This is a genomic window from Mesoterricola sediminis (assembly GCF_030295425.1).
Lineage (GTDB): Bacteria > Acidobacteriota > Holophagae > Holophagales > Holophagaceae > Mesoterricola > Mesoterricola sediminis.
Genome location: NZ_AP027081.1, coordinates 3997850 through 4052127, shown reverse-complemented (window position 1 = coordinate 4052127; position 54278 = coordinate 3997850). Strand labels below are relative to the sequence as shown.

Annotated in this window: 53 protein-coding genes and 1 tRNA gene (2 of these 54 running past the window's edge); 24 read left to right on the top strand and 30 right to left on the bottom strand. The window is 70.5% G+C overall.

Annotated elements, in window-relative coordinates:
* From R2J75_RS17625 to R2J75_RS17615, 3 genes are all read left to right on the top strand, one after another.
* Positions 1 to 922, top strand: the 3' portion of a protein-coding gene (locus R2J75_RS17625; RefSeq protein ID WP_316410713.1) for a pyridoxal phosphate-dependent aminotransferase. It extends 293 nt beyond the left edge of the window; only the last 922 of its 1215 coding nucleotides appear in the window; its start codon lies beyond the left edge, outside the window; its stop codon occupies positions 920 to 922.
* A gap of 40 nt (positions 923 to 962) precedes the next feature.
* On the top strand, positions 963 to 1736 hold the full coding sequence (locus R2J75_RS17620) for an SDR family NAD(P)-dependent oxidoreductase (protein ID WP_243329038.1): 774 nt from the start codon (positions 963 to 965) through the stop codon (positions 1734 to 1736).
* Positions 1737 to 1914: 178 nt separating this feature from the next.
* The gene (locus R2J75_RS17615) at positions 1915 to 2391 is read left to right on the top strand and encodes a hypothetical protein (RefSeq protein ID WP_243329039.1); all 477 of its coding nucleotides are present in this window, start codon (positions 1915 to 1917) and stop codon (positions 2389 to 2391) included.
* A 103-nt stretch (positions 2392 to 2494) separates the two neighbouring features.
* Here the strand turns inward: R2J75_RS17615 and R2J75_RS17610 are convergent, their stop codons facing one another.
* The 5 genes from R2J75_RS17610 to rpsF all read right to left on the bottom strand — a co-directional run bounded on the left by R2J75_RS17610 (position 2495) and on the right by rpsF (position 6112).
* Positions 2495 to 3676 (bottom strand): MFS transporter, encoded by a 1182-nt coding sequence (locus tag R2J75_RS17610; protein ID WP_243329040.1) that lies wholly within the window; start codon positions 3674 to 3676, stop codon positions 2495 to 2497.
* A gap of 3 nt (positions 3677 to 3679) precedes the next feature.
* A complete protein-coding gene (locus tag R2J75_RS17605; RefSeq protein ID WP_316410712.1) occupies positions 3680 to 4858 on the bottom strand; it encodes an MFS transporter in 1179 nt (392 codons plus the stop codon).
* Positions 4859 to 4862: 4 nt separating this feature from the next.
* Positions 4863 to 5384, bottom strand: coding sequence for a DUF6677 family protein (locus R2J75_RS17600; RefSeq protein ID WP_243329042.1), 522 nt, complete (start codon positions 5382 to 5384; stop codon positions 4863 to 4865).
* 75 nt (positions 5385 to 5459) lie between these two features.
* Positions 5460 to 5723 carry a 30S ribosomal protein S18 gene (gene rpsR / locus R2J75_RS17595; RefSeq protein WP_243329043.1) on the bottom strand — a complete coding sequence of 88 codons (264 nt, stop codon included), beginning with the start codon at positions 5721 to 5723 and terminating at the stop codon, positions 5460 to 5462.
* Positions 5720 to 6112, bottom strand: a complete 393-nt coding sequence (gene rpsF / locus R2J75_RS17590) for a 30S ribosomal protein S6 (protein WP_243329044.1) — start codon at positions 6110 to 6112, stop codon at positions 5720 to 5722. The genes rpsR and rpsF overlap by 4 nt, the downstream gene beginning before the upstream one ends.
* Positions 6113 to 6310: 198 nt before the next feature.
* Between rpsF and R2J75_RS17585 the strand changes: the two genes are divergently transcribed.
* On the top strand, positions 6311 to 6958 hold the full coding sequence (locus tag R2J75_RS17585; RefSeq protein WP_243329045.1) for a hypothetical protein: 648 nt from the start codon (positions 6311 to 6313) through the stop codon (positions 6956 to 6958).
* A gap of 19 nt (positions 6959 to 6977) precedes the next feature.
* Here R2J75_RS17585 and pth read toward each other — a convergent pair whose 3' ends face one another.
* Positions 6978 to 7541: an aminoacyl-tRNA hydrolase gene (pth, locus tag R2J75_RS17580; RefSeq protein WP_243329046.1), complete on the bottom strand. Its 564-nt coding sequence runs from the start codon at positions 7539 to 7541 to the stop codon at positions 6978 to 6980.
* A 4-nt stretch (positions 7542 to 7545) separates the two neighbouring features.
* Positions 7546 to 8178 carry a 50S ribosomal protein L25 gene (locus R2J75_RS17575; RefSeq protein ID WP_243329047.1) on the bottom strand — a complete coding sequence of 211 codons (633 nt, stop codon included), beginning with the start codon at positions 8176 to 8178 and terminating at the stop codon, positions 7546 to 7548.
* Between the two features lie 197 nt (positions 8179 to 8375).
* On the opposite strand from R2J75_RS17575, the gene ppk1 reads away from it, so the two are divergent.
* Positions 8376 to 10511 carry a polyphosphate kinase 1 gene (gene ppk1, locus R2J75_RS17570; RefSeq protein ID WP_243329048.1) on the top strand — a complete coding sequence of 712 codons (2136 nt, stop codon included), beginning with the start codon at positions 8376 to 8378 and terminating at the stop codon, positions 10509 to 10511.
* Positions 10512 to 10570: 59 nt separating this feature from the next.
* Positions 10571 to 11599: an Mrp/NBP35 family ATP-binding protein gene (locus tag R2J75_RS17565; protein WP_243329049.1), complete on the top strand. Its 1029-nt coding sequence runs from the start codon at positions 10571 to 10573 to the stop codon at positions 11597 to 11599.
* Positions 11600 to 11612: 13 nt separating this feature from the next.
* Here the strand turns inward: R2J75_RS17565 and R2J75_RS17560 are convergent, their stop codons facing one another.
* Both R2J75_RS17560 and R2J75_RS17555 read right to left on the bottom strand, forming a co-directional pair.
* Positions 11613 to 12836: a response regulator gene (locus tag R2J75_RS17560; RefSeq protein ID WP_243329050.1), complete on the bottom strand. Its 1224-nt coding sequence runs from the start codon at positions 12834 to 12836 to the stop codon at positions 11613 to 11615.
* Positions 12837 to 12875: 39 nt separating this feature from the next.
* Positions 12876 to 13838, bottom strand: a complete 963-nt coding sequence (locus R2J75_RS17555) for a glycosyltransferase (protein ID WP_243329051.1) — start codon at positions 13836 to 13838, stop codon at positions 12876 to 12878.
* A gap of 59 nt (positions 13839 to 13897) precedes the next feature.
* Here R2J75_RS17555 and R2J75_RS17550 point away from each other — a divergent pair, with 59 nt between their 5' ends.
* The 9 genes from R2J75_RS17550 to R2J75_RS17510 all read left to right on the top strand — a co-directional run bounded on the left by R2J75_RS17550 (position 13898) and on the right by R2J75_RS17510 (position 25358).
* On the top strand, positions 13898 to 14617 hold the full coding sequence (locus tag R2J75_RS17550) for a response regulator transcription factor (RefSeq protein ID WP_243329052.1): 720 nt from the start codon (positions 13898 to 13900) through the stop codon (positions 14615 to 14617).
* 70 nt (positions 14618 to 14687) lie between these two features.
* On the top strand, positions 14688 to 16673 hold the full coding sequence (locus tag R2J75_RS17545; RefSeq protein WP_243329053.1) for a PAS domain-containing sensor histidine kinase: 1986 nt from the start codon (positions 14688 to 14690) through the stop codon (positions 16671 to 16673).
* Between the two features lie 7 nt (positions 16674 to 16680).
* Positions 16681 to 17112 (top strand): response regulator, encoded by a 432-nt coding sequence (locus tag R2J75_RS17540; protein WP_243329054.1) that lies wholly within the window; start codon positions 16681 to 16683, stop codon positions 17110 to 17112.
* Complete coding sequence (locus R2J75_RS17535; protein WP_316410711.1) at positions 17109 to 18665, top strand: hybrid sensor histidine kinase/response regulator; 1557 nt, start codon at positions 17109 to 17111, stop codon at positions 18663 to 18665. Before R2J75_RS17540 ends, R2J75_RS17535 begins: the two co-directional genes overlap by 4 nt.
* A 93-nt stretch (positions 18666 to 18758) precedes the next feature.
* Complete coding sequence (locus R2J75_RS17530; RefSeq protein WP_243329056.1) at positions 18759 to 19973, top strand: HlyD family secretion protein; 1215 nt, start codon at positions 18759 to 18761, stop codon at positions 19971 to 19973.
* Positions 19970 to 22090: a peptidase domain-containing ABC transporter gene (locus tag R2J75_RS17525; protein WP_243329057.1), complete on the top strand. Its 2121-nt coding sequence runs from the start codon at positions 19970 to 19972 to the stop codon at positions 22088 to 22090. Before R2J75_RS17530 ends, R2J75_RS17525 begins: the two co-directional genes overlap by 4 nt.
* Entirely contained in the window at positions 22083 to 24038 is a 1956-nt protein-coding gene (locus R2J75_RS17520; RefSeq protein WP_316410710.1) for a peptidase domain-containing ABC transporter, read from the top strand. The genes R2J75_RS17525 and R2J75_RS17520 overlap by 8 nt, the downstream gene beginning before the upstream one ends.
* 68 nt (positions 24039 to 24106) lie before the next feature.
* Entirely contained in the window at positions 24107 to 24844 is a 738-nt protein-coding gene (locus tag R2J75_RS17515; protein ID WP_316410709.1) for a CPBP family intramembrane glutamic endopeptidase, read from the top strand.
* A 97-nt stretch (positions 24845 to 24941) separates the two neighbouring features.
* Positions 24942 to 25358 (top strand): GxxExxY protein, encoded by a 417-nt coding sequence (locus tag R2J75_RS17510; protein ID WP_316410708.1) that lies wholly within the window; start codon positions 24942 to 24944, stop codon positions 25356 to 25358.
* A gap of 284 nt (positions 25359 to 25642) precedes the next feature.
* Here R2J75_RS17510 and htpG read toward each other — a convergent pair whose 3' ends face one another.
* The 10 genes from htpG to R2J75_RS17460 all read right to left on the bottom strand — a co-directional run bounded on the left by htpG (position 25643) and on the right by R2J75_RS17460 (position 37201).
* Positions 25643 to 27520 carry a molecular chaperone HtpG gene (gene htpG / locus R2J75_RS17505; RefSeq protein WP_243345837.1) on the bottom strand — a complete coding sequence of 626 codons (1878 nt, stop codon included), beginning with the start codon at positions 27518 to 27520 and terminating at the stop codon, positions 25643 to 25645.
* A gap of 63 nt (positions 27521 to 27583) precedes the next feature.
* The gene (locus R2J75_RS17500; RefSeq protein ID WP_243345836.1) at positions 27584 to 28168 is read right to left on the bottom strand and encodes a hypothetical protein; all 585 of its coding nucleotides are present in this window, start codon (positions 28166 to 28168) and stop codon (positions 27584 to 27586) included.
* 207 nt (positions 28169 to 28375) lie between these two features.
* Complete coding sequence (locus R2J75_RS17495) at positions 28376 to 30427, bottom strand: S9 family peptidase (protein ID WP_243345835.1); 2052 nt, start codon at positions 30425 to 30427, stop codon at positions 28376 to 28378.
* 251 nt (positions 30428 to 30678) lie between these two features.
* On the bottom strand, positions 30679 to 31518 hold the full coding sequence (locus tag R2J75_RS17490; RefSeq protein ID WP_243329063.1) for an FAD/NAD(P)-binding protein: 840 nt from the start codon (positions 31516 to 31518) through the stop codon (positions 30679 to 30681).
* Between the two features lie 9 nt (positions 31519 to 31527).
* Positions 31528 to 32529: a 4Fe-4S dicluster domain-containing protein gene (locus R2J75_RS17485; RefSeq protein ID WP_243345833.1), complete on the bottom strand. Its 1002-nt coding sequence runs from the start codon at positions 32527 to 32529 to the stop codon at positions 31528 to 31530.
* A gap of 6 nt (positions 32530 to 32535) precedes the next feature.
* Positions 32536 to 33336 carry a 4Fe-4S dicluster domain-containing protein gene (locus R2J75_RS17480; protein WP_243345831.1) on the bottom strand — a complete coding sequence of 267 codons (801 nt, stop codon included), beginning with the start codon at positions 33334 to 33336 and terminating at the stop codon, positions 32536 to 32538.
* A gap of 4 nt (positions 33337 to 33340) precedes the next feature.
* A complete protein-coding gene (locus R2J75_RS17475; RefSeq protein ID WP_243329066.1) occupies positions 33341 to 33772 on the bottom strand; it encodes a hydrogenase iron-sulfur subunit in 432 nt (143 codons plus the stop codon).
* A 10-nt stretch (positions 33773 to 33782) separates the two neighbouring features.
* Entirely contained in the window at positions 33783 to 35774 is a 1992-nt protein-coding gene (locus tag R2J75_RS17470) for a CoB--CoM heterodisulfide reductase iron-sulfur subunit A family protein (protein ID WP_243329067.1), read from the bottom strand.
* Between the two features lie 10 nt (positions 35775 to 35784).
* Positions 35785 to 36633: a CoB--CoM heterodisulfide reductase iron-sulfur subunit B family protein gene (locus R2J75_RS17465; protein WP_243329068.1), complete on the bottom strand. Its 849-nt coding sequence runs from the start codon at positions 36631 to 36633 to the stop codon at positions 35785 to 35787.
* A 4-nt stretch (positions 36634 to 36637) separates the two neighbouring features.
* Positions 36638 to 37201 carry a 4Fe-4S dicluster domain-containing protein gene (locus R2J75_RS17460; protein WP_243329069.1) on the bottom strand — a complete coding sequence of 188 codons (564 nt, stop codon included), beginning with the start codon at positions 37199 to 37201 and terminating at the stop codon, positions 36638 to 36640.
* A 222-nt stretch (positions 37202 to 37423) separates the two neighbouring features.
* On the opposite strand from R2J75_RS17460, the gene asd reads away from it, so the two are divergent.
* The 5 genes from asd to R2J75_RS17435 are packed head-to-tail and all read left to right on the top strand — an operon-like array spanning position 37424 to position 41368.
* Positions 37424 to 38371 (top strand): archaetidylserine decarboxylase, encoded by a 948-nt coding sequence (gene asd, locus R2J75_RS17455; RefSeq protein ID WP_243329070.1) that lies wholly within the window; start codon positions 37424 to 37426, stop codon positions 38369 to 38371.
* A complete protein-coding gene (gene scpB / locus R2J75_RS17450) occupies positions 38368 to 39063 on the top strand; it encodes an SMC-Scp complex subunit ScpB (protein WP_243329071.1) in 696 nt (231 codons plus the stop codon). The genes asd and scpB overlap by 4 nt, the downstream gene beginning before the upstream one ends.
* Before the next feature lie 22 nt (positions 39064 to 39085).
* A complete protein-coding gene (locus tag R2J75_RS17445; protein ID WP_316410707.1) occupies positions 39086 to 39895 on the top strand; it encodes a tRNA1(Val) (adenine(37)-N6)-methyltransferase in 810 nt (269 codons plus the stop codon).
* A gap of 47 nt (positions 39896 to 39942) precedes the next feature.
* A complete protein-coding gene (locus R2J75_RS17440; protein ID WP_243329073.1) occupies positions 39943 to 40713 on the top strand; it encodes a motility protein A in 771 nt (256 codons plus the stop codon).
* Entirely contained in the window at positions 40706 to 41368 is a 663-nt protein-coding gene (locus R2J75_RS17435) for an OmpA/MotB family protein (protein WP_316410706.1), read from the top strand. Before R2J75_RS17440 ends, R2J75_RS17435 begins: the two co-directional genes overlap by 8 nt.
* Before the next feature lie 44 nt (positions 41369 to 41412).
* Here R2J75_RS17435 and R2J75_RS17430 read toward each other — a convergent pair whose 3' ends face one another.
* From R2J75_RS17430 to ybeY, 3 genes are all read right to left on the bottom strand, one after another.
* On the bottom strand, positions 41413 to 42144 hold the full coding sequence (locus tag R2J75_RS17430) for a YebC/PmpR family DNA-binding transcriptional regulator (RefSeq protein WP_243329075.1): 732 nt from the start codon (positions 42142 to 42144) through the stop codon (positions 41413 to 41415).
* Positions 42145 to 42169: 25 nt separating this feature from the next.
* Complete coding sequence (locus R2J75_RS17425; protein WP_243329076.1) at positions 42170 to 42889, bottom strand: tetratricopeptide repeat protein; 720 nt, start codon at positions 42887 to 42889, stop codon at positions 42170 to 42172.
* 77 nt (positions 42890 to 42966) lie between these two features.
* Positions 42967 to 43701 carry an rRNA maturation RNase YbeY gene (ybeY, locus tag R2J75_RS17420; protein WP_279341761.1) on the bottom strand — a complete coding sequence of 245 codons (735 nt, stop codon included), beginning with the start codon at positions 43699 to 43701 and terminating at the stop codon, positions 42967 to 42969.
* A gap of 239 nt (positions 43702 to 43940) precedes the next feature.
* On the opposite strand from ybeY, the gene R2J75_RS17415 reads away from it, so the two are divergent.
* Entirely contained in the window at positions 43941 to 44510 is a 570-nt protein-coding gene (locus tag R2J75_RS17415; RefSeq protein ID WP_243329077.1) for a 16S rRNA (guanine(527)-N(7))-methyltransferase RsmG, read from the top strand.
* 52 nt (positions 44511 to 44562) lie between these two features.
* On the opposite strand, the gene R2J75_RS17410 is transcribed toward R2J75_RS17415, so the two are convergent.
* Together R2J75_RS17410 and R2J75_RS17405 are read right to left on the bottom strand one after the other, a co-directional pair.
* Positions 44563 to 45702 carry a LysM peptidoglycan-binding domain-containing protein gene (locus R2J75_RS17410; protein ID WP_316410705.1) on the bottom strand — a complete coding sequence of 380 codons (1140 nt, stop codon included), beginning with the start codon at positions 45700 to 45702 and terminating at the stop codon, positions 44563 to 44565.
* Between the two features lie 149 nt (positions 45703 to 45851).
* A complete protein-coding gene (locus R2J75_RS17405; protein WP_316410704.1) occupies positions 45852 to 46607 on the bottom strand; it encodes a hypothetical protein in 756 nt (251 codons plus the stop codon).
* Between the two features lie 164 nt (positions 46608 to 46771).
* Here R2J75_RS17405 and R2J75_RS17400 point away from each other — a divergent pair, with 164 nt between their 5' ends.
* Complete coding sequence (locus R2J75_RS17400; protein ID WP_243329080.1) at positions 46772 to 47392, top strand: outer membrane beta-barrel protein; 621 nt, start codon at positions 46772 to 46774, stop codon at positions 47390 to 47392.
* A gap of 60 nt (positions 47393 to 47452) precedes the next feature.
* On the opposite strand, the gene R2J75_RS17395 is transcribed toward R2J75_RS17400, so the two are convergent.
* From R2J75_RS17395 to pyrF, 5 genes are read right to left on the bottom strand one after another with little or no spacing between them, the layout of a single operon-like run.
* Positions 47453 to 48337 carry a hypothetical protein gene (locus R2J75_RS17395; protein WP_243345827.1) on the bottom strand — a complete coding sequence of 295 codons (885 nt, stop codon included), beginning with the start codon at positions 48335 to 48337 and terminating at the stop codon, positions 47453 to 47455.
* Complete coding sequence (locus R2J75_RS17390; RefSeq protein WP_243329082.1) at positions 48337 to 49404, bottom strand: hypothetical protein; 1068 nt, start codon at positions 49402 to 49404, stop codon at positions 48337 to 48339. The genes R2J75_RS17395 and R2J75_RS17390 overlap by 1 nt, the downstream gene beginning before the upstream one ends.
* Before the next feature lie 26 nt (positions 49405 to 49430).
* Positions 49431 to 49946 carry a hypothetical protein gene (locus tag R2J75_RS17385; protein ID WP_243345825.1) on the bottom strand — a complete coding sequence of 172 codons (516 nt, stop codon included), beginning with the start codon at positions 49944 to 49946 and terminating at the stop codon, positions 49431 to 49433.
* 3 nt (positions 49947 to 49949) lie between these two features.
* A complete protein-coding gene (locus R2J75_RS17380; protein ID WP_243329084.1) occupies positions 49950 to 50510 on the bottom strand; it encodes a hypothetical protein in 561 nt (186 codons plus the stop codon).
* Between the two features lies 1 nt (position 50511).
* Positions 50512 to 51231, bottom strand: a complete 720-nt coding sequence (gene pyrF / locus R2J75_RS17375; RefSeq protein WP_243329085.1) for an orotidine-5'-phosphate decarboxylase — start codon at positions 51229 to 51231, stop codon at positions 50512 to 50514.
* Between the two features lie 65 nt (positions 51232 to 51296).
* Here pyrF and R2J75_RS17370 point away from each other — a divergent pair, with 65 nt between their 5' ends.
* The gene (locus tag R2J75_RS17370) at positions 51297 to 52256 is read left to right on the top strand and encodes a TonB C-terminal domain-containing protein (protein ID WP_243329086.1); all 960 of its coding nucleotides are present in this window, start codon (positions 51297 to 51299) and stop codon (positions 52254 to 52256) included.
* Here the strand turns inward: R2J75_RS17370 and R2J75_RS17365 are convergent.
* Positions 52235 to 54184, bottom strand: coding sequence for a M1 family metallopeptidase (locus R2J75_RS17365; protein ID WP_316410703.1), 1950 nt, complete (start codon positions 54182 to 54184; stop codon positions 52235 to 52237). The two genes, R2J75_RS17370 and R2J75_RS17365, sit on opposite strands and share 22 nt — an antisense overlap.
* Positions 54185 to 54263: 79 nt before the next feature.
* Between R2J75_RS17365 and R2J75_RS17360 the strand changes: the two genes are divergently transcribed.
* Positions 54264 to 54278 (top strand) — tRNA-Met (locus tag R2J75_RS17360) (it continues 62 nt past the right edge of the window).

Here is a 54278-nt window from a genome sequence, read left to right as displayed (position 1 = left end):
GAGCGAGGCGATCCTCTTCGCCTTCCAGGTGGCCACCGAGCCCGGCGACGAGGTGCTCGTCTTCGAGCCCTTCTACACCAACTACAACGCCTTCGCCCTGATGTGCGACATCAGCCTGCGCCCGGTGCGCACCCTGGCCTCCACGGGCTTCCACCTGCCCCCGGACGAGGCCATCCGGGCCGCCATCGGCCCCCGCACCAAGGCCATCCTGGTCTGCACGCCCAACAACCCCACCGGCACCGTGTTCACCGAGGACGAGATGCGCCGCCTCGGCGCCATCGCCAAGGACCTCGGCCTCTTCCTCATCAGCGACGAGGTCTACCGGGAGTTCTGCTACGAGGGGGTCCACACCAGCGTCATGCACCTCAAGGGCCTGGAGGACAACGCCATCCTGGTCGACAGCGTCTCCAAGCGCTACAGCGCCTGCGGCGCCCGCATCGGGTGCCTCGTCACCCGCAACCGGGACGCCCGGGCCGCGGCGGTGCGCCTCGCGATGAGCCGCCTCTGCCCCGCCAGCGTGGAGCAGGAGGCCTGCCTCGCCATGGCCCAGCTGGGCATGGACTTCTTCGCGCCGCTCCGGGACGAGTACCGCCGCCGCCGCGACGCCACCTACGAGGGCCTGATGCGGATCCCCGGCGTGACCTGCCTGGAGCCCAAGGGCGCCTTCTACATCATGGCCGAGCTTCCCGTCGAGGACTGCGAGTCCTTCGCCAAGTGGCTGCTCACCGACTACCACCATGACAATTCGACCGTCATGGTCGCGCCGGGGCCGGGCTTCTACGCCCGGGGCAAGTACGAGGAGAAGGGCCAGGGCCTCAACCAGGTCCGTCTGGCCTACGTGCTCGAGACGCCCAAGCTGAAGGCGGCCATGGACATCCTGGGCCGCGCGGTGGACGCCTACATGGCGGCCAACCCCAGCTAGCCCCCCTTCATCCACCCGAAACCGAGATTTGGGAGAAGCCATGCGGCCTGAGCATCCTGTCGTCATGATCACCGGCGCGTCCAGCGGGTTCGGGGAGGCCGCCGCGCGCCTCCTCGCCGCGGACGGCTATGCCCTGGCCCTGGGGGCCCGCCGGGTGGAGCGCGTCCGCGCGCTCGCCGAGGAACTGTCCGCGAAGCACGGGGTCCGCGTCTTCGCGGGCGCCGTCGACACCCGCGACACCGCCAGCGTGGACCGCTTCGTCGCGGCCAGCGTCGAGGCCCTCGGGAGCCTGAACGTGGTGCTGGCCAACGCCGGCCTCGCCCGCGGCGTCGATCCGATCGCCTCGGTGCTCGAGGAGGACTGGCAGGCCATGCTCCACACCAACGTGGAGGGGGTGATCCGGACCCTCAAGGCCACGCTGCCCCACGTCCGCAAAAGCGGCTGGGGCCACTTCCTCACCATCGGCTCCACCGCGGGGCACTGGGTCTACGAAGGCGGCGGCGCCTACTGCGCCAGCAAGCACGCCCTCAAGGCCCTGACCCGCACCCTCCGTCTGGAGCTGTGCGGCGAGCCCATCCGGGTCACCGAGATCGATCCGGGCATGGCGGTGACCGAATTCTCCATGGTGCGCCTCCAGGACGAGGGCAAGGCGGACGCCGTCTACCGGGGCGTGGAGCCCCTGCGGGCGGAGGACGTGGCCGAATGCGTCCGCTGGGCCATCGCCCTTCCGGATCACGTGAACATCGACGAGATCATCGTGAAGTGCCGGGACCAGGCGAGCCACAACGGCACCAAGGTCCACCGCCGGGCCTGAAAACTTCAACAAGGTTGATCCTGGATGTCTGGAAATTCCAGGCCGCTTGCCTGTGGCACGGCGTCCGGGGCGCGGAAACTGGCCTTGGGGCCGGGGTCCGTGGCATCATAGGACGCGTATGCCAGCACCCTCCTCCATCCTCCTACTCCACGGTCTGGGAGGAAGCGGTCTCGGAACCGTGAAGCTCCTTGAAGAGCACCTCGTCGCCAGCGGCTGGGACAAGGCCGTCTACCTCCGGCCGACCCTCCAGGCCGTCCATCTGCCCCCCGAGGGCAAGCCCATGGACCGCGTCTTCGTGCAGGCCTGGGACGAAATGAACGCCTTCCTGGGCACCCGGGTGCCCCACCTCACGGTGGGCTTCAGCTTCGGGGGCCTCCTGTCCGCCTTTTCCCCCTCCCCCCTTCGCCTCTCCGTGTGCAGCCCCTGGGCCCAGCTCAGCGCCGACGCCATCCAGCGCGCGGCCGCCAAGCCGGGGTGGCGGATCCTCCACGGCGGCGAGGATGACCGGGTCCCGCCCGGCGATCACCTGGGCATGCTCCCCGAATCCCTGCCCCTGACCCTCGATCCCGCCGGCACCCACGACTTCGACGCCTGGATGCCCCGCATCGTGGACTGGGTCCACGCCAGCTGGGACGCCTTCCAGGAAGCCCGTTAGGTCGACGGTCGCCCCCTGGGGGCCCCATGCCGGGCCCCCAGACCCCCGGCGAGGGCCGCTCCCACCGCGTCCGGATGCTTCCAGAGACTTGGCGGGCGCGGCCCTAGGCCTCCGTCTGCCGGACCAGGCGGTGTGATAGGGGCCAGACGGCGAACGCGAAGCACGCGGCGGCGGCCCAGCCCAGCCGGTACCCGGAGGGGCCCAGCCACCGGCAGCCCTGGCCGATGATGGCCCCGATGAGCAGGGAGCCGATGCCGATGCCGGAGTCGAAGGAGAAGAGGGTGGCCCCGAAGGCCGCGCCCCGGCGCTCGGGGGGCGTGATGTCGAGGACGTGGGCGTTCACGAGGGTGTGGACCATGCTGTAGCCGCCCCCGTAGAGCAGGGCCGAGAGGGCGTGGCGGGCGGCGCCGCCGGGCAGGGCCGCCAGGAGCGCGAGCCCCACCGCCGCCGCCAGCACCATGCCGGGGAGCATCCGGGTGGGTCGCTTGCCGAAGCCGCGGCGGGACATGAAGATCCGCATGAGGACCATGCCGAGGGCCATGCAGGAGAGGAAGGCGGCCTCGGTGGGCACACGCCCGAAGAGGGGAGGGAACCCCTGGCGGATGGCTTCCTGGGCGGTATACGTGCCCAGGGCCCCGTAGCCCAGGGCCGTGGCGAAGAGGACGAGGCAAGGCACGGCCATCTCGCCGCCGGGCAGCTCCAGGGGGCGGCGCGCGCCGCCGTGCCCTTCGTCCTTGGGCAGGCCCAGGGCGAGGAAGGCCAGGGCCACGAAGAGGCCGGCGAGCACCAAGGCCACGGGCGGGAAGCCCCAGCGCTGGTGGAGGGCCAGGCCCACGACGGGGCCGAAGATCACGCCGCCGGGGCTCGCGAGGCCGTACAGGGACATGCCGTCCGCCCTCCGGTCGGGAGGCAGGACGTGGCCCAGGGTGGCCATGGTGCCCGTGAGCAGGCCGGACCACACGACCCCGTGGGGAAAGGCGAGGGCGTAGAAGGCCCACCGCACCTGCAGGACGCCGTAGAGGCCCAGGAAGAGGCCGAACCCGGCGGCGCAGGCCACCACCATCCGCCGCTGGCCGATGCGGTCGCCCAGGGGCCCGGTGAACAGGGCGCCGGTGGCGGAACCGGCGGTGAAGGCCGTCATGAACCGGCCCGACTCGGCGATGCTGGCCCCCATGTCCAGGAGGCGCAGGGGCACGGTCGGGAAGAGCTGGAAGGCGGCGAAGAAGGTGATGAAGGTGATCGCGCAGACCAGCAGGAAGCGGGGGGTGATGAGGGGGGCGGACATGGGTCAGGCCTTCGCGGGCGTTCGCCAGGTGTTCCAGGCGAGGGTGATGGTGGCGGCCTGGACCGCCATCACGAGGGCCACGCAGGCCGTCCACCCGCCCAGGCGCCAGAGGAAGCTGGGCAGCTCCGCGCCCACGCTCCCGCCCACGTAGTAGCAGGTGACGTACATGCCCACCGCCAGGGCCCGGCCCTGGTCCGTGGCGCGGCCGATGAAGCTGGTGCTCGCGGCCTGGGCGACGAAGACGCCGGAGCAGCAGAGGGTGAGGCCGGCCACCACGGCCGGCAGGCTGGGGACGAGGGTGAGGAGCATGCCCACCATGGCGCTGCCCAGGGCCAGGGCGATGGCCAGGCGGTGGCCGCTGCGGTCGATGATGCGCCCGCAGGGCGGGGTGACGACGGCGCCGATGAGGTAGGACAGGAAGAGGGCGCTGAGGGCCAGGGGGCGGAGGTGGAAGGGGGGGCCCGCCAGGTGGAAGGTCACGTAGGTGAACGTGGCCATGAGGCTGAAGAGCACGCCGAAGCCCACCGCGAAGGTGGCGAGGAGGCGGGGGTTGCGCAGGTGGGCGGCCATGGCGGTCCAGAGGCGCTCCCCCGTCCCGGCCCCGGTGAACCGCCGCTCCGGGGGCAGCCAGGCCTGGAGGGCCAGGGCGGCCACGCCCCCCAGCGCGCCGAGGACGACGAAGGTCCAGTGCCAGCCGCCGAGGGTGGCGATGACGCCCGACAGGAGGCGCCCCGTGAACCCGCCGATGACCGTCCCGGTGACGTAGATGGCCATGGCGCGGCCGGCGCCCTCGGCCCATTCGTCCTGCACGTAGGCCACCGTGGTCGCGAAGACGCCGGGCGTGAAGAGCCCCTGGAGGAAGCGCCAGAAGACGAGGGAGCCCAGCCCGGTGGCCGTGGCGTCCAGGAGGGTGGCGAGGGCGAGGAGGGAGGCGGAGGCGACGATCACCCGTTTCCGGCCGAGGCGGTCCGCGATGGAGCCCACCAGGGGCGCGGCCATGGCGACGCCCAGGGTGGAGGCGGTCAAGGTGAGGCTCACCTGCGCCTTGCCGGTGTGGAACAGCCGTTCCAGCATGGGAAGGAGGGGCTGGGTCGCATACAGGCCCAGGAAGGCTGAAAAGCCCGCGAACGCGACCGCCAGGCTTCGCCGGGTCCGCGCCCCGGCTGCCGAATCTCTTGCCATCACATCACTTCGCTTTGGGTTCTTCCTGGGTGGCCAGGGTTTCCTGCTCGTCCCGGGGCAGGCGCCACACCCAACGGCCGGTGGTGCGGTCAAAGATGTCGAAACAGGCCATCCAGTTCAGGATGCCGGTGACCATGACGTACGAGGCCCCGTACTCCTGCACCAGGTTGCGCACCGGCTCGGTGCCCACGCCCCCGAAGAGCCAGCCGTAGACGGCGTAGATGGGGCCCGTGCCGGCGGTGGCCAGGGCGCCCAGGGTGGGCATCCACTGGAAGGGGGCGAAGGTCGGCACGTACACGCCGCCCCGGATGCCGTCCACGGCGCCGAACTGGAGCTGGAGGAACCCCATCAGGAGGAAGACCGCGGAGACCCCGAAGAGGGCCTTGGCGCGGCCGCGTTCACCGATGATCCAGTAGCCCAGGCCCGGCACGAGCCAGTTGAGGAGGACGGGCTTCCAGGAGGCCTTGAAGGCCTTGGGGCCCCGGAGCGGGGCGGGCAGCTTGGGAAGGGGCTTCGCGTCGGCCATGGTTCCAGTCTACCGGAAAGCGGGAAGCCCCGGGCGTTTCCGCCCGGGGCTTCCCGGTGAGGCACTGAGGTTCGCCTAGTCGGTGGCGAAGGGGAGCAGGGCGATGTTGCGGGCGCGCTTGATCGCCTCGACCAGCATGCGCTGGTGGAGGGCGCAGACGCCGCTGGTGCGCCGGGGCAGCACCTTGCCGCGCTCGGGGGTGAAGCCGCCGAGGGTCTTCACATCCTTGTAGTCGATGAAGGTGGACTTCTCGACGCAGAACTTGCAGAACTTGCTGCGCCGGCCGCCAAAGACCTTCTTCTTCTTGGGCTTGCCCTTTCCGTCGGTACGCCGCTTCATCCCATCACCTCTTCAAGGGTGCGTTCCTTGATCCCGGCCTGGGCCTTGCGACGGCCCTCGCGCTCGTAGCGCACCTTCTGGCGCTCGGCGGCCTTGGTCTGCTCGTCCATGCGGACGGACAGGTACTTGATCACGGAGTCGTGGTTGCGGAAGCGGCGCTCGAGCTCGGCGATGAGGGTGGGACCCGCGTTCATGTCGAACAGGGTGTAGTAGCCCTCGCTGAACTTCTGCACTTCGTAGGCCAGCTTCTTGCGGCCCCACTTCTCGGTCTTGAGCAGTTCGCCACCCTGCTCGGCAATGATCCCCTCGAAGTGACGGACGAGCTCTTCAGCCTGTTCGTCGGTCAACGTGGGGGAGGCGATGAAGATGGTCTCGTATCGACGCATCATTCCTCCTCGTGGATGTGAAGCCCCGGACTGGATCCGGAGCAAGGAGGTTCCCGGCGCTCGGGAACGCGAAGGGAAAGGATCTCAGGAAATGCCAGCAAATTCAAGGCCAGGTTTCCCGGGGACCGGTTGTGCCCGCCGTCGTGGCCACGCTCGCCCGTTCCCTGGTTCAATGGAGGCTTCCCATCCGACCGAGGTCCCATGCTCCATCCCCACGTGCCCGACTCCGTCCGCGGCTTCACCAAGCACCTGTTCGCCACGTTCCTGGGCCTCCTGATGGCCCTGGGGCTGGAATCCTGCGCCGAGCACGGGCGGGAACGGCGGATGACCCGGGCCTTCCTGGAGCGGGTCCACGCGGAGCTGGTGCGGAACCTGGAGACCGACCGGGAGATGGCCGTGTCCATGCAGGCCTGCCAGACCGCGGACGAGGAGGCCCTCCGGCAGGTGCAGGCCGCCCTGGACGCCCGGAAGCGCGGCCTGCCGCCGCCCCGCATCACCGCCAAGAGCCGCCGGCGGGATGTGATCTTCTCCACCTCCGCCTGGAGCGCGGCCAAGGCCTCCGGCATGCTCCGCAACGTTCCGCCGGCGCTGCTCCAGGAGCTGGCGTCGGTGTACGACGCCCTCGAGCTCTGCCAGGAACTGGACCGGCGGCACCTCAGCGCGGGGCCCATGGACACCCTGTGGGCCCGGTTCTCCGACGACTGGAACACCCTCCCGGACGCGGAACTGGAGGGCCTCCTGCGGGGCATCGCCTACACCCGGGGCGTCTCCGCCAACTGGAAGCGCGCCTTCGAAGGCTTCGCGCCGGACCTGGAGAAGGCGGCCCGAAGCGTCGAAGCGGCGCTCTGAGGCGCCTCCGGGGATTCGATCAGGCCGGGGGCCGGAAGCCGGCCTTCCCCGCCAGCTCGGCGGGGGAGCCGGCCCGGGCCAGCTGGTCCATGAAGGCGGCGAAGGGCGCGTCCATGGCGTCCAGGCGCGCCCATTCCGCGTCCGTCCACTCCCCCAGCACGAACTCGACCAGGGGCCGGGTGAAGGGGCCGATGCCCAGGCGCAGCCGGGCCACGTCCGGGGTGCCCAGGTGCTCCATCACGGACCGGAGCCCGTTGTGGCCCCCGTCGCTGCCCGTGAGCCGGAAGCGGCCCTCGCCCAGGGGCAGGTCCTTGTCGTCGTAGAGGACCACCATGCGCTCCGGGCCGAAGCCCGCCTTCACCGCCTCGGCGCAGACCTGGCCGCTGTGGTTCATGTAGGTGCCCGGGACGAGGGCCAGGAAGGGATGCTTCAGGCGGTACAGCGTTCCAGCGCTGAACTGGTGGACCACTGCGGGGTTGGGGCAGTGGTCCTCCATCCAGCGCTGGAGCATGATGCGCCCGAGGTTGTGCCGGGTGGCGGCGTATTCCGCGCCCGGATTGCCCAGGGGAACGAGGACGGGCAAGGGCCTACTTCTTGGCCTTGGCGGGGGCGGCGGGGGCCTCGGCCGGGGCGGCCTCGGCGGCAGCGGCCTCTTCCTCGGCCTGCTTGCCGACCACGGAGCAGATCACGTTGTGGGCGTCGCCCAGCACGGTGAGGTGGCTGTCCAGGTTCAGCTGGTCCAGGCGGATGGCGTCGCCGACCTTCATCTTCTCGACGTTGACGTCGATGTGGGCGGGGATGAAGCTGGGCAGGCACTCGACTTCGATCTCGCGGTGGGTGAAGTCCATGATGCCGCCTTCCTTGACGCCGATGGCCAGGCCCTTGAGGACCACGGGCACCTTCACGCGGACCTTGTGGTCGGGATCGACGCGCATCAGGTCGACGTGGGTCAGGCGGCGGGTGACGGGATCGCGCTGGACGTCCTTGATGATGACGTGGCGCTTGATCTCCGTGCCCTCGCGCTGGAGGTGCAGCAGGGAGTTCATGCCGCTCTCGCTGGCGATGACGCGGGCGATCACCTTCGGGCTGATGGTGATGGCGACGGGGGCCTCGTTCAGGCCGTAGATGACGGCGGGGATCATCCCCTCCTTGCGCAGCTTGCGGCTGGCGGACTTGCCGGTGTCCTGGCGAAGCGCGACGGTGATGATTTCCTGGCTCATGGTTCCTCCTACCTGGCCGGTCCTTCCGGCCCTCTCGTTGGTGGGATGCCCCGGGCGGGGCGTTTCGAGACGAACGCCCAGAATACCCGGAAAATAAGTGCAAATCCACGGCTTTTGTCGCGCGGGCCGGCGGGACGGCGGCAGATTTGACCCGGAATTTACAAGGTTTCGTTGACGGGCCTTGAGATAATCCCACCATGAGCCGATCCGCGCCCCGTCCCGAGCACATCCTCAACCGGGAACTGAGCTGGCTGGCCTTCAATGAGCGCGTGCTGGAAGAGGCCGAGGATCCGACCCTGCCCCTCCTGGAGCGGGTGAAGTTCCTCGCCATCGTCTCCAGCAACTGGGATGAGTTTTTCATGGTTCGAGTGGCCGGCATCTGGCGGCAGATCGACGCGGGCATCACCCAGCCCACCGCCGACGGGCGCACCCCCCGGCAGGTCCTGGAGGAGGTGTCGCGGCGCATCCACGACCTGGCCCGGCGCCAGCACGAGCTCTTCCACGGGGTGATCAAGCCCCGGCTGGGCCGGGAGGGCATCTCCATCCTGAAGCCTTCGGAGCTGGACCCGGCCCAGGCGGACTTCGTCCGGGCCTACTTCGAGAACAACCTGCTGCCCCTGGTGACCCCGCTGGCGGTGGACACGGGGCACCCCTTCCCCCGCCTCAACAACCGCATGCTCGTGCTCATGGCGGAGCTGGAGGCCGAGACGCTCTCCGGGGAGGACGCCTTCCCCGTCTCGGAGCTCGCGGTCATCCCGATCCCGACCCCCGTCTCGGCGCGGTTCCTGCGGCTGCCCTCGGAGCCGGGCCGGCACGTGTTCCTGATGCTGGAGGACGTGGTGCGCATGCACCTGGACCAGGTCTTCCGCGGCTACCGGATCCGCAACTGCCACGCCCTGAGGGTGACGCGGGACTCGGACCTGCCGGTGGAGGAGGACCCGAACGAGGACCTGATGAAGACGGTGGAGGAGCACCTCCGCAGCCGGCGCCGGGGCGCCGTCGTGCGCCTCCAGTACGAGCAGGGCCTCAGCCCGAACCTGCTGGAGATGCTCATCGAGGAGCTGGAGCTGAGTCCGGAGGACCTCTACCCGAGCGAGGGCTTCGCGGCCTTCTCGGACCTCTTCCAGCTGTACGCCCAGCTGGACCTCCCGCACCTCAAGGACGCGCCCATGCCGCCGCTGCCGGTGCCCCAGCTGGAGGCGGCCGGCAGCGTGTTCGAGGCGATCGCGAAGCACGACATCCTGCTCATGCACCCCTACCAGAGCTTCGACGACAGCGTCGTGCGGTTCGTGCGGGAGGCCGCGGACGATCCCAAGGTGCTGGCCATCAAGATGACCCTCTACCGCATCAGCACCTCCAGCCCCATCGCCGCCGCCCTTGAGCGCGCCGCGGAACGGGGGAAGCAGGTCGCGGCCATCGTGGAGCTGCGGGCCCGGTTCGACGAGGAGGGCAACATCGCCTGGGCCCGGCGCCTGGAGAAGGCCGGGGTCCACGTGGTCTACGGCATGCTGCAGTACAAGACCCACGGCAAGGCCTGCCTCGTGATCCGCCAGGAGCCCGAGGGGATCCGCCGCTACTGCCACCTGTCCACCGGCAACTACAACGAGCGCACGAGCCGCCTCTACTCGGACCTGGGCCTCTTCACGGCCCGGCGCGAATTCGGGGAGGACCTCTCCAACACCTTCAACGTGCTCACCGGCTACACCCGGCCGCCCGCCCTCCACCAGCTCATCCTGGCCCCCCAGCACTTCCGGCCGGGCCTCTACGCCCGCATCGAGCGCGAGCGGGAGCACGCCAAGGCGGGCAGGCCCGCCCGCATGATCCTCAAGATGAACGCCCTGGTGGACCCGCCCATGATCCAGCGCCTCTACGAGGCCTCCCAGGACGGGGTGCAGATCGACCTCCTGGTCCGCGGCACGTGCTGCCTGCGCCCCGGGGTGCCGGGCCTGTCGGAGAACATCCGGGCCGTGAGCATCATCGACCGCTACCTGGAGCACGCGCGCGTCTACCACTTCGCCAACGGCGGCGACCCCGAGACCCTCCTCGCCTCCGGGGATCTGATGCAGCGCAACCTGGACAACCGGGTGGAGATCGCCTTTCCCCTGGTGGACCCCATCGTGGCCGAGCAGGTCCTGGAGATGCTGGAGCTCCAGCTCCACGACACGATCAAGGGGCGGGTCCTGGCCCCGGACGGATCGGTGGCGCGCCGGGGCCTCGATCCGGCCTGGCCGGTTCTCCGGAGCCAGTACCGCAGCTACGAGCACGCCCTCCTCCAGAGCGGGGTCCGGGCGATCACCCAGAAGCTCCCGGATGCCCTGGACGCGGACATCTGAGCGCCGAACCTGGGCAGCAAGGCCTTTCCGTGGCAGTCTATAAGGCTGGAGACCGTCCAATGGGATCGAGAATCAGTCGCGCCGCCATCTATGATGTCCTGAACGCCTGGCAGGTGCCCGGGGTGAACGCCACCCTGGTGTCCCTCAAGGCGGTGAAGGCCATCGACGTGGAGGAGGGGACGGTCACCCTGCACCTCCAGCTCCTCGACGCCTACCAGGACCGCGCCGACGCCATCCGGGAGGCCCTGGCCAAGGCCGTGGGGGCCATCGACGGCGTGGAGCGCGTGGGCGTCCAGGTGGAATGGGAGCGCACCCCCCAGGCCGACTTCAAGAACCTGCTGACCACCGTGAAGAAGTGCTTCGTGATCGCCTCCGGCAAGGGCGGCGTCGGCAAGAGCACCGTGAGCTCCAACCTGGCCGTGGCCATGGCCGCCCAGGGCTACAAGGTGGGCCTCCTGGACGCGGACATCCACGGCCCGAGCATGGGCATGATGTTCGGCATCAAGGAGGGGCCCGACGCCACCCCCGACGGGAAGATCATTCCCGTCGAGAAGTTCGGCCTGAAGCTCATGTCCATCGCCTTCCTCATCGACGAGGACCGCCCCGTCGTGTGGCGCGGCCCCATGCTCAACAAGGCCCTCACCCAGTTCCTGGGCGACGTCCTCTGGGGCGACCTCGACTTCCTGTTCATCGACCTGCCCCCGGGCACCGGCGACACCCAGATCTCGCTCATCCAGAACGCCAAGGTGGACGGGGCCGTCATCGTCAGCACCCCCCAGGACGTGGCCTTCCTCGACGCCCGCAAGGCCATCGGCCTCTTCAACACCGTCAAGGTGCCCATCGTCGGCGTCGTGGAGAACATGAGCAGCTTCATCTGCCCCGGCTGCCGCCAGGAGACCCAGATCTTCGGGCACGGGGGCGTGAAGGCCGCCGCCGAGCGCATGGGCCTCCCCTTCCTGGGCGAGATCCCCATCGACCTGGCCATCCGCCAGGGCGGGGATGAGGGCACCCCCCTCGTGGCCGGCCACCCGGACAGCCCCCAGACCGAGGTCTTCATGGCCATGGCCGCGAGGCTGGCTGGGAAGTAGCGAAGAACCGGCGCTACGAGATGAGATCCATCAGCCCCACCGCCCCGTCCGCGGCGCAGGCGCGCCAGGCCGGGATGCGGTGGGTGTAGCCGAGGCTGCGCAGGTGGTTCTCGTCCAGGCGGGCCGTGGCGAACACCTCGTGTTCCGGGTCCTCGGCGAGGATGGCGTTGGCGGCGTGGACGGCCAGGGCGGGGGTGAAGGCCGCCGAGGTCTGGCCGCAGATCTCGTGGTGGAACCCCGCGGCGTCCACGATCGCGGGGGGCAGGCCCCAGAGGCCCAGGAGGAAGGCGCCGACCTCCCCGTGGGTCGCGCCCAGCACATGGAATTCGGCGGCCTCCAGGTCCACGCCGTCCTGGCGGGCGGTGTCCAGCACGCGGGCGTAGGCTTCGGGGAACCGGGAGGCCAGGACCAGGATGCCCACGTCGTGGAGCAGGCCGGCCGTGAAATAGTCGGCGCACCGGGCGCGGGTCACGCCCTCCTCCGCCGCGATCTGCCGGGTGAGGGCCGCCACGGTGACGCTGTGGCGCCAGAGGTGGCCGAGGCCGAAGTGGGGGAGGCGGAAGGCGCCCGTCTGGGTGAACAGGCCGTGGGCGAGCACCAGGGACCGGAGGAGGTCCACGCCGAGGATGGAGATGGCCTCGGCCGGGGTGCCCACGGCGTGGCGAAGGCTGAAGAAGGCGGAGTTGGCCAGCTTGAGGGTCATGGCCGTCATGGCCATGTCCTTGCCGATGGCGGTGCCCAGGTTCTCCACCGTGGCCCGCTCGGATTCCAGGAGGCGGGTGATCTCCTGGTAGAGGGTCGGTACGCTGGGCAGACGGCCGACCCGGGTCACCAGCTCCCGGACGTGGTCGCTGCGCACGCCGGCGCCCAGGGCGAAGGTGCGCCGGAGGGCGGATTTCAGGAGCTCCGGATCGCAGGGCTTGCGCAGGAACTGATGGGCCCGGTCCACGACCTCCATCGCCAGTTCCCGGTCGCCGCTGGCGGACAGGACGAAGCGCACGGTGGACGGGTGCCGGACCTGGACCCGCTGCAGGAACTGGGCGCCCTGCATCCCGGGCAGGTAGAGGTCGGCGACGACGGCGTCGAAGGGGCCTCCGGCCAGGGCCTCGAGGGCGGCCTCGGCGGTGCCGACGAAGGCCATGTCCCAGGTTCCGGCCATGTCGGCCATGGCCTCCCGGAGGGCCTCAAGCAGGAATGCGTCGTCCTCCACGAAGAGGATCCGCCTCCGGTCGTCCATGGTTCGCCTCCTTGAAAGGCCGCTGGCCCCCGGGGGAGGTCAGGACGCGTCGCCGTCCTGGCGGTGCAGGGTCTTGACCACATAGCGGGGCCGGTCCCGCACTTCCTGGTAGATCCGGCCGATGTACTCGCCCAGGAGCCCGAAGGCGAGGAACTGGGCCCCGACGAAGAAGAAGAGCACGGCGAACAGGGTGAACACGCCCTGCACCGTGCCCTCGGGGTGGAGGATCCGGTAGGCGAGGAGGAAGACGCCGAAGCCGATGCCCAGGAGCGAGACCAGCAGGCCGAGGACGCTGAGCATCTGGAGGGGCAGGAGGGAGAAGCTGGTGAGCAGGTCGAACTGGAGGTTGACGAGCTTCCAGAGGCCGTACTTGGAATCGCCGGCCGCCCGTTCCGCGTGGGCCACGGGCACCTCGGCGATGCGCTTGGCGAAGCTGTTGGCCAGGGCGGGAATGAAGCTGCTGCGCTCCTTGCAGAGCAGCATCGCGTCCACGATCTCGCGCCGGTAGGCCCGGAGCATGCAGCCGTAGTCGTGGAGCCGGACGCCGGTGGTCTTCCGGGTGACGGCGTTCACGAGCTTGCTGGGGAGGGTGCGGAAGAGGCTGTCGTTGTCGGTCCGGCCCTGGCGCCAGCCGCCGACGACGTCGAAGCCCTCCTCGATCTTGGCGACCAGCTTGGGGATCTCCTCGGGGGGGTTCTGGAGGTCGGCGTCCATGGTCACGACGACCTTGCCCCGCACGACGGAGAAGGCGCCGAAGATGGCGGAATGCTGGCCGTAGTTGCGGTTGAACTCCACCACGGTCACCCGGGGCTCGTCGCGGGCGATGGCGATGAGCATGTCCAGGGAGGCGTCCCGGCTCCCGTCGTCGGTGAAGACGACCTCCCACTCCCGGTCCTCCCCGACGAAGTTCTCCCTGAGGACCTTGGAGAGCCTGGCCCAGAGGTTGCCAATATTGGCTTCTTCGTTATAAATGGGGATGACGATGCTGAGGTAGGGAACCATCCGGGACTCCGATAAGGCCATTCTACCCGTAACGCCGAGGGACTTGCAGGAGCCCGCCCATGAACGAACCCAAGATCCTTCTGGTTGAAGACGAGCTGAGCCTCGCGGAGGGCATCAAGCTCAACCTCGAGCTGGAGGGCCTTCCCTGCGTCTGGGTGACGCGCGGCGACGAGGCCCTGAAGCAGATCCTGACGGGCCAGTACGACCTCGTCCTGCTGGACGTGATGCTGCCGGGCATGGACGGTTTCACCGTCTGCAAGGAGGTCCGCGATGCCAAGAACTACACGCCCATCCTCTTCCTGACCGCCAAGAACACCGAGGACGACCGCGTCCGCGGCTTCGAGACGGGCGGCGACGACTACCTCGGCAAGCCCTTCCAGGTCACGGAACTGCTCCTGCGCATCCGCGCCATCCTCCGCCGGGAGGACTGGTACCGCAACCGCAGCCTCAGCGGCCGCCAGCGCTTCGGCTCCCACTGGGTGGACTTCGAGAACTTCTGCGGGGAGGGGCCCCACGGGCCCTTCGTGCTGGGGGTCAAGGAGTGCATGATCCTGAAGCTCCTCATGGAGCAGCCCGGCCAGGTCGTGAGCCGGGCCGAGATCCTGGACAAGGTCTGGGGCGAGGAGGCCTACCCCACCACGCGCACCGTTGACAATTTCATCGTCCGCATCCGCCGGGCCATGGAGAAGGACGCCCACATCCCCCGCTGGGTCCACACCGTCCGGAGCGTCGGCTACCTCTTCGATCCGGAAGGCACGCCCCGCAAGGGCGAAGACTAGGCCCGAGGCCCATGGTCCCCCCCCTCCCCCGGGTCCTGGCCGACGCCCCCGCGCCACGGACGGCCCTCTGATGGAGGCCGGGAGCCTGTTCGCCGCCATCGCCGCCCTCCTCGTGGGGGGGGCCGCGGGCGCCGCCCTGGCGCGGCCGCGCCGTGGCCGGCCGGCCCCCCAGGCGGTCCCGGCCTGGTCCCAGGAACTGCAGGAGGCGCCCCTGGGCGTCCTGGTCGTGGTCGACCGGACCCTGGTGCGGGCCAACCCCGCGGCGGGGACCATCCTCGGCGCCCATCCCGGCATCCTGGAGGGTGCCCACATCCGCGCCTTCCTGCTGGACGACGCCGCCTTCGAGCTGTTCCTCCGGCGGGTGCGCCAGACCCTGGCCGAGGGCCAGCCCTTCCAGGAGGACGTCCGGCTTCGCCGGGTGGACGGCAGCCCGTTCTGGGCCCACCTCACCTGCGCGCCCGCGGTGTCGGGCCGCCCGGAGGAGGGCACCCTGTGGTTCATGGAGGACGTGACGGGCCGGGTGGAGGCCCAGCTCGACCTCACCGAGGTCCTGGCGCTGAACCAGAAGCTGATCTCCTCCTCGCCCACGGGCATCGGCCTGTACCGGGCGGCCGATGGTGCGTGCGTGCTCGTCAACGCTGCCCTGTGCCGGATCCTCGGCGCGGGGGAGGAGGACCTGCTGGGCCAGAACTTCCGGCGGGACCCCGCCTGGCGGGAGAGCGGCCTCCGGGACGCCGCCGAGGCCGCCCTGGCCGGGGCCGCCGACCAGCACCTGGAGGGCCGGTACCGGTCCGCCTTCGGCCGGACCTTCTGGGCGGTGGCCCACCTGGTTCCCTTCGAAAGCCGGGGCGAGCGGCTCCTGCTCTGCCTCCTGGACGACGTCACCGAGGGCCGGGAGGCCGCCCTCGCGCTCAAGGCCTCCGAGGAGCGGCACCGGGTGGTCGTCGAGGCCCTCAGCGAGGGGCTGGGGCTCGTGGACCTGGAGGGGCGCTTCACCTTCTGCAACACCCGCCTCGCGGAGATGGGCGGCTACCGCCCCGGGGACCTGGTCGGGCGCCACTACGGCGAATTCATCTTCGAATCCGACCGCGCCATTCTCCTGGAGAAGGCCTACCTCCAGCGCCGGGTCGCGGGCGAGACCTTCGAGCTGGGCCTGCGCACCGCCGGCGGCGCCATCCTGCCCACGCGGATCTCGCTGGCCTCGGTGGTGGACGCCCAGGGGGTCCCGACGGCCCTGGCGATCCTGGCCACGGACATCTCCGTGGCCAAGCGGGCCGAGCAGGACCGGGAGCGCCTCGTCGCCGAGCTGGAGCAGAAGAACAAGGAGCTCGAGACCCTCCTCTACGTCGCCTCCCACGATCTCCGGTCCCCCCTCGTGAACATCCAGGGCTTCAGCCAGCGCCTGGCCCGGTCCCTGGACGAGCTGCGGCGCCTCCAGGAGGCCGGCCCGGACCTCGCGGCCTTCCGGGCCGCGGCCGCCCCGCACCTGCAGGAGCGCATGCCCGGGTCCCTGGAATTCATCCGGGCCTCCGGGGCCAGGATGGACGCCATCATCAACGGCCTCCTCACCCTCTCCCGCGCGGGCCGGATGGTGCTGCGCGCGGAGGTCCTGGACATGGACGCGGTGGCCCGCGCCTGCGCCGCCGCCCTGGCCTACCAGCTCGAGTCCGCGGGCGGCACCCTGGAGATCGGCGAGCTCCCTCCCTGCAAGGCGGACCCGGTCCAGACGGCGCAGATCCTGTCGAACCTGCTGGACAACGCGGTGAAGTACCGCGACCGGGAGCGGCCGCTGCGGATCTCGGTGCGCGGCGAGGTCCTGCCGGAGGCCTGCGCGTACACCGTCGAGGACAACGGCCTCGGCATCCCCGCCGAGCACCGCGCCCGGGTGTGGGAGATCTTCCAGCGCCTGGACCCCCAGGGCCCCGTCCAGGGCGACGGCCTCGGGCTGACCCTCGTGCGGAGGATGGCCGAGCGCAATGGCGGCCGGGTCCTCCTGGAGCCCACCGAAGGCCCGGGATGCCGGTTCCGCCTGGAACTCCCCCGGGCCGCCACCTGAGGTCGCCATGCAGCCCCCCCTGCCGTTCGAGACCGTCACCGTCCTCATCGCCGAGGACGACGAGGGCCATGCCGTCCTGATCCGGGAGCACCTGGAGGAGGCGGGGCTGGCGAACCCCATCCTCCGGTTCCGGGACGGCCAGGAGGCGCTGGACTGGTTCCAGGGGCCGGGGCGGGGGGAGCGGTGCATCCTCCTTCTCGACATCAACATGCCCCGGGTCGACGGCATTGAGGTGCTCCGGCGCCTCAAGGCGGACCCCGCCACGCGGACCACGCCCGTGATCATGCTGACCACCACCGACGATCCGGCGGAAGTGGCCCTCTGCTACGGGGCCGGGTGCAACCTCTACCTCACCAAGCCCCGGAGCTTCGAGGCGTTCTCCGAGGCCCTCCTGCGCCTGGGCCGGTTCCTGCCCGTGATCCAGGTGGCCGAGCCATGAGCGCCGGACCGGAAGGCGCGCTGATCCTCGCCGTCGAGGACGACCTCGGGCTGGCGGAACTCATCCGCGAGGAGATGACCGCCCGGGGCTGGGGCTTCCTGCACGCGGCCACGGGGGCCGCCGCCCTGGACCTCCTGGCGGCGCACACCCCCGACCTCGTCCTCCTGGACTTCTCCCTGCCGGACATGAACGCCCGCCAGCTCCTGGCGCGGACGGCGATGCCGCCCTTCCTCGTCACCACCGGTTCGGGGGATGAACGCACGGCCGTGGAGATGATGAAGCAGGGGGCCCGGGACTACCTGGTCAAGGATGCCCACTTCCTGGAGGCCCTGCCCGGCGCGGTGGAACGGGCCCTCCTGGCGGTCCACACGGAGCGGAGGCTGGCGGAGGCCCAGACCCAATTGCGGGCGGCCGACGAGCAGCTGCGCCATGCCCGGAAGATGGAGAGCCTGGGCCGCATGGCCGAGGGCATCGCCCACGATTTCAACAACCTGTTCCAGGCCATCCAGGGCAACCTGGAACTGGCCGCCGACCCGGACCAGCCGCCGGAATCCACCCGGGCGGCCGCGGGCCGCGCCCTTCGGGTGCTCGCCAAGGCCGCGGTCCTGGCGCGCCGCATGCTCGACTTCACCGGCAAGGGGTTCCTCCACACCGAGGCCCTGGACGCCGCGGCCCTGGTCCGGGAGGTGCTGGATGGGCAGATCGCCTTCCCCGGCGCCGCCGCCGTCCACCTGGTGGAACCGGGTCCCCTGCCGCCCGTGGAGGGGGATGCGAGCCAGCTCCGGGAGGTCCTGGCGGGCCTCGTGGCCAATGCCCGGGAGGCCCAGGGCCCCGGCGGCGCCCCCATCGAGGTCGCCCTCGCCCACGTCGTACCAGCTGACCTGCAAGGGGGCCAATGGATCCACCGGCCCGACACCGAGGCGCCGATGGTTGCCCTCTCCGTGCGGGACCAAGGGGGGGGCATGACGCCGGACGTCCTGGACCGGGCCTTCGACCCGTTCTTCTCCACCCACCGGCCGGGCCGGGGCCTCGGCCTGTCGGCGGCCCTGGGCATCCTGAAGGCCCACGGGGCGGGCCTCTGGATCGCCACCGCCCCGGGGGGCGGGACCTGGGTGCGGGCGCTCCTGCCGCAGGCCCGCGCGGCCGACCCCGGCCCGGCGCCGGCGGACACGGACGCCCATGCGGGCCGGAAGGCGCTGCTCCTGGTGGACGACGACGAGGATCTGCAGGAGACCCTGGCCGAATACCTGCGGGACATCCTGGGCTACGACCTGATCCAGGCCCGGGACGGCGCGGAGGCCGTGGAGGCCTGGCGCCTCTACGGCGCCCAGGTGGGGCTCATCCTCATGGACGCCACCATGCCCCGCATGAATGGCCCCGACGCCTTCCGCCTCATCCGCGAACTGGACCCGGGGGCCCAGGCCGTGCTGTGCAGCGGCTTTTCCGAGGCCGCGGGGGCCCGGGCGGCCCAGGACGGGGGCTTCCTCGCCTTCCTGAAAAAGCCCTTCTCCCTTCGGACGCTGCAGGAGACCGTCAAGCGGTACGTGCCCTGACGCCTCCGGAACCTTCCGGCGGGGGCCGCCACCCCTGCTCCGTCCATCGGCCCCGCGGCGCGGGGCGGTCCGGCGGGAGGGGGGCGGGGTGTGGTGACGCAGGCGGGTTCCGGCAGCCTATTCCGGCCGGAGGCCCTGGAGCACTACCTGGAGGCCGAGGAGGGGCGGGCCCTGGCGCGGGTCGCGCCGCCCGGGGCCTGGAGCCTGCTGATCATCCTCCTGGCGGCCCTGGGAACGGCCCTGGCGGCGGCCTGCCTGGGGCGGGTGGAAGTGAAAGGGCGGGCCCGGGGGATCCTGCATCCCGAAAGCGGCATCCCCAGGGTCCTCTGCCAGGTGGATGGGACGGTCAGCCAGGTGGTGGTGCACTCCGGCCAGCGGGTGGCGGCCGGCGCCGTGCTCCTGCGCCTCGAGGCCCCCGCCCTCGAGGCGCGCCTGTACGAGGCGCGCCGGGCGGCTGAATCCGTGCGGGCCGCGTTCCGGGAGGCGAGCCGCCACCAGGACGCGGCCCATGCCCGCCAATGCGCCACCCTGGCCCGCCGCCGCGCGGGCCTGGAGGCCCAGTGCCGGAGCCAGGCGCGCTCCGTGGCGCACGTCGGCCGGCGCCTGGAGGCCCTCGCGCGCCTGGGGGCGGAGGGGGTGATCAGCCCCGACGCGGTGGAGGCGGCCCGGGAGGACCTGGCCCAGGCCCAGCGGGCCCTCCAGGGCGCGGAACAGGGACTGGACCAGGCGGTCCAGGAGCAGGCGGGCCTGGACCACCAGCGCCAGGAACTGCTCTGGCGGCGGGAGCAGACCATCCGCAACGCCGAGACCCAGGAGCGGGCCCTGGCCATCCTCCAGGCCCAGACCGTGGTGCGGGCCCCTCGTGAAGGGATCGTGGAGGCCCTCCTCGTGAAGCCCGGCGACGTGGTCGCGCCGGGGCGCCCCCTGGGGAAGGTGGTCCCGGACGGGATCCCCCTCCATGCGGTGGCCTTCCTGGACGAGAAGGACCGGGCCTTCGTCAAGGCCGGGGACGCGGCGGTGCTGGAGATGGACCAGCTGCCCTACGCCGAATACGGCACGGTGTCGGCGCGGGTGCTCCGCGTCAGCTCCGACCTGGCCGCCCCCCACGAGGTGGCCGAGGCCCTGGGGGAGGGCCCGGCCCTCGCGGGGCCCGCCTTCCGCGTGGAACTGGTCCTCACCGACGCCGGCGCCGCCGCCAGGGCCGGCGTGCCCCTGCGCAGCGGCATGCTCCTGCGGGCCCGCTTCACCCTGCGCCGCCAGCGGGCCATCACCCTCGCCCTCGAGCCCCTGCGGAAGTGGCTGCGGTGAGGGTGCCCTTCGTGCCGCAGATGGAGGCCGCCGAATGCGGGGTGGCCTGCCTCGCCATGGTGCTGGCCGCCCATGGCCGCCACGTGGGCCTGGCGGAGCTGCGCGAGGCCTGCGGCGTCTCCCGGGACGGCACCAGCGCCCTCGCCATCCTCCGCGCCGGCGAACGCTACGGCCTGGAGGCCGCCGGGGTGCGGGCGGAGCCGGCGGACCTCCGCACCCTGCCCACGCCCGCCATCCTCCACTGGGGCTTCGACCACTTCGTCGTCCTGGAGCGCGCGGGGCGCCGCGGCGCCGTCCTCGTGGATCCCGCCTCGGGGCGGCGGCGCGCGGGCCCCGCGGAGCTGGACCGCGCCTTCACGGGGGCCGCCCTCGTGTTCGAGCCCGGGCCCGGGTTCGCCCGGCTCCGCCGGCCGCGGCCGAGCCTCGCGCGCTACCGGGCGGTGCTGCGGGAGAGCCTCCCGGCGCTGGCCTTCCTCCTGCTGGCCGCCGCGGCCCTCCAGGTGGCGGGCCTCGTCGCGCCCGTGTCCACCCGGATCCTCCTGGACCACGTGATCCTGCCCCGCCGGGAACCCTGGCTCTGGGGGCTGGGGGCGGCGCTGGGCGCGGCCGGGCTGGCCTCGGTCCTCCTGACCTGCCTGCAGGGGCGGGTGGCGGCCACCCTCCACGCGCGCATGGACGATGCCCTCATGGGCGCCTACCTGGAGCACCTCCTGCGCCTGCCCTGGGCGTTCTTCGCGCGGCGGGAGCCGGGGGACCTCCTGGCCCGGGCCGGAAGCCTCGCGGCGGTGCGGGCCTTCCTGGGCGGGAGCCTCGCCCGCGTCTTCCTGGACGGCGCGCTCCTGGCCGCCTACGCCGGGCTCATGGTGGCCTACCACCCGCGCCTGGGCCTCCTGGTGATGGGCCTGGGCGCGGCCCAGGCGGCCGCGAGCCTCCTGCTGCGGGCGCGCACGCGCCAGATGGCCGCCTCGGAGGCCGCGGCGGCGGGGCGTGAGGCGGGGGCCCTCCTGGAGGCGCTCACGGCCTTCGAGACCCTCAAGGCCACCGGGGGCGGGCCCCGCATGGTGCTCCGGTGGACCCACCGCATGGCGGCGCGGGTGGAGGCGGGCCTGGGCCGCCGCCGCCTGGAGCTCGCGGCGGGAGCGGCCCTGGACGCCCTGGCCGGGGCCGGCGCGGCGGCGGTGTTCCTCCTGGGCGGCCGTGAGGTGCTGGCGGGGCGCATGACCCTGGGCGTCTTCGTGGCCTTCCTGGCCCTCCAGGGCCTCTTCCTGGCGCCGCTGGGGGCCCTCCTGGAGGCCTGGGGGGAGGTCCTGCAGCTGGGTGTCCACCTGCGTCGCCTCGACGACGTCCTGGAGACGGCTCCCGAACCCACGGGCCCGCGGGACCCGGGGCGCCTGAAGGGCGCCATCCGCCTCCGGGACGTGGGCTTCCGCCACGCCGCCGGGGCCGCTCCCGTGCTGCGGGGGATCAGCCTGGACGTGCGCCCCGGCGAGAAGATCGCCCTGGTGGGCCCTTCGGGGGCGGGGAAGTCCACCCTGGCCCGGATCCTCCTGGGCCTCCAGGTCCCCACGGAGGGCTCGGTCCACTTCGACGGGGTGGACCTGCGGGAGCTGGACCTGGCGGCCCTGCGCCGCCAGATGGGGGCCGTCCTCCAGGACGACACGGTCTTCGACGACACCTTCCGCGCCAATGTGGCCCTGGGGGTGGACGGGGCCGCTCCGGAGGCCCTGGCCCGGGCCGCGCGCCTCGCCTGCGTCGAAGGGGTGATCCTGGCCCGCGCCGGGGGCTGGTCGGGCAGGGCGGGGGAGGGCGGCGCGGCCCTGTCCGGGGGCCAGCGGCAGCGGCTGTGCCTGGCCCGGGCCCTGGCGCGGGAGCCCGCCATCCTCGTCCTGGACGAGGCCACGAGCAGCCTGGACCTGGCCACGGAGGCGGAGGTGCACCGCAACCTGGCGGCCCTGGGGTGCACGCGCATCCTCGTGGCCCACCGCCTGGCCACGGTGCGGGACGCCGACCGCATCCTGGTGCTGGCGGAGGGGCGCATCGTCCAGGAAGGCGCCTACGGCGACCTGGAGGCGCGGCCGGGGCCCTTCCGGGACCTGGTGCGGGCCGCCCATGCCTGAGCGGGGCTTCGCGGGCGACGAGGCTCTGGCCTGCCTGCTGCGCCTGCGGGGCCGGGAGGCGGACCGGGACGCGCTCCGGGCCGAGGTGGGGGCGGACCCCTCCCCCGAGACCCTGGCGGAGGCCCTGGGCCGGCGCGGGTTCCACGCCCGGCCCGTCCTGCCCGGCCCCGGGGGCCTCGCGGTCCTGGACCTGCCCACCCTGGCCCGCCTGCGCGAAGGCGGGTGGATTCTGCTCCGCGCCCGGAAGGGCGGCCGCTACCTGCTCCTGGGCCCGGGGGGCCGGACGGCCCGGCTCGACCGGGACAGCCTCGCCGGGTCCCTGGACGGCACCGTCCTGGACCTCACCCCCGGCCTGCCCGGGCGGGGTGGGCTCTGGCGGCGCCTGGGGGGCCTCCTGGCGCGGAACCGGAACGCCCTCGCCCTCGTCGCGGGCTGCGCCCTCCTCCTCCAGGCCCTGGGCCTCGTCACGCCGGCGCTCACCCGGGTCGTGCTGAACCGGGCCCTGCCGGACGGCGCGGGGGGCCTGCTCCTGCTGGCCTCCGCGGGGAGCCTCCTGGGGGCCATCTTCCACGCCTGGATCGGCTACGTGCGGGGCCGGGCCCTGCTGCACTTCTCCCAGCGCATGGACCTGGGCGCCGAGCGCGGCTTCCTGGAACACGTCCTCTCCCTTCCCTACGCGGACCTGCGGACGCGGGCCCTCGGGGAATGGCTCCAGGCCGCGGGCGGGCTCTCCGCGGCCAAGGACCTCCTGCCGGAAAAGACCCTGGGCGCGGTGCTGGACGGCTGTCTCGCCCTGGTCCTCCTGGGGGCCATGGCCCTGCTCCTGCCGGGGCCGGCGGCGGCGGTCCTGGGGGGCTCCCTCGCCGTCGCGGCGATCGCCCTGGCCGCGGGCCGCATCGAGGTGGCCTACCAGGCGCGGCAGGTGGCCCTGGGCGCCCGGGAGCAGAGCCTCCTGGCGGGCCTCATCCACGGGGCGGCCACCCTCAAGGCCTGCGGCGCCGAAGGCCAGGCCCTCTCCCGCTGGCGGGCCGTGTTCCGCAAGGGCCTGCTGCTGGGCCTGGGACGGGCCAGGACCGGGCTCTGGGCGGAGGCCGCGGCGGCGACCCTGGCCCGGGTCCAGGACGTGGGCCTGATGGCCTGGGGCGGCCTGCGGGTGGTGCGGGGGGAGCTGGACCTGGGCACGTTCATGGCCTTCCTGCAGCTGGCCACCGCCTTCTCCGGCGCCTTCCTGGGCCTCGCGGGCACCTGGCTGCGCCTCATCGTCCTGGCGCCCCAGCTCCAGCGGGCCTCGGCCATCCTGGAGATCCCCCGGGAGGAGGTCCCGCCCCCGCGGGTCCCCGATCCTTCACCGGCCGCCGTGGAGGCTCGGGACCTCTGGTTCCGGTACGGGCCCGGCTCCCCCTGGATCCTCCAGGGCGCGGCCCTCCAGGTGCCCGCCGGCGGCAGGCTCCTCCTGGACGGACCCTCGGGCTGGGGCAAGTCCACCCTCCTGCGGGTCCTGGCGGGCCTGGAGACCCCGTCGCGGGGGGAGATCCTCGTCGGGGGCCAGCCCCCCTCCCGGATGCGGGACCGGATCGTGTACCTGCCCCAGTCCGTGCAGCTCTATGGGGGCTCCCTCCTGGACAGCCTCCGGGCCCTTTCGGCGGGGGCCGCGACCCCGGCGATCCTCCGGGCCGCTGAAGCGACCGGCTTCGAGGCCTTCGTGGCCACCCTTCCCCTGGGCTGGAAGACCCCGCTGCCCCAGGGCGGCCGGTCCCTGTCCGGCGGCCAGCGCCAGTGGGCCGCCCTCACCGCCGCCCTGGCCGCGGGGAAGGGGGTCCTGCTCCTCGACGAGCCCCTGGCCAACCTGGATCCCGTCTCCGCCGCCGCCCTGGGCCGGGTCCTGGCCGAGGGCCCGTGGACGGTCATCACCGCCGAGCACGGGCGGACCCGGAGCCAGACCCCCTAGGCGGCCGGCTTCGGGCCGCGGAACGAACGGCTCCGGCGGCGCATCTCCCGGTAGGACGGACCGTGGCCATGCCCCACCTTGACCCTTTCATATCCGATGGCCCAGGCGCAGCGGGGCTGGGCCTGGGCCAGACCCTGGCCCTGTGGGGCCTGACCCTTTCGTTGAGCTGCCTGCTCATTGCGGCCGGCGCGGCCTGGGGATGGAATTCCCAGGCCGGGTCCGACGTCCAGGAGGGCCTCGGCATGCTGGCGGCCTCGGCGGTGGGGCTGAGGGGCGCGGGCCTGTCCTGGGGCGGGGCCTGGGGTCCTCCGGCCGGAGGCTGGAGGGCCGCAACCGGCCAGGTTGGTGGCAGTCTGTTCCTGTACCTGGCGGTGGGGATTCCCACCTCGGTTCTCCTGCCGGATTCCCCGGAAAGCCGGGGGGTGGGGAACACCCTCCCAGGCATCCTCCTGGTCGCCCCGGTGGCCGAGGAGCTCCTGTATCGCGGGGACCTCCAGCCGGCGCTGCGCCTGCGGTGGGGACGGTTCGCGGGGATCCTCCTCCCCGCCCTCCTCTTCGGCCTCGGCCATCCCGGCCTTGCCCGATTCGCGCATACGGCCGTATTCGGCCTTCTGTGCGGCCTCCTCCGGGAGCGCACCGGCTCGCTCCTGCCCTGCATCGCGCTCCATGGGGCGACCAACGCCCTGGCCGTCGCGGCCCAGTCCGATCCGAGGCTCCTCGGGGTGGGGCTCCTGGGGGGCCTGGCGGCAACCCTGTGGGGCCTGGCGGGCGCCCGCGGATACCTGCGGGTCCTGGCCAATGAATAGCTAGCAAGTCCTTATCCTGCAGTTTCCTTTGCATCCTGTTTATCCCCGTTTGAACCACGCAGCGGGTTGCCTCCACCTTGGGGCATGGAGACGGACCATGCCCATCCAGGACCCGCTCACGCAACAGATCATCGGCTTGTGCTATCGAATCGCGAACACGCTGGGGCACGGGTTCATCGAGAAGGTCTATGAGAACGCCCTGGCCTTCGAACTCCGCAGAACCAAGCTGGCCTTTGCCCAACAGCAGTCGATCGAGGTGTTCTATGAGGGCGAGAAGGTGGGCTTGTATAAGGCCGATCTCATCGTCGACGGCCAGGTCATCGTTGAGGTCAAGGCAATCCGGGCCCTAGGCGAGATTGATATCGCTCAAGGCTTGAACTACCTGAGGGCTACTGGCCTTCCGACATGCCTTCTCGTCAATTTCGGACAAGCCAAGATCGAAGTTCGCCGGTTGGCCATGAACCCTGGCCAGGGCGCCGGGAGCATGGAACTCGATGCCAGCGACGTCCAGTAACACGACCCACGACCCATCCCGGCGCTGGCCCTGCTGTAACAGGGATTAACGCAGATGCAGGGGATGAAGTGGGATCGCTTCGCCTACAACCTTCTCCTTCACCCATGTCAGGGAACGCCTTGGGTTTGCCGACAGCGCCCAGTTCCCCCCTCACGCAAGAAGGCCCCTCGCGGAGCCTTCTTTCTTGGGATCCGTCCCGGGCGGGAGCACCCTCCAGGAGGGTGGCCAATTAAGCGAGCGTGTCCCTGACAAGAATCCGGGACACGCTCGCTTAACTGGCCGGGCTAGTGGATCCCCGCGTCCTTCACCACCAGTTCGTTGAGCCGCTTAAGGAAGGCGCCGGGGTCCGGCAGGCGGGAGCCCTCGGCCAGGAGGGCCTGATCGTGGAGGAGCTGGCCGTAGGCCTCCACCCGGGGATCGGCGGCGTCCCGGGCGTGGACGGCCTGGAGGGCCTTCACGACGGGGTGGGCGGGGTTCAGCTCCAGGATCCGGTCCTGGTGGCCGGGGGCCTGGCCCAGCTTCTGGAGGAGGCGCTCCATGTGGGGATCCAGGGCGTCGTCGTCCGCGGCGAGGCGCGAGGCGCTCTCCACCAGGTTCTGGGAGAGGCGCACGTCCTTCACGCCCTTGAACCGGCCCTTGAGGGCGTCCAGCAGCCCCTTGAAGGCGGCCTGGGCCTCCTCGGCCAGGGCCTTCTCCTCGGGCTCGAGCTCGGGCTGGTGGCGGTCGGCGGCCTTCAGGGGCGTGCCCTTGAAGTCGGCCAGGCCGGGGAAGACGAAGGCGTCGATGGGATCGGTGAGCAGCAGCACGTCCCAGCCCTTGCGGCGGAAGGCCTCGAGGCTGGGGGAGGGCTCCAGCACCGCGCGATCCTCGCCGGCCAGCCAATAGATGTCCTTCTGGGCCTCGGGCATGGCGGCCTGGTACTCGGCCAGGGTCGTGGTCTTGCCGGGTTCGGTGCGCAGGCTCTCGAAGAGGAGGAGATCGGCGATCTGCTCCCGGTTGGCGTAATCCCTGGCGAGGCCCTCCTTCAGGATGGGGCCCAGCTCCGAGAAGAAGGTGCGGTAGGCCTCGGGGTCCGAGGTCCTCAGGTCGGTCAGGGCCTGGAAGACGTTCTTCACGAGGCTCTTCTGGATGCGCTCCAGGAGCGGATTGTGCTGGAGCAGCTCCCTGCTGACGTTGAGGGGCAGGTCGGAGCAGTCCACGACCCCCTTCACGAAGCGCAGGTACGGGGGCAGCAGGGCCTCGCAGTGGTCCATGATCTGCACCCGGTTGACGTAGAGCTTCGGCCCGACCTTGGGCTCCGCGAACTGCAGGTCCCAGCTCTTGCGCCGGGGGATGTAGAGCAGGGCCCGGAACTCCAGGGCGCCCTCGGCGGCGTAGTGGATCACCTTGGCGGGATCCTCGAAGTCGCCCGAGATCTGCCGGTAGAAGGCGTTGTGCTCCTCCTCCGTCACGTCGGTCTTGCCCCGCAGCCACAGGGCCTTGCGGGAGTTGAGGGTCTCCTCCTCGACCTTGCGGTCCTCGCCCTCGCCCTTCTCCACGTCCATGACGACGGGGTGCTCGATGAAGTCGGAGAACTGCTTGACGATGGCGCGCAGGCGCCAGGACTCCAGGAACTCCTTCTCGTCCTCCTTGAGGTGGAGGATGACGTCGGTGCCGCGGCCGGCGCGCTCGGCGGGTTCCACCGTGAACTCGCCCAGGCCGTCCGATTCCCAGCGCACCGCCTGGCTGGAACCCGCGGCGCGGGAAAGGACCGTCACCCGGTCGGCGACCATGAAGGCGGAATAGAAGCCCACCCCGAACTGGCCGATGAGGCCGGGCCGCGCGGCCGCGTCCGCGGCCTTCAGGCTCTCCAGAAAGGCCTTGGTGCCGGACTTGGCGATGGTGCCCAGGTTGTCCACAATGGCGTCGTGGTCCATGCCCACGCCGTTGTCGGACACGGTGAGGGTGCGGGCCTCCCTGTCCACGGCCAGGCGGATCCTGAAGTCCCGGTCCCCCTCCAGGAGGTGTTCGTTCTGGAGGGAATTGAACCGGACCTTGTCGATGGCGTCGCTGGCGTTGCTGATCAGCTCCCGCAGGAAGATCTCCTTGTGGGAGTAGAGGCTGTGGGTAATGATGTGCAGCACCTGCTGCAGTTCGCTCTTGAAGGTATGCTTTTCGGACATGGCGCGTCTCCGCTGGCAGAGGGTGAAAATCTACCAGGAATCCGCGTCATTTTACAAGTCCATTCAATTCCAGGATTCCTTCCACATGAGGGCGCCCGTCTGGGTGGAGATGGCCACCTGGGTCTTTTCCACGGGGCACTGGAAGATGTAGACGAACTCGTCGGGAAGGGCCGGGTGCATGGGGCGCATGAGGGTGACCTTCTCGAAGCCGTGGGTGTAGCCGTGCTTCTTCAGCTCGCCGATGGCCTCGTCCAGGCCCACGGCGATCCAGGCATGTTCGATGGGCCGGGCGTCCGTGACGATCACATCCGAGTACTCGAAATTGGTGAAGACGCCCCGGAGGCAGTCGGCCCAGCACTGGCGGTGCTGGGCGGCCTCCATGGCGCCCGGTCCGGGGTTCCGTTCCAGGATCTTGTACTGGAACCGCCAGTGCAGCACGTCCACACCCCGCTGCAGGAGGCCGGGGGAGACGGGGCCGGGGTCGCCGATGATCCGGTAGAGTTCCGTCTTCCGGTTCTCCCCTGAGCTGGAGAGGCCCGTGGACACGAAGTGGCGGGCCTCGGCCTTGAGGCCGTTCAGGTCCTGCAGGGTCTGGGCGCCCAGGGGGAGGGCGGCGGCGAGGATGGCGAGGGCTGCGTGACGGAGCATGGTACCTCCATGGGGCCAACCGCTGGTGCGGTTGGCCATCGGCTAGGTTGGAAGGGGAACCCCGCGCCCCACGGGCCAGGGTCCCGCCCAAAACCTAGGCCGTAGCGGGGTGCGCGCACGGGTAATTTTGAGGGGAAGGCCCCTGTTCCCAGCCTTATAAATAGCGGAGGCCGGCAAGCCGGCCTCCGCGCGCAGGTTCGATGAACCCTACTTCTTCAGCCACTGGTCCAGCCAGCCCAGGACGTTCTGGTGCCACTGGAGGGAATTGGCGGGGCGGAGCACCCAGTGGTTCTCATCGGGGAAGATGAGCAGCTTGGAGGGGATGCCCTTGCGCTGCAGGGCCGTGAAGGTGGAGAGGCCCTGGGCGTAGGTGATGCGGAAATCCTTCATGCCGTGGATGACGAACATGGGGGTCTTCCAGTTCTTCACGAACTCCACGGGGTTCTGCTTGACGTAGCTCTGGGGGTTCTCCCAGGGCAGGCCCTTGTGCTCCCATTCGGGGAACCACAGCTCCTCGGTGTCGTAGTAGGCCATGCGCTCGTCGAGGTTGCCGTCGTGGCACACGAGGGTCTTGAAGCGGTCGGTGTGGCCCGCGATCCAGTTGATCATGAAGCCGCCGTACGAGGCCCCGAGGGCGCCCATGCGGTCCTTGTCCAGGAAGGGGTACTTGGCGAGGGCGAAGTCCAGGCCCTTCATGAGGTCCTCGAAGGGGGCGCCGCCCCAGTCGTCGCGGATGTCGTCGGTGAAGGCCTGGCCGTAGCTGGTGGAGCCGTGGAAGTCGATCATGACGGCGGCGTAGCCGGCGCCGGCGTAGACCTGGGGGTTCCAGCGGTAGTGCCAGTCGTTGCCGAAGGTGCCCTGGGGGCCGCCGTGGATGAGGAAGGCCACGGGATACTTCTTCGCGGGATCGAAGTCCGCGGGGGTGACGATGTAGCCGTAGACGGTATCACCCTTGGCGCCCTTGAAGGAGAACTGCTCGGGCCTGCCCAGCTTCGTCGCGGCCAGGAGACCATCGTTGAAGCGGGTCACGCGGCGGATGTCCTTGCCGGCCGCATCGGTCGTGTAGAGCTCCGTGGGGCCCTGGAGGGAGTGCATGCCGTAGAGGATGCGGCCGTCGTGGGTGAACTCGATGCCGTCCAGGGTGCCCTGGCCCACGATGATCCGGGCCTTGCCGGTGGCGGGGTCAACGGCGAAGAGGGCCCGCTGGCCGAAGTTCTCGGCCTCGGCGTAGATGACCTTCCCGTCCGGGCTCCAGGCGAAGTTGGCCACGGAGCGGTCGCCGCGGGGGGTGTCGTCGGCCTTGAGCACGAACTTGCGCTCCTTGCCGCTCGCCATGTCCCGCAGGACGAGGTCGAAGCGGTCCGCCTCGAAGCCGGGGCGGCTCATGGCCACGTAGGCCAGGGTCCTGCCGTCGGGGCTGAAGCGGGGCTGGGCGTCCCAGGCGGGGTTGGTGGTGAGCTTCGCGGGGGCCTTGGAGCCGTCGGCGGGGACGGCGAAGAGGTCGAAGTTGGTGGACCAGGCTTCCTGGCGGCCCATGTCCCGGGCCGAGAAGACCACGGTGGTCCCGTCGGGGGAGACGGCGAAATCCTCGGCGCCCCCGAAGGGCTTGGAGGGGCAGTCCGCGTCCATGGCGGGCATCAGGTCCACGGCCTTGCCGGTGGAGACTTCATAGCGGAACACGTGGTTGCGGGTGCCGTCCGCCCAGGTGTCCCAGTGACGCACGAAGAGGCGATCGAAGACCATGCCCGTGGCCTTGTCGGCGGCGCGGGCGTCCATGCGCTTCTTGGTCTCCTCGGGGGAGGTGCCGGGGAAGACGGCCATGCCCAGGAAGAGGTGCTTGCCGTCGGGGGCGACGGTAAGGGCGTCCACGTCCAGGGGCAGGTTCGTCACCTGCACCGCCTCGCCGCCGTCCATGGGCATGCGCCACACCTGGGCCGAGCCGGAGCGGGCGGAGACGAAGAACAGGGCCTTGCCGTCGGGGGCCCAGCGGGCCTGGGAATTGCTGGTGCCCGGGGCCGAGACGCGCCGCTTCCAGGCGCCGTCCACCGAGGCCAGCCAGAGCTCGTGGGAGCTCTTGTTGGCGGCCACGTCGGGCTTGGAGACCGAGAAGGCCACCACCTTGCCGTCGGGGGAGACCTTGGGATCGCCCAGGCGCTCCATGGCCAGGAGATCGTTGATGGAGACGGGATGGGTACCCGCGGCCAGGGCGGGTACCGTCATCGCCCCGCAGAGCAGGGACAGGATCAGGGGCCGGAACATGCATCCTCCTCGCCAGCCCGGGGTGGGTTGGCATCGCTACATGATACGTGAGGCCTGGACGGGGACCCAAACGGCAGGCCACCTTGTGACCAAGGCCCGGGGCATCTGGCTAAAAAGGTGACAGGCTCCCAGGTGTCTTGGGCTGAACCGCGAAGCCGACGCCGCGTGACTTGGCGTACGGGTTCTTAGCTTTCCCTTGCCAGCACGAAGGATCGGGACAAGGTGGTTCGGGTGATTCGATCTGCCTACACCTAGTACTCCGCCGGAAGGGCGTTGAGCTGGGCCAGGGTGTAGACGGGGCCGTCCTTGCACACGTAGCTGCTGCCGGTGTTGCAGCGGCCGCACTTGCCCAGGCCGCACTTCATGCGGTTCTCCAGGGTCGTGTAGATGGCGTCGGGCTGGAAGCCGAGCTTCGCCAGGACGGGGAGGGTCAGCTTGATCATGATGGGGGGGCCGCAGACGAGGGCGACGGTGTCGGCGGGGCTGGGGGCCAGGGCCTCCACCACGGGGGGGACGAAGCCCACCTTGCCCTTCCAGTCGGGGGTCTCGCCGCCGGGGTCGACGGTCACCACGAGGTTCACGTCGGGCCGGGCCTCCCACTCGGCCAGTTCGTGCTTGTAGACCAGGTCGGCCACGCTCCGGGCGCCGTAGACGATGGTGATGTCCTTGAACCAGTCCCGCAGGTCCAGGCAGTTCCAGATGACGCTGCGCAGGGGGGGCAGGGCGATGCCGCCGGCCACGAAGACCAGGCTCTTGCCCTTCCACTGCTCGATGGGGAAGCGGTTGCCGTAGGGGCCGCGGAAGCCGACGACGTCGCCCTCCTCCTTGTCGGCGAGGGCGGCGGTGACGCGGCCCACTTCCCGGAAGGTGCACTCGATGTAGCCCTTGCGGGTGGGGCTGGAGGCGATGCAGAAGGTGCTCTCGCCCTCCCCGAAGGCGCTGTAGAGGCCGAACTGGCCGGTCTGGAAGTCGAAGGCGTCGGCGGCGGCCTGGTCCACGAACTCCAGGCGGAAGGTCTTGACGCCCGGGGCCTCGCGGGTGACCTTCGCGATGCGCATGAGGTGAGGGAGGTAGATGTTGGTCTCGCTCATGGCCGCTCCTTACGCCTGCGCCGCTTCCAGGAGGTGCTCCTGGAGGTCCATGTCCACGGGGCACGCGCGGGTGCACTTGCCGCAGCCCACGCAGCCGAGCCTGCCGTAGCGCTCGGGGTAGTAGGAGAACTTGTGGTAGACCCGCTGTCGCCAGCGCTGCGCCTGGCTCTCTCGGGGGTTGTGGCCCGAGGCGTGCAGGGTGAAGAGGGCGGTGCCGCAGGTATCCCAGGTCCTCAGCCGGCGGCCCTCCCTCGCGTCGGCCTCCTCCACGAGGTCGAAGCACACGCAGGAGGGGCACACGAAGGCGCAGGCCCCGCAGCCCAGGCAGCGCAGGCTCTGGCGCTCCCAGAGAGGATCCTCGAAGCGGCCCTGGAGCGAGGCGGTGAGGGCGGCGTGGTCGAAGGCCATGGGCAGGTCGGCCACCTTCTTCTCCAGGCCCGGGTCGGGCCGGAAGGCGTCGGGGCAGAGGGCGGCGAGGGCCGCGCCCTTCTCCGTGACCAGCTCGGCGAGGAAGCCGCCCTGGACGGGGGTGAGGAGGATGTCGCTGCCGGCGGTGGAGCCCGGGCCCCCGCCGACGGAAGTGCAGAAGCAGGCGTCGTCGGCCCGGGTGCAGGCCACGGCCACGATGGCCAGGGCCTCGCGCCGGGCGTTGAAGAAGCGGTCGCGGGTGTCCCAGTTGAAGACGGCGTCCAGGGCCCCGAAGCCCGCGGCGTCGCAGGGCCGGACGCCGAGGAGGACCGTGGGCTCGGCCTTGGGGGCCACGTCCCGGAGGTCCACGCCGCCGCCGGACAGGGAGTATTCGAGGATCCGCTCCACCTTGGGGAAGACGGTCTCCTTGGCGCTGAGGGCGGTCTGGAGGCCTTCCAGGTCGATCTCGGCCGCGGCCTCCACGGGGTTCAGCTCGGCCCGCCCGTCCCGGGCGGTGGGGGCCAGGACGCGCCGTCCGTCGCGGCGCAGGGCCTTGACGAAGGTGTCCAGGGATTCGGATGGGAGGAAACGGGTCTCGGCCATGGCGCCCTACCGGATGAAGGTCTCTTTGTCGTCGGGACGGAAGGTGGAGAGGGCGTAGTCCAGCTTCGCGCTGGTCCCCGCCCGCTGCCCGAACTGGGCATGGACGCTCTCCTGGCAGTGGAAGGCCAGGAGGTGCACGGGGATGCCCACGGGGCAGGCCCGGCCGCAGTCCCCGCATTCCACGCAGCGCCCGGCGAGATGCATCGCCCGCACCATGTGGTATTCCAGGTTGCCCAGGGCGTGGCTGGCCACCGGCACCCACTGGGGACGGTTGCAGTCCATGGTGCAGTGGGCGCAGTAGCACATCGGGCAGGCGTTGCGGCATGCGTAGCACTTCACGCAGCGGGAGAGCTCCTTCTGCCAGTAGGCCCAGCGCTCCTCCCGGGACATGGCGTCGAGCTTCGCGAGCAGCTCGCGGTCGGCGGCCTTGAGCTCCTTGGCCTGGAGGGCCAGGTGGGCCTCGACGTCGGCGGCGCAGGGGAGCTCCGTGACGGTGCCGTCGGCGGCCACGGCCAGGGGCAGGACCTCCTCCTCCTTGACCTGGCGCTCCGCCATGAGCTGGAGGAGGGCCCGCAGCGTGTCGGGGGCGGCGGCCACGGCCACCCGGCCCATGCGCTTCACTTCGCGACGGGTCAGGTAGGCGGCGAGATTCTGGGTGCAGCGCTCGTCGAAGACGAGGGTGGAGGCCTTTGCGGCCTCCCGCACGAAGGCGGGACGGACGGTGCCGCGCCGCCCGGCCTCGAAGCCGATGACGGCCTTCACGGCGCCGGTCTCCAGGAGTTCGCGGGATTTGGTGATCAGGTCCATGGCGTCACTCCACGCCCGCCAGGGCGAGTTCCTTGTAGTCCTGGTAGGGGCCCAGCTCCCGCACCGTGGTGGTGACCTCGTTCACCAGTTCCGCCCAGCGGGCGCCCTCGGCGGCGGAGACCCAGGAGAAGGTCACCCGGCGCGTGTCGATGCCCATGAAGTCCATGAGGCCCCGGTAGACCATCCAGCGCCGCCGGGCGTGGTAGTTGCCGGAGGTGTAGTGGCAGTCGTTGGGGTGGCAGCCGGAGACGATGATGCCGTCGGCGCCCCGGGCGAAGGCCTTGGCCAGGAGCATGAAGTCGATGCGGCCCGTGCAGGGCAGCCGCAGGACCCGGACATTGGGCTGGTACTTGATGCGGCTGGTGCCCGTGAGGTCCGCCCCGGCGTAGGTGCACCAGTTGCAGACGAAGGCGGTGATCTTGGGTTCGAAGGACATGGCGTCGCCCCTAGAGGGTCATGAGTTCGGCGAAGATCTGCTCGTTGCTGAAGCCCTGGATGTCGATGGCCTTGGTGCGGCAGGTGGCGACGCAGGTGCCGCAGCCCTGGCAGAGGCCCGCGTTCACCTTGGCGACGACCTTCAGCACGGACCCGTCCCGGCCCTTGATCTCCTCCTGCTCGATGGCCTGGTAAGGGCAGGCGCTCTGGCAAAGGAAACAGCCGACGCAGTACGAGAACTGCGGGGCCGGGAGGCGGTTCACGACGGCCACCACGGGCTCCCGGGTCAGCTCGTCCCGGGCGAAGAGGGCGGCAACCTTGGCGGCGGCGCCGCTGGCCTGGGCCACGGTCTCGGGGATGTCCCGGGGGGCCTGGCAGGCGCCGGCCAGGTAGATGCCGGCCGTGTTGGTCTCCACCGGCTTGAGCTTGGGGTGGCTCTCCGCGAAGAAGTGGTAGGGGTCGTAGCTGACGTGGAGCTTCTGGGCGAGCTCCTCGCTGCCGTCCTGGCTCTGGACCGCGGTGGCGAGCACGACCATGTCGGCCCGGACCTCCACGGGCGCGCCGCCCTGGAGGGTGTCGGCGCCCTTGACGACGAGCTTGTCGCCGTCCCGGTAGATGCGGGAGACGCGGCCGCGCACGTACTGGACGTCGTCCTCCTCGATGGCGCGGCGCACGAACTCGTCGTAGTCCTTGCCGCCGGAGCGGATGTCCATGTAGAAGACGACGGCCTTGCCGTGGTGCACCTTGTGCCGGTAGAGCATGGCGTGCTTGGCCGTATACATGCAGCAGATCTTCGAGCAGTAGGGCACGCCCTTGGACCGGTCGCGGCTGCCGGAGCAGGCCAGGAAGACCACCGTCTCGGGCTCCTTGCCGTCGCTGGGGCGCTTCATGGCGCCCAGGGTCGGGCCGGAGGCGGAGGCGAGCCGCTCGAACTGCAGGCCGTCCAGGATGTCGGGGTCCTGGCCGTAGCCGTACTCGGGGAACTTGTCGGTGCGCATCACCTTGAAGCCCGTGGCCAGCACGAGGGCGCCCACCTCCAGGGTGACGAGCTCGTCCTCCTGCTCGTAGCGGATGGCGCCCGTGGGGCACATCTTCTCGCAGACCTTGCACTTGCCGGCCTTGAAAAAGGTGCAGTTGGCGGTGTCGATGACGGGCTTGTTGGGCACGGCCTGGGGGAAGGGCACGTAGATGGCGGTGCGGTTGCCGAGGCCCTCGTTGAACTCGTCCTTGATCTTCTTCTGGGGGCACTTCTGGATGCAGAGCCCGCAGCCCGTGCAGAGCTTCTCGTCGATCTTCCGGGCCTTGCGGCGGATGGTCGCCTTGAAATTGCCGATGAAACCCTCGAGCTTCTCCAGCTCGGAATAGGTCATCAGGGTGATGTTGGGGTGGCGCGCGGCCTCCACCATGCGGGGGGTGAGGATGCACTGGGAGCAGTCCAGGGTCGGGAAGGTCTCCGAGAGCTGGCTCATGTGGCCGCCGATGGAGGGGGACTTCTCGACCAGCACCACCTGGTGGCCCGCGTCGGCGATGTCGAGCGCGGCCTGGATGCCGGCGATGCCGCCGCCCAGGACCAGGGCCCGCTTGGTGACGGGGACCTTGATGGGGTGGAGGGGCTGGTTGTGCTTGACCTTCTCGACCATGACCCGCACGAGGTCGGCGGCCTTCTCCGTGGTGACCTCGCCCTTCTCGTGCACCCAGCTGCAGTGCTCGCGGAGGTTGGCCATCTCGCAGAGGTAGGGGTTCAGGCCGGCCTGGGCCACGGCGGCCCGGAAGGTGGGCTCGTGCATGCGGGGGGAGCAGGCCGCGACGACCACGCCGGTGAGGCCGTGCTCCTTGATGGCCTCCTTGATCATGGTCTGGCCCGGGTCGGAGCACATGTACTTGTAGTCCACGGAATGGACGACCCCGGGGACGGAGCGGGTGCATTCGGCCACCTTGGCGCAATCGACGGTGGCGCCGATGTTCTCGCCGCAGTGGCAGGTGAAGACGCCGATACGGGACATGGCTGCCTCCTCAGGCTCTGGCCGGCATGGCGGGGACCATGTGGCGGTGCAGGCCCAGCTTCTCCGGATCCAGGTCAAGGGCCAGGCCCAGGGCCTGGGTGATGTAGAGGACGGGGATGTCGAGTTCCCGGCCCAGGTGGGCGTTGATCTCGGGCCGGCGCATGTCCAGGTTGGACTGGCACATGGGGCAGGCCACGAGGACGGCCTCGGCCCCGGCCTTCACGGCCGCGTCCAGGACGCGCCCGGAGAGCTTGGCGACGATGTCGGTGCGGGTGACGGAGAAGGAGGCGCCGCAGCACTCGGTCTTGTGGGACCAGGGCAGGGGGACGGCCCCGGCGGCCTCGGCCAGCAGGTCCATGGAGCGGGGGTCCTCGGGGCGATCGAAGGCGACGACGCGGGGAGGACGGACCAGGAGACAGCCGTAGTAGCAGGCCACCTTGCGTCCGAAGGGGGTCTTCACCCGGGCCTGGATGGTATCGCGCAGGCGGTCGAGGACCTCCAGCACGTTCAGGACCCGGACCCGAGTGGCGGCCGGGGCGCCGGTGATGCCGGCGATCTCCTCCGCGAAGGCGGGGTTCTTGGCGAGGGCCTGCTGGGCGGAGACGAGGCGGTTGTAGCAGGCGGCGCAGGGGGCCAGGACTTCGTCCAGGCCCGCCTCGGCGGCCTGGGCCAGGATCCGGGCGGGAAGGGCGGCGGCCAGCTTGGCGTCCAGCACGTGGGCGCTGGACGCGCCGCAGCAGTTCCAGTCCGGCACCTGGACCAGGTCCAGGTCCAGGGCGGCGGCCACGGCCCGCACGGATTCGTCGAATTCCCGGCTGGAGCCGAGCAGGGAGCAACCGGGGTAGTAGCCCATGCGCATGGCGTCACCTCCCCTTTCCGAGGGTCCGGGCAAAGATGCCCTTCAGGGCGTTGCGGCCCTTGATCAGGTGGGGCAGGAGGGGCAGCTTCCCGCGGACATACATCTTGGGGGCCAGGGTCACGTCCTTGAACAGGTGGCGGCTCCGGGCCTTGTAGTCGGCCACCAGGCCGATCTCGTAAAGGCGGCCGGTGGTGCGCACGGAATCCATGAAAGCCACGTGGAAGGCCACGATGTCCCGACTCCGGGGGTGGGCCAGGCCCGCCTGGAGGGCCTCGTGCCGCACGTGGTCCATGACCTGGGCGACCTCCACCTCCTGGGGGCAGCGGGTGGAACAGGTCTCGCAGGTGAGGCAGAGCCAGATCCCTTCACTGGCCATCACCTGCCGGTCGAGCTCGGGGTCGCCCATCTGGAGGAGGCGCATGGCCCGGCTGGAGGTCAGGTCCATGTCCTCGGCCACGGGGCAACCGGCGGAGCACTTCCCGCACTGGTAGCAGTGGTTCAAGTTGACCCCGAGGTCCCTGCGCAGACGGGCCTTGAGGGTGTCGGGTTCGTGTGAAGGGCTGCCCATAGGCCTCTCCTCCAGGCGGAAAGTCGGGATCGAATGGCTGGAAGCCAGCGGCCGGGGGGTGGCTCGGTCCACAGGCAGGTTAGGCGCCGGTCCGGCCAGGTTTCCCGCCGCGCCGCCGCCCCTCGATTCTAGCGCCGGGAGCCGGGAAGTGCGAACAATCGTTCTAAAAATATCGAAAGTAACATGACTATTTTTATAGGTTATTTTGGGAGGGTGGACAGAATGCGACGCTTTTCCCGACCCTGGCTGCGCCGGCGCTGGAAGCGCCTGGCGGGGCTGGGGGTGACCCTGGGCGTGATAACTTGGTTGTGCATGAGTTCCTGGCCCCTCTCCCTCTCCCTGCTGCGCCTGTACCCTAAGCGGGCAGGCAGTGCTGCGGCCGGTTGGGCCGCGGGCCGGTCTCTTCCGGGCCCCCTCCGCCGCGCGGTGCTCACCCGTTTCGTGCGGGCCTACGGGGTCGACATGGCCGAGGCCGAACTGCCCCTCGAGGCCTACCCCAGCCTCCAGGCCCTCTTCACCCGGCGCCTCAAGCCCGGGTTGCGCCCCCAGGAGCTCCTGGTGCCGGGGGCGGTGAACAGCCCCGTGGACGGCAGGATCATCGCCTGCGGCCGCATCGAGGCCGGGCACGCCATCCAGGCCAAGGGCCTCCCCTACGCCCTGCAGGACCTGCTGAAGCACGACCCCATGGCCATGCGGTTCGAGGGGGGGCACTACCTCACCCTCTACCTCTCGCCCCGGGACTACCACCGCATCCATGTCCCCTTCCAGGGGAAGGTCACCTCCGTGGGCCGGGTCGAGGGCGAGCTCTGGCCCGTCAACGACGCGAGCACGGCCCATGTGCCGCGCCTCTACGCCCGCAACCGCCGCGCGACCTGGGTCGCCACCGGGACCGGCCCCGACGAGGGGCTGGAGGTGGCCGCCGTCGCCGTCGGGGCCACCCACGTGGGGGGCGTCCTCCTCGATCCCCGGTGGCTGGGCGGGCGCGAGCTGCCCCGGGACGGCGCCTTCGGGGTGGACGACCTGCCCTGCCGCGCCGGGGACGACCTCGGCACCTTCCAGTTCGGCAGCACCGTCGTGCTCCTGATCGGCGGTCCCGGCGCCGGGCGCTGGCGGCCCCTCCTCACGGAAGGCCCCGTCCAGGTCGGCCAGCGGCTGGGGTCGTACCCGTGACCGGCCCGGACGACGCCATCTTCCAGGACGCGGAACCCCTCTGGGAGGCCGGCGGGGATCTGGCCGGGGCCCTGGAGGCGATCCTGGCGGCCTCGGGCGAGGTGATGGACATGGCCCGCCTCCGGGAGGTCACCGGCCTGGGCGAGGGCACCCTCCGGCTGGGCCTGGAGAAGCTGGGCGAACGCCTCCAGCCGCCCTGCGGCATGCGCCTGCTCGAGGTGGGCGGAGGCTGGCGGCTCGCGGCGGCGCCCGAGTACCAGGCCATGGTCTCGCGCCTCGTCACCATCACCCGGAGCGGCAAGCTGACGCCGGCCCAGGTGGAGACGCTGGCCATCATCGCCTACCGGCAGCCGGTGACGATCCCCGAGATCAACGAGCTGCGCGGCGTCACGAGCTGCGCCAACCAGGTCAAGAGCCTCCTGGAGCGGGAGCTCATCCTCCCCGCCGGCCGGAAGTCGGTGGTGGGGCGGCCCATGATGTACGCCACCACCCGGAAGTTCCTCGTCCATTTCGGTCTCAACAGCCTCAACGACCTGCCTCGCCTGGCGGACTTCGGGGAGGGGAACCTGGAGGCGCAGGCGCTGGCGCGCCTGGAGCCCGCGCTGCCCGAGGGCGGCCTCTTCGAGGGGCTGGACGAGGACATGGGCCCGGAGGACTTGCAGGAGGGGCCGGATGACGGCAGCGACGTTTAAGGGCTGGACCCGCCCGGGGCCCTTGCCGCCCGGGGGCCTCGAGCCGGAGGAGGGGGAGACCCTCGACTACATCTGCGGCCACTACCGCATCTTCCAGTACCGCCGGGGCCACCGCTTCTCCACCGACGACATCCTCGCCGCGTGGTACGGCACCTCGTGGTGCCCCCGCGCCGACCGCATCGCCGACCTGGGCTCGGGCATCGGGAGCGTGGCCGTCTCCATGGCCTGGCGCTGTCCCGGGGCCCGCATCCACACGGTCGAGGCCCAGGACATCTCGGCGCGCCTGGCCCGCAAGACCATGGCCTACAACGGCCTCGAGGACCGGGTCACCATCCACGAGGGGGACCTGCGCGACCCCTCCGTCCTCGCGGGCGAGGCCCCCTTCGACCTGGTGACCGGGACGCCGCCGTACTGGCCGCTGGGCACCAAGGTGGAGGCCGCCCATCCCCAGGCCATCCCCGCGCGCCTGGAGGTGCGGGGGGAGATTGGGGACTACGCCAAGGCCGCGGCCCGGATCCTGGCGCCGGGCGGGATATTCGCCACGGTCTTCCCGCTGGACCAGATCCCCCGCGCGGAGCGGGCCTACCGCGAGGCCGGCCTGCTGCTGATGCGGCGCCAGGACGTGATCTTCAAGGACGGGGACCCTTACGGGCTGGGCCTCTTCGCCGGCTGCCGGAAGGAGGACCTCCCCGAGGGCTTCGACGCCGCCGCGGGCTTCCCGGTGCGCGCCCCGGACATCACCATCCGCCGGCGGGACGGCAGCGTCGACCCGACCATCGCCATGGTGAGGCTCTGCATGGGCTTTCCGCCGGGACTCGCCGTTCCGGCATGACCTTTTCTTGATAACCTGCCTCTGTCAAGAAACCACTTGAGGCGCACATGGACCGGGGAACGCTGATCGGCTTGCTGCTGGGCCTGGCCCTCCTGGTCACGGCCATCTCCATCGGGCCCAACCCGAGGATCTTCCTGCATCCGGAAAGCCTCGTCGTGGTGCTGGGGGGCGTCATCGCCTCCACCATGATCCGCTTCCCCCTCTCGAACGTGCGGTCCGCCTTCGCCGTGGCCTCCCGGGCCTTCCTCACCCACACCCGCACCAGCCGGGAGATCGTCAACGAGCTGGTGGGCCTCTCCCAGCGGGCCCGGCGCGAGGGCGTCCTGGGGCTGGAGAAGCACCTGCCCTCCGACGCCTTCATGGCCCAGGGCATCCGGATGGTGGTGGACCGGGTCTCCCGCGACCACATCCACGACGTGCTCGCCCAGGAGATCCAGACGACCTTCGAGCGGCACACGCTCGGGCAGGAGATCTTCCGGTTCATCGCCTCGGCGGCCCCCAGCTTCGGCATGGTGGGCACCCTCATCGGCATGGTGCACCTCTTCGTGAGCCTGAAGGACCCCAGCGGCATCGGCCACGGCATGGCCCTCTCCCTCCTGTCCACCCTCTACGGCGCGGTCATCGCCTACCTCATCGCCCTGCCCATCTCCGGCAAGCTCGAGCTCCGCTCCCGCGAGGAGCTCCAGACCCGCCGGCTCATGCTCGAGGGCATCCTGGGCATCCGGGACGAGATGAACCCCGGCCAGCTGGAGGAGGCCCTCAACGCCTTCCTGGCCCCCGAGTTCAGGACGCGCAGGGCGGGCGGATCCAATGGCTAAGGTCCTCGGACGCTTCCAGCGCCGGAAGGACGACTACGAGAGCCTCTGGCTCATCACCTTCGCCGACCTGATGGTGCAGCTCATGGCGTTCTTCGCCGTGATCTACGGCCTCACCAGCCAGGACCAGCGCAAGATCAAGGACGTGCTCCTGGCCCTCCAGGTCGAGCTGGGCGCCAAGGGGGAGGGCATCCTCCCCGGGCACCAGGGCATCGCGCCGGAGCAGGCCGGGGACCTGGAGAAGCTCCTCGCCGACATCCGCCCCGTGGAGGGGCAGGACGCCGGGGTCCGCCTGCAGGTCGTCAAGTTCCGGGGCGGCGTCCTCTTCCCCGAGGGGAGCACCGCCATCGATCCGACCTACGAGGCCATGCTGCGCAGGATCACGGAGATCACCATCCAGTACCCCGGCTACACCCTGGTCTGCGAGGGGCACACCGCCCAGGGGGAGCGGGGGCGGGCCCAGGACCCCCTCGACCTGAGCGGCCAGCGGGCCCAGGCCGTGGTGCGGGCCCTCGCCGCCCTGGGCATGGACCCCGCCATCCTGGCCGCCGAGGCCCACGGCGACAGCCAGCTCGAGGGCAATCCGGACACGCCGGAGGGCCGGGCCCTGCAGCGCCGGGTGATGTTCCGCTTCCAGCGGCCCTCCGAGCGCAAATGAAGCGGGGCGGCCGAAGCCGCCCCGCTCCAGTCGCGCCAGGCGCGCTACTCCTCGGGATCGTCGTAGTCGGCGTTGTGCCAGACGTCCTGGACGTCGTCGTTGTCCTCCAGGAGGTCGACGAGCTTGAGGAAGCTCTTGAGCTTGTCGTTGTTCATGTCGACGCGCACCGCGGAGGCGCGGATGATGCCGGACTCGATGACGGGGAGGCCCGCGGCGTCGACGGCGTCCTTGACGACCTGGTAGTTGGCGGGATCGGTGGTGATGACCCAGGCGCCGTCCTCGTTCTTCACGTCGTCCGCGCCGGCCTCGAGGGCCACTTCCATGACCTTGTCCTCGGAGACCTCGGGGTCGACGACGATCTGGCCCTGCTTGGCGAACATGTAGGACACCGAGTTCGCCGCGCCCAGCTCGCTGCCGAACTTGGCGAAGTAGGAGCGGATCTCGGGGGTGGTGCGGTTCTTGTTGTCGGTGAGGGCGTCCACCAGGATGGCCACGCCGCCGGGACCGTAGCCTTCGTAGGTCACCTCTTCGTAGCTCACGCCCTCGAGTTCGCCGGTGCCCTTCTTGATGGCGCGCTCCCAGTTCTCCTTGGGCATGTTGTTGGCCTTGGCCTGGTCAACGGCCAGGCGCAGCCGGGGATTGGCGGCCACATCCCCGCCTCCCAGGCGGGCCGCGACCGTGATCTCCTTCAGGACGCGGGTGAAGATCTTTCCCCGCTTGGCGTCAAGGGCGCCCTTCTTGTGCTTGATCGTGGACCATTTATTGTGGCCGGACATCGTCTACTCCGTGAGGTAAGGGAAATCAGCCCCGGATGGCGCGCTTGGACACCCGGGCGAAGGGAGGCGGTTCCTGGCGGATCACGGGGCGCTCCAGCATGAACTGGTACCACTGCTCGCCATAGACCTTCATCTTCATGGGCTTGTTGTTCTGGAGGGCGTTGCGGTTGGTGACGAGGCGCTCGTCGCCCTCGCAGACCTTGATGCCCTGGTTGAGGATCGCGATGGCCTCGTCCCGCTCCTTCATCTCGCAGAGGACATAGGCGTAGATGCCATAGAGGAGGCTCTCCTTGCGCCCGGCCTTGAGGGCGAGCTTGAAGGTCTCCCGGGCCTGCTTCTTCTCCCCGCGCTTCCACTGCAGGATGCCCAGCATGGCCTTGGCGATGTAGTGCTGGTAGCTGGCGGCCTTGAGCAGGGGCTCGGCCTCCTCGTGCTTCTTGCGCACGTACTGGACGACGCCGATCTGGCCGTCGATGGAGCCCTTGATCATGAACTGGTAGGGGGCCAGGGCGTAGCCTTCCTTCATGACCTCGATGGCGGGATCGAACTGCTGCTTCTTCATCAGCTCGCCCGCTCGGTTGAAGATGGCTTCCAGGCGCTGCTGGATGACCCGTCCCCGCCAGATGAACATGGCGATGCCCGCCACCAGGCCCAGGGGAAGTCCGACCCAGAGGGTGACCTTCAGAAGGGCGAAGACGAGGACAACGGCGATGGCAACGCCAAGGCCCATCAGGAGGTTCAGCACAGGGGCTCCCGTCGTAGGCCGGAAAACGGCCGAACGCCTATCTTACAAGGAAAAAAGCCCTGTTTCCAGAACGGGTTTCAGCCCAGGATCCCCGAGCGGAGAGGCGGACGCTTGCGCCGGGGAGCGCGGCGGGGGGCCGCGGGGGCCTCGGCGGTCTTGCGGGGACGGCCCGGCGCGCGGCGCGGCTTCTCCGCGACCTTCTTGGCAGGCTTGTCGGCCTTCTTGGGGGCGGGCTTCGCCTTCCGGGCCTCCTCGCGGCGGACCAGGGCGCTGGCGGCGCGCCCGGTGACGACCACCCGGCTGCCGTCCTTCAGCTGCTTGACCTTGCTCCCGGGCTTGCGGCCGCGCTTCACGGCCATGGGCAGGGGGTCGGATTCCAGGAGGGTCCGCTCCAGTTCGGCCTGGAGGGCCAGCATCTCCCCCCCGTCCTGCTCGTGGTCGTAGCCGCACAGGTGGAGGAAGCCGTGGATGATGAGGGTCTCGACCTCGCGGCGGCGGCTGACGCCGAGCTTCTTGGCCATTTTTTCAGCCGTCGGGAGGCTGATGACCAGATCGCCCAGGTGCTGGAACGCACCTTTTTCGGGATTTGCGGGGAAACTCAGGACATCCGTGGTCTGGTTGATCTGGCGGTGTTCCCGGTTGTACTTCCGCATCACGCGGTCATCCACGTAGGAGATGGAAACCCCTTCGGCGGTGGGGGCAAGGCGGTCCCTCAGCCTGGAAACCAAGTCTCCGAGGGACTTCTCGCCCGGGCCCCTCAGTTTGCTCCGGCTGGACCAATCGATCTTAAAAGCCTTTTCCGCCGTGCCCATAGGTTCTCCGCTGAATGAGATCTTGCAATACATGAACAGTATTCAAGCCAATTATTCCGAAGTCAACGGCCGGGTTCGTATCGAGGCATTCCAAGCGTATGTTGCGCATTTTCCGTGTCATTTGAATTCCGCAATGAACCTCTTTTTATTCGGTGATTTTTTCATTTCTGGGTCATGTAAAATATGGGAAATTTACCATCAGGACCCATTCTTTCCGTGTCTGCGGGTATCTTGGATCCATGGAACCGACCCTCCCCTCCCGCCTGGCGGCCCCCGTCGAGGCCTACCTGGCCCTCCTGGACCGCTGGAACCGCACCCACGCCCTGACCTCCCTGGAGCCGGAGGCGCGATTCGAGGAACTGATCCTGGATTCGGCGGTCCTGCTGCCCTTCCTGGACCGGGTGCCGAAAGGCGCGGCCGTGGTCGATTTCGGGACCGGCATGGGCATTCCCGCCGTGGTCCTGGCGCTCGCTCGCCCGGATTTGACCGTGCACGCGGTGGACAAGGCCCACAAGAAGATCGCCTTCGTGCGCCAGGTGGCCCTGGAACTGGGGCTGACCAACCTGCGGCCCTCCGTCGGCCGGGCCGAGGCCCTCCCGCCCCTGGGCGCGGCCCTGGGCGTCGCCAAGGCCGTGGGCACCCTCGAGCTCCTCCTGGGCTGGTGGCAGCGCCACGGCCTGTCCGGGGCGCCCTTCCTGGCCCTCAAGGCCGGGGCCGAGGTGCCGCCAGCCGGTTGGACGGCCGTTTCCCATCCCTACCACCTGCCCACCCGGGGCGACCGGCAGGTGGTGGAGCTCCGTCCGGCCTGAGGCGCGAAAAGGCCGCGCCCGGGGGCGCGGCCTGTCCGGACGTCATGTCCGCCTAGCGGGTGGCGATGTCGCCCACCATGACCTCTTCGCGGGTGCGGAGGAGGCGGCAGGTGGCGGTGTCCTGCTCGGTGCGGACCACCATCATCTGGCCGAGGTAGTAGTTGGTGGAGGGCTTGCCGGCCTCCTTCTTCGGGTTGACGAAGACCCCGGCGTTGGCGAGGGTCCGCCGGCGGGCGCTGATCAGGATCTCGCCCACCTTGAGGCCGTGGCGGGCGCCCTGGTCGATGATGACGAGGTCGCCGGCGCCGCCCACGGGCCGGTCCTCCCGCACGAAGATCACCTTGGCGAGGGGATCCTTCAGGGGCACGGGGCTGCCGATGTCGGTCCGGGGCTTGGCGACGATGTTCGCGGGCTCCGTGAAGGGCACGGCGTGGGCGCCCTCGTAGATGCCGTCCAGGGCGTGCTCGATGACGGCCACGGAGGCGTCGGGGTAGACGGTCACGATGCGGACCACGCCCTCCTGCTGGAGGACGTCGCCCAGGAGGCCCTTCCGGGAGTGGTCATCGGGATGGTGGAACTTGCGGCTGAGGACCTTGGTCACGACGAGCCGGTCGCCGACCTTGGCGCCCTGGTCGGAACCGCCCTTCAGGTAGACGGTGTCGCCGTCGGCGAGGATGCTGCGCTCCCAGGCCTGGTGGCCCTGGATCGGGAAGGCGCGGTTCTCCTTGAAGTAGGCGTCGGCGCCCTGGGGCGCGATGAAGGGAAGCTGGATGAAATCCTGGAAGGAGTAGCCGAACTCGTCCTGGACGGGCTTGTTGAGACGGCGCACGTCGGGCCTGAGGGCGGTGACCTCGGCGGTCGCGGCGTCCTGCTCGCGGCCCGGCGCCACGGCGGACCTGGAGACGTCGATGAGGATGGGGTCGCCGGGGTAGATCCAGTGGGGATCCTTCACCCACTTGTTGAGCTCCCAGATCTGGGGCCAGGCGAAGGGATTGCCCAGGTAGCGCGCGCCGAGATCCCAGAGCGTGTCGCCCTTCTCGACGATGTGCACCTTCTGCCCCGCGGCGGGGCTGATCTCCTTGGGATAGTCCCAGCGCGAGGAATGCGCGGCGACCTTCACGGGCTCAGCGGCCGGGGCGGTGCTGTTCCCGGACTGCCGCGCGGTCTCCTGGGCAGAGGCGGCGAGCGCCATGGCCAGACAAGAGATAACCGCAAACGCATGTAGCCGGTTCCGCTTATGCATCAGGTTCTCCCATGGAGGTTGATGGGGATTATAGGACAGGGTGGGCAGGTATGCCTCAGTTATTATGCCCTGTCTCGCAAGGTTTGGAAAAAGCCCCCTCAGGCCCCTTCGCCGGGATTGCCCAGGCCGCGGAAGTACAGGATCCACGCCTGGCTCCCCCCCATGGGGATCGGGGCCTGGGCGTAGCGGGAGACCCGCGCCCCGGAAGGGCCGCGCAGGACGTCCAGGAGCATGGCCCGAAGGTCCTCGGAGGTGCCGAGCACCACGTGCAGCGAGCGCCAGCCCAGGGCCTGCCCGTCCAGGATCCGCTCCTTGAGCCGCTCCTCGGCGTCGCCCCGGCCGTGCCCCTTGAGGTCCAGGGCGCCGTCCACCTCGATGGCCATGCCGGCGGCGAGGTTGATCTGGACGGGCTGGGCCTGGGCGGGGGCCGGCGCCGGTTCCGGCGCGGGCTGCGGGGCCGGGGTGGGGGCCGGGGGCGGGACCGGCGCTGCCGCCCGGGGCGTGGGCTCGGGCTTCGCCGGCTGGGCGGGACGGGGCTTCGCGGCGCCGGGGCCGCGCTCGGGCAGGGACACGAGGCCCTTCAGGTCCCCCATGGCGGCGGTGAAGTCGGCCCCGGGGTCCTGGGGCGGGGGCGGGGGCGGCGCGGGCGCTTCGGCCGCGGGCGCGGGCTCCAGGGGCACCGCCTTGGGCCGCGCGGGGCGGTGGCCCATGGCGCTGAGGAAGACCGCGTCCTCCTCGGCCAGGGGCCGGAACTCCTGGGGCTTGGCCTTGGGGGGCGGCGCCGGCTTGGCGGGCGCCGCGTCCTCGGCGCCCAGGGATGCCTTCAGTTTCTGCAGGTCCTTTTTCCAGGCCATCGTCCACTCCCTTTTTTCCTAATGTAGCTTCCCCTGTCCCACCCTCGCCACACTTGACGCAAAATGCATCATGGTCCGGGCCGCCAGGACGCCCCTTTTTCCCCGGAATGCTGAGCCTTTCAACCTGGCATACGTTTGGCTGGTCGATATGCATGGAGGCAGCTATGAAAAAGATCCTTCTCACCGCCGCAACCCTGGTGCTCGCCGGCGCCGCCCCCCTGGCAGCCCAGGCGCCCCACCTCGGCTTCGGCCTCAACCTGGCCATCCCGACCGGCGATTTCAGCAGCAAGACCTACGGGGACGGCACCCGCGACACCTACGACGCCGCCCTGGGCCTTCAGCTCATGGCCAGCTTCCCGGTGGACAAGAACTTCGCCTTCCGGGTGGACATCAACGGGATGAACTTCCAGGGGAACTCGGACTACCCCGGCTATCCCCGCTTCAACCTGCAGAACTCCATGTTCAGCCTGGCCGGCGAGGCCCAGATCTTCCTGGGGGACGGCAACGCCCTTCGCCACACGGGCGGCTACCTCATCGGCGGTCTCTCGGCGGACTTCGAGCGGTTCACGGGCAGCTACGACGACCCGGCCTACTACCCTGACGTGACCCTCAACAAGACCCGCATGGGCCTGGTGGTGGGCTACGGCTACAGCTTCCGCTACGTCGGTCGCTGGCGCTGGAACGTGGAGGGCGTCTACCACAAGACCCTCACCGGGAATGACACCAACGCCGGCGATCCTCCGTCCTCCGACTACTTCCGGGTCGGCTTCGGGATGATCTTCTAGCCGGACGCGAAAGGGCCCCGCGCCGGCGGCGCGGGGCCCTTGTTCCGGATCCGGGCCGGCTCAGTTGGCGGCGCGGGCCTTCTTCGACTTGGCCTTCTTCGCCTTGCGGGCCGGGGCGGGCTTCGGCGCGGGCTTCTCTTCCTCGCCGCCCGTCAATCCGGCCAGGAACCGCTTGCCGTCGGCGCTGACGGGATCGAGGCGGACCAGGCGGCGCGCATAGGCCAGGCGCTCGGCGAGGGGCTTGGCGTCGTCCCCCTTCACCTGCTCCAGCTTCTCGGTGACATAGGCCTCGTTCGAGCCCACGCGGGCGATGTCCGCCTTCTCCTTGGCCAGGAAACCCTGCCACTCCGCCAGGCTCGCCGCGTAGACGTCCTGCTCCTTGCGGAGCTGGGCGAGGATGGACGCGATCTCCCCGAGGCTGCGTTCGCTGGCGGCCGCCGCGTTCCGGTACTCGTCCATCTGGGCCCGGGCCTGGGTGCGCACCTTGAGCTGGTCCGAAGTCAGGCCGGGCTGGGCGTCCAGGTCCTGGACCCGCTGTTCCAGCTTGGCGAGCTCGGTCCGCCAGGCCTTGAGGTTGGCCTGGTGCTGGCCGCGGATGGAGCCGAGGGTGGCCTCGGCCCCGGAGGCGTTGTCCGCCGCGGTCTGGGCCGCCTTCTTCAGGTGGGCCACGGCGTCCTCCCAGGCCCCCTCCATCACGCAGGAGCGGGCCGCGAGGCCCATGACCGCCACCAGGGCGTGCATGGCGTTGTAGTCGGAGGGATTGACGGCCGGGCCCTCCTGGAGGAGGAGGGACTCGGTGGCCTTCCGGACAGGGGCCGAAGCCCCCTTGGCCAGGCTCTCCTCCCATCCGGCCCGGTTGTCCCGGAACTTGTCGGGGAGGTGCTGGGCGAACCCCGGGACGGCCAGGGCCAGGAGGGAGGGGAGGAGGAGCCTGAGTCGGGCCATCACTTGGCCTTCTTGGCCTTGCCCTTGGCCCCCTTGGGGGCGGCGCCGAGGGGATCCTCGCCCTTGATGACGCGGCCGATGATCTCGTCAGCCTTGGGCTCGAGCGGCGTCCCGGCCACGTTGTGGCGGAGGCGGAACAGGAAGTTCAGCTTGTCGCTGGTCTCCTTGCGGCTCTCGTAGTTGGCCCGGGTCTTCATGACGTTCTCGAAGTACTTGAGGCGCTTGTCCTCCTTGCCCTTCACCTTGGCCTCGGCGACGCCCTTGGTGATCTCGTCGGACTCGTCCTTGAGGGTCTTCTTCATCGTCTCGATCTTGGTGGGGATCAGGTCGGCCTCGGTCTTCGTGGCGTCGATGGCTTCCTGGAGCTGCTTGATGACCTTGGGGCCGTTCTCGAGGTTGCCGTTGTACATCTTCAGGGCGTTGACGTCGTCCTGCTCCTGGGCGGCCTTCTGGCTCTTGGCCTCCAGGTCGCGGAACTTCTGGAGGTTCGTCTGGAGCCACTTGGCGACTTCGGACTTCTCGGAGGCGCTCTTGGTGGTGCGGTAGATCTCGTCCTTCTTCACGAACTCCTTGTAGAAGGTCTCCTCCTCGGCCGTGCGGGTCGCGGGCTTGAGGGCCTTGATGCGCTCGCCGTTCTGGTCGACGAAGACCTTGGCCTTGGCCACGGCGTCCGTCCAGGTGGCGATCACCGGGGACAGGGCGGCCTTGGTGCTCTCGTGGTTCACCCGGGCGCAGGCGTCCGCCTTGGTGCAGAAGTCCAGCACCTTCTCCCACTCGCCGGCCTGGCCCGCGGCCTTGGCGGCCAGGAGGTAGAGGCGGGTGAGGCCGCTGAAGGAGATGGAGGTCTTCATGGCCGTGCGGGCATCGGCCTTGTCGAAGGCGGGAAGGGTGGCGGGAAGCAGCCCCTCGGCGTGCTTCAGGGCCTCGAGGGGCTTGTAGGCCTTGAGGAGCTCGTCGACCTTGGGGGTCTCGTCCTTCAGGATGGTCATGTAGTCGGGGAGGGCGGGGGCCTGGGCCACCAAGGCGGCGGGCACGAGGGCGAGGGTCATGAGGGCAGGGGTGCGCATGGGTGGCTCCAAGTCAATTGAAGGTTTCAGGGTAGCCCATTTGGGGGGGGGACTTCGACCCGGAGCTTGGCCCACTTGGACTGACTTGTGATCAAAAGCTTCCGGCCGGGACCCAGCAGCCCCGCCCGGATGTCCAGGGTGAGGGGATAAATAATGAATTTGTCCGGCTGGCCCGGGACCACCACCCGGAGCAGGACGATCTCCCAGGTGCGCCCGGGGATGAAGTCCTTGACCCAGCGCCGGCGGGCGATGGGCACCCGGAGAAGGGGCAAGCGGGCATCCCCCGCCGGTCCGAGGGCCGCCTCCCCCAGGGACCCCCGGCCGTCCCAGGCGGGGTGGGGGCAGCGGGCCCGGGGACCGGCCCAGACCTGCACCCGAGCGCCCGAAGGAGCGTCCGGGATGACGACTCCCATCTGGAGAGAGGCCTGGTCGGTCCGCGTCGGCAGGTTCCAGAGGACGAGGGCGCCCAGGCTCAGGAGGAGGAGGCAGGTCCAGAGAACGTAGAACCACCGGCGGCGGTGGTGGATGGAGGCAGGGGCCATCGGTCAGTCCTTGAGGGAGATGTTGGGGCTCTTCTCCAGGATGATCAGGACGAGCCGCTCCAGCTCGTCCACCATCAGGAAGCGGAGGTTGGTCCGGGCCCAGGTCCCGGCCACGTCGGAGGTCGTTTCCGAGGGGGGCGCGCCGCCCCGGAGGATGAAGAAGACGCGGCCCTTCTCCAGGCTCCGCACGTACTTCCACGGCAGGTGTCCCGCGCCCAGGCGGCGCGCCAGGGCCCGCGGCAGCCCCGCGTGCTCCACCGTGATGCCCAGCTCGTCCACCATCACCGAGCTCCCCTCGATGAGGACCAGGCCGAGGGTGGCCAGGAGGAGCAGCACCCCGGCCAGGAGGCACAGGGCGAGGCTCAGGATCAGCACCAGCCAGAGCCGGGTGGTCGGCTCGCCCAGGGCCAGGGCCTGGTGGAGGATCGTCGCGAGACCGTTGACGGCGTTGACCAGCATGCCGACGGCCCGGATGCCAACCAGCCAGGAGCCCGCGCACAGGAGCACCGCCAGGGCGCGCTGGGCGAGGCTGGGACGAAAGACGAGGGGTGTGGCTGCGCTCATGTCAGGCCGTCGCCATGTCCCGGAGGATGGCGTCGGCCGCCGCCGCGGGATCCGGGGCCTGGGTGATGGGGCGCCCCACCACGAGCCAGGTGGCCCCTTCCCGGAGGGCCTGGGCGGGGGTCACCACCCGCGCCTGGTCCTGGGCCGCCACGCCCCCGGGGCGGATGCCCGGGGTGAGGCGGTGGAAGGCCTCGCCACAGGCGGCGCGCACCGCGGCCGCCTCCCGCGCGGAGCACACGACCCCATCGCAGCCGCAGTCCTTGGCCAGCCTCGCCAGGTGGAGGGCCAGGTCCCCGGGCTCCGCCGTCGAGCCCAGCCGCGCCAGGGCCTCGGGCCCGAGGCTCGTGAGGATGGTGACCCCCAGGAGCCGCGTCCGCCCCCCGCGCTGGCGGTGGGCGCGGACGGCCTCCGCCGCGGCCTCCATCATGGCCGGCCCGCCCTGGGTGTGGATGGTCAGCAGCGAGGGGTCCAGGGGCAGCAGCGCCTCCAGGGCCCGGGCCACCGTATTGGGGATGTCGTGGAGCTTGAGGTCCAGGAAGACCGGCCCGGCCTTCTGCACCTCCCGCACGAAGGCGGGTCCCTCCGCGCAGAAGAGCTCGAGGCCGACCTTGAACATGCCGACCCGTCCCTTCAGCTTCGCCGCGAGGTCCAGGGCCTCCCCCGCGCTGGGCACGTCCAGGGCGACCACGAGCTTGGCGGCGACGGACGGATCGATGGTCATGGAAACACCCCCGGGTTCGAGCATCATATAGGAGATTCTACCGCCCACGCCCCCGGAGCCCCCCGGTGAAGATCCCCCTCCTCCTCCCAGCAGCCCTCCTCTGCCTCCAGGCGCACGCGGAGCGCCCCGCCCGCGTCCCCTACGCCGAGTCCGCCGACCTGGTGCTGGGGGCCCTGGAAGAGGGCGCGGCCCTGCCGCCCCCGCCCGCGGCCTCCACGGACCCCGCCGCCCTCGCCTGGCTCCGTGCCGCGGCCGGTCCCGGCCGGCCCCGGAACCCCTTCCGCCCGGGCACGGACCGGTGGCGCGAAGCCGAAGCGGTCCGGCGCCTGGCCTCGGCCCCCGATCCCGCCCGGGCCCTGGCCGACCTCCCCCTCACCCTGGACGGCAGCGGCCTCGCCGTGTGGCGCTGGGGGCGCGCCGCCGGCGCCGCCCCGGCCCTGCGCCGCCTCTGGGAGGATCGCATCCTCGGCGCGCCCGTGGCGGGGCTCCTGCGCGGCTGGGCCCTGCGCCACGCCCTCTGCTTCGCCCTCGCCGAGGCCGACCGGGACCGGTTCACGGCCCTCCGGGAAGCCTGGGGCGAGGACGCGCCCGGGGACTTCCTGGGCTTCCAGCGGGCCTTCGCCCTCCTCGGCGCCCCGACCCCCATGTTCCGCCTCTGGAGCCTGCCCGGCCTGGACTACCGTGAGACGGACCTGCGGGGGCTGGGCGGGGAGGCCTTCCTGATCACCCCCTTCCGCGGCGAGGCCCCCGCGCCGGGCGAGGGCCAGTGGATCCTGCCCGTGGAGGAGGGGCGGCTCGGGGGATTCCCTGTTTCCCTCCCTGGGCAGGCCATGGAACGGGCCCGGGACCTGGCCGCCAGGATGGCGGCCGCAGGCCGCGAGGGCTGGCTCCTGCCCGGGGAGGAGCCCCTCCAGGCCTGGGGCCTGGTGCTCTTCCCCGTGCGGATCCGCCTCGCCCCGGACGGTACCGTGCGGTCCATCCGGATGGGCGACGCGGCCCTGGATCAGGCGGCGCCGGCCCCCTGAAGGAGGGCGGTGAGGGTCCCCACCAGCATCTGGGCCCAGTAGTGGAATCCGCGGCGCACGGGCTTGGCGCTCCAGCTCGCGTGGAGGCGGTCCTTCAGCAGGGGGTAGTTCCCGTCGGGGTCCAGGATCGCGGCCGTGACGGGGCTCTCGAACTCGTAGGTCACCCACCGGTCCTGCCCGTCCCACGCGAGGCGCCGTTCAGAGCGGTCCTCGAGCCGGACCCACAGCGTGATGGGCGCGCGGATTCCGCCCTTGCGGACGAGGGTGATGGCGCCCTTGCGGCCCGGGGCCGATGGCTGCGGCGCCGCGAAGACCATGCCCCCGGACGCGTCCATCCAGCCGCCCTCGGTCACCTCGCGCACCTCGACCTTGTCGATGGCCATGTCCAGGACGTCCGTGCCCTCCATCCAGTCCTTCCAGAAGGCGGACAGGTCCCGGCCCGCGACCCGTTCCGCGACCCGCTTGAAATCCTGGGCCTTGGGATGCCGGAAGGCGAACTCCCGCGCGTAGGTCTGGACCACCTGCTCCATGGTGGGACGGCCGATCATCGCCTCGAGCTGGTCGAGCACCAGGGCCGGCTTGCTGTAGGCCGCCACCCCGTAGGACTGGTAGTCGCGGGCCAGGTAGCTGGGCCGGAGGATCGGGTCCGTCGACGGCATCGCCCGGTAGGCCAGCGCGGATTCCGCGTCCGTGCCCACCTGGAACCGGCGGGAGCCGAACATCGCCTGGTAGCCGCGCTCCATGGCGCGCTGCGTGAACCAGGTCGTGAAGCCCTCGTCGAGCCAGGCCTCCTCCACCTCGTTGGAGGCCAGCATCCCGTAGAACCACTGGTGCCCGATCTCGTGGATCGTCACGTGCTCCGGCGCGTAGCGGATCCTCAGCGGGTCGAACCGCACCGACGAGGCCGTCACCAGGGTGGGGTATTCCATCCCGTCAGCCCCGCGCGCCTCCTCCGGGAGGTCGAGGACCGTCAGCACCGGATAGGGGTAGGGCATGAACCACTCGCCCGCGTGGCGCAGGGCCACCCGGACCGCGAGCATCTGGCGCTCCAGGTTGGTGAAGTTCTCGGGCTGGTAGTAGCAGAACACCTGGACGCCCCGGTACTCGAACTTCTTGAAGTTCCAGCTCCGGGAGGGCATCACCGCCCAGGCGAAATCGTGGACGTCCTCCGCGTGCAGCTTCCAGATCACGTTCAACTTCCGCTTGGGATCGGGCGTGACGTCGTCATCGGTCCTGAAATTGGTCTGCGCCCCCACGTGGGCCAGCAGCAGCGCGTTCGGCAGGCTCAGCTCCACGTCGTAGACCCCGAAGTCCGAGTAGAACTCCGTGAACGCGTGGTAGGCGTGGCAGACCCAGTGGTCGCCCTCGTAGACCCCGGCCTTGGGGTACCACTGGGCCCCCATCAGGAAATCCCCCGACCCGCTCCCGCTCCAGCCCGACCGCGCGATGATCCGCGGGAACCGGCTCTCCCAGGCCACATCCAGGCGGATCGTCTCCCCCGGCGCCACCGGCTTCGGGAGCCGGACCCACCACACCGTGGCGTCCTCCCCCGCGTGCCCCTCCAGGACCTTGTCCCCGAGCTTCACCGACAGGAGCCGGCAGTAGCCCCAATGCCGGGGGTTCCGTTCGTCGAAATCGCGCGTCAGTTTCCGGGGGCCGCCCATCTCCCGCACGAAGGCCGTCTGGGGCCCCTTGAACGCGTTGAGATACAGATGCAGGGGGAACTCAGCCGTCGGAGCATGACCCGTGTTGCGCCAGGTGATCGTCTCGCGGCCCTCCAGGGCCTTGTTGGGCCAGTCCAGGGCCGCCTCGATGTGGTACTGGGCCACCCGCGGCGACTTCGGCTTGTCGAACCAGCGCCCCGGATCGAACGCCGCCAACCCCGTGCCCCAGATCGCTGCAACCAGCCAAATGACCCAACGCCCCATGTTGCTCCCTCGGTGGCCTTGAGATTAACGCAATCCGCCTTTGCATTGCCCCAGGAAGGTGATACACTGGTCCTTCCGGCGCGGGGTGGAGCAG

What these genes read in the sequence shown, in the direction of transcription:
- R2J75_RS17440 (WP_243329073.1), top strand. Translation starts at nt 39,943, where the DNA reads ATGGACCGGGGAACGCTGATCGGCTTGCTGCTGGGCCTGGCCCTCCTG.
- R2J75_RS17380 (WP_243329084.1), bottom strand. Translation starts at nt 50,510, where the DNA reads ATGAGCGCAGCCACACCCCTCGTCTTTCGTCCCAGCCTCGCCCAGCGC.
- R2J75_RS17385 (WP_243345825.1), bottom strand. Translation starts at nt 49,946, where the DNA reads ATGGCCCCTGCCTCCATCCACCACCGCCGCCGGTGGTTCTACGTTCTC.
- R2J75_RS17405 (WP_316410704.1), bottom strand. Translation starts at nt 46,607, where the DNA reads ATGGCCTGGAAAAAGGACCTGCAGAAACTGAAGGCATCCCTGGGCGCC.
- R2J75_RS17620 (WP_243329038.1), top strand. Translation starts at nt 963, where the DNA reads ATGCGGCCTGAGCATCCTGTCGTCATGATCACCGGCGCGTCCAGCGGG.
- R2J75_RS17485 (WP_243345833.1), bottom strand. Translation starts at nt 32,529, where the DNA reads ATGGCCGAGACCCGTTTCCTCCCATCCGAATCCCTGGACACCTTCGTC.
- htpG (WP_243345837.1), bottom strand. Translation starts at nt 27,520, where the DNA reads ATGTCCGAAAAGCATACCTTCAAGAGCGAACTGCAGCAGGTGCTGCAC.
- R2J75_RS17490 (WP_243329063.1), bottom strand. Translation starts at nt 31,518, where the DNA reads ATGAGCGAGACCAACATCTACCTCCCTCACCTCATGCGCATCGCGAAG.
- rpsR (WP_243329043.1), bottom strand. Translation starts at nt 5,723, where the DNA reads ATGAAGCGGCGTACCGACGGAAAGGGCAAGCCCAAGAAGAAGAAGGTC.
- pyrF (WP_243329085.1), bottom strand. Translation starts at nt 51,231, where the DNA reads ATGACCATCGATCCGTCCGTCGCCGCCAAGCTCGTGGTCGCCCTGGAC.
- R2J75_RS17600 (WP_243329042.1), bottom strand. Translation starts at nt 5,384, where the DNA reads ATGGCCGACGCGAAGCCCCTTCCCAAGCTGCCCGCCCCGCTCCGGGGC.
- R2J75_RS17500 (WP_243345836.1), bottom strand. Translation starts at nt 28,168, where the DNA reads ATGCTCCGTCACGCAGCCCTCGCCATCCTCGCCGCCGCCCTCCCCCTG.
- R2J75_RS17430 (WP_243329075.1), bottom strand. Translation starts at nt 42,144, where the DNA reads ATGTCCGGCCACAATAAATGGTCCACGATCAAGCACAAGAAGGGCGCC.
- R2J75_RS17585 (WP_243329045.1), top strand. Translation starts at nt 6,311, where the DNA reads ATGCTCCATCCCCACGTGCCCGACTCCGTCCGCGGCTTCACCAAGCAC.
- R2J75_RS17515 (WP_316410709.1), top strand. Translation starts at nt 24,107, where the DNA reads ATGCCCCACCTTGACCCTTTCATATCCGATGGCCCAGGCGCAGCGGGG.
- R2J75_RS17550 (WP_243329052.1), top strand. Translation starts at nt 13,898, where the DNA reads ATGAACGAACCCAAGATCCTTCTGGTTGAAGACGAGCTGAGCCTCGCG.
- R2J75_RS17365 (WP_316410703.1), bottom strand. Translation starts at nt 54,184, where the DNA reads ATGGGGCGTTGGGTCATTTGGCTGGTTGCAGCGATCTGGGGCACGGGG.
- R2J75_RS17610 (WP_243329040.1), bottom strand. Translation starts at nt 3,676, where the DNA reads ATGTCCGCCCCCCTCATCACCCCCCGCTTCCTGCTGGTCTGCGCGATC.
- R2J75_RS17435 (WP_316410706.1), top strand. Translation starts at nt 40,706, where the DNA reads ATGGCTAAGGTCCTCGGACGCTTCCAGCGCCGGAAGGACGACTACGAG.
- R2J75_RS17520 (WP_316410710.1), top strand. Translation starts at nt 22,083, where the DNA reads ATGCCTGAGCGGGGCTTCGCGGGCGACGAGGCTCTGGCCTGCCTGCTG.
- R2J75_RS17400 (WP_243329080.1), top strand. Translation starts at nt 46,772, where the DNA reads ATGAAAAAGATCCTTCTCACCGCCGCAACCCTGGTGCTCGCCGGCGCC.
- R2J75_RS17390 (WP_243329082.1), bottom strand. Translation starts at nt 49,404, where the DNA reads ATGCGCACCCCTGCCCTCATGACCCTCGCCCTCGTGCCCGCCGCCTTG.
- R2J75_RS17560 (WP_243329050.1), bottom strand. Translation starts at nt 12,836, where the DNA reads ATGGACGACCGGAGGCGGATCCTCTTCGTGGAGGACGACGCATTCCTG.
- R2J75_RS17495 (WP_243345835.1), bottom strand. Translation starts at nt 30,427, where the DNA reads ATGTTCCGGCCCCTGATCCTGTCCCTGCTCTGCGGGGCGATGACGGTA.
- R2J75_RS17395 (WP_243345827.1), bottom strand. Translation starts at nt 48,337, where the DNA reads ATGGCCCGACTCAGGCTCCTCCTCCCCTCCCTCCTGGCCCTGGCCGTC.
- rpsF (WP_243329044.1), bottom strand. Translation starts at nt 6,112, where the DNA reads ATGATGCGTCGATACGAGACCATCTTCATCGCCTCCCCCACGTTGACC.
- R2J75_RS17410 (WP_316410705.1), bottom strand. Translation starts at nt 45,702, where the DNA reads ATGGCGCTCGCCGCCTCTGCCCAGGAGACCGCGCGGCAGTCCGGGAAC.
- R2J75_RS17415 (WP_243329077.1), top strand. Translation starts at nt 43,941, where the DNA reads ATGGAACCGACCCTCCCCTCCCGCCTGGCGGCCCCCGTCGAGGCCTAC.
- R2J75_RS17480 (WP_243345831.1), bottom strand. Translation starts at nt 33,336, where the DNA reads ATGGACCTGATCACCAAATCCCGCGAACTCCTGGAGACCGGCGCCGTG.
- R2J75_RS17535 (WP_316410711.1), top strand. Translation starts at nt 17,109, where the DNA reads ATGAGCGCCGGACCGGAAGGCGCGCTGATCCTCGCCGTCGAGGACGAC.
- asd (WP_243329070.1), top strand. Translation starts at nt 37,424, where the DNA reads ATGCGACGCTTTTCCCGACCCTGGCTGCGCCGGCGCTGGAAGCGCCTG.
- R2J75_RS17575 (WP_243329047.1), bottom strand. Translation starts at nt 8,178, where the DNA reads ATGAGCCAGGAAATCATCACCGTCGCGCTTCGCCAGGACACCGGCAAG.
- R2J75_RS17510 (WP_316410708.1), top strand. Translation starts at nt 24,942, where the DNA reads ATGCCCATCCAGGACCCGCTCACGCAACAGATCATCGGCTTGTGCTAT.
- R2J75_RS17545 (WP_243329053.1), top strand. Translation starts at nt 14,688, where the DNA reads ATGGAGGCCGGGAGCCTGTTCGCCGCCATCGCCGCCCTCCTCGTGGGG.
- R2J75_RS17555 (WP_243329051.1), bottom strand. Translation starts at nt 13,838, where the DNA reads ATGGTTCCCTACCTCAGCATCGTCATCCCCATTTATAACGAAGAAGCC.
- ybeY (WP_279341761.1), bottom strand. Translation starts at nt 43,701, where the DNA reads ATGGGCACGGCGGAAAAGGCTTTTAAGATCGATTGGTCCAGCCGGAGC.
- R2J75_RS17605 (WP_316410712.1), bottom strand. Translation starts at nt 4,858, where the DNA reads ATGGCAAGAGATTCGGCAGCCGGGGCGCGGACCCGGCGAAGCCTGGCG.
- ppk1 (WP_243329048.1), top strand. Translation starts at nt 8,376, where the DNA reads ATGAGCCGATCCGCGCCCCGTCCCGAGCACATCCTCAACCGGGAACTG.
- R2J75_RS17470 (WP_243329067.1), bottom strand. Translation starts at nt 35,774, where the DNA reads ATGTCCCGTATCGGCGTCTTCACCTGCCACTGCGGCGAGAACATCGGC.
- R2J75_RS17540 (WP_243329054.1), top strand. Translation starts at nt 16,681, where the DNA reads ATGCAGCCCCCCCTGCCGTTCGAGACCGTCACCGTCCTCATCGCCGAG.
- R2J75_RS17565 (WP_243329049.1), top strand. Translation starts at nt 10,571, where the DNA reads ATGGGATCGAGAATCAGTCGCGCCGCCATCTATGATGTCCTGAACGCC.
- R2J75_RS17460 (WP_243329069.1), bottom strand. Translation starts at nt 37,201, where the DNA reads ATGGGCAGCCCTTCACACGAACCCGACACCCTCAAGGCCCGTCTGCGC.
- R2J75_RS17465 (WP_243329068.1), bottom strand. Translation starts at nt 36,633, where the DNA reads ATGCGCATGGGCTACTACCCCGGTTGCTCCCTGCTCGGCTCCAGCCGG.
- R2J75_RS17475 (WP_243329066.1), bottom strand. Translation starts at nt 33,772, where the DNA reads ATGTCCTTCGAACCCAAGATCACCGCCTTCGTCTGCAACTGGTGCACC.